This is a genomic window from Staphylococcus devriesei (assembly GCF_002902625.1).
Classification (GTDB): domain Bacteria; phylum Bacillota; class Bacilli; order Staphylococcales; family Staphylococcaceae; genus Staphylococcus; species Staphylococcus devriesei.
In genome coordinates this window covers 1-55,624 of sequence record NZ_PPRG01000014.1, presented here as the reverse complement: position 1 = coordinate 55,624, position 55,624 = coordinate 1, and the positions used below count along the sequence as shown (strand labels likewise).

The window sequence follows — 55,624 nt, the reverse complement described above, 5'->3', positions numbered from 1 at the left end:
ATATTTAACATTCTAGCACAAAAAGGATTTACAAGTCTATGTAATTTCAGAAAATTTAAAATATGAAATATATATAAAATATATCTTATACAAAATCAAAATGATTTTAACAATAATTTTTTCAATAATGGAGATAAATGACTTGGTAGATTCTCTACACCTTCTACAAATATAGCGTATTGGCCATAAATATTGTGGATGGTTTGTTCAATGTCTTCAGTAATTGCGTCTTGGCTTAAAAAGACATTAAAGACTTCGATACCGTATTTACGAGCCATTTCCACAGCCTCATAAGTATCTAAGATTCCATCTTGCGCATAATTATAAGCAGATGGCTCTCCATCAGAGAATACAATTAAGAAGCGTTGATTGTGACTTCTTCTTAATAAACGCTCACTTGCTACCCTTATAGCAACACCATCACGGTTATCGTCTTGAGGGCTTAATGACATAATACGTGGCCCATTTTTCTCCATAGTAGAATAGTCATAACCGATGATTTCATCGATAATATTTGGTTGTTTATTGTCATCGGCTTCAAATGCATCTTCATTAAAAGCTAAAATCTCATGTTTTACATTGAGTGATTTTAAAGTTTCGTGGAAGAGCACTACACCTTTAATTGTTTCTTCCATTTTGTCAAACATACTCGCCGATGCGTCAATTAGCAATGTGAAAGTGGCGTCAAACGTTTTACTTAAGTCTTGTTTTTTATAAAATAACTTATATTGGTCATCTATAAACCAATTAGTTAAATCACGTTGTAAACGGCCTTTGGTTAAATTGTGTCGCTCATCTACATGTTCACGATCGATAGTTTTTTTAATAATTTGGATTAAATCCTTGGTTTCAAATTGAACATCGTTTTTAGCTTTTTGATAATCACTGAAGTATTCTGGTTCAATATCAGGTACTTTCCATTCTATTTCAACATTATTATTAATCCCTTTAAGTGCAAATGCAGCATTTTGACCTACTGCGCCGCCCTCTTCATTATCTAATGTACTCTCGGATCCGCGTCCTTTTTTAGTCATCATATCAGTCATATCATCTGTAGAATCACCTTCACGGGCAGTGTCATTATCACCAATAACGTCACTATTTTCGCCTTCATGTAATTCCATTTCAAGATAAGCGCCACCTTCAGACTTGCTATCTTGAGCATTAGTTTCAGCCTCAGCTGTTTCAGCTTCGGATTCTTCATTTGTATTATCTTGTCCATCGACGTTACTTGCATCCGTACGCTTAATATCCTCAAATGTTAACTCGTGAATGGCCTCGTAGACTCTACGTGGAAGATGATAATATTCATTAAGCATATCCTTGGTTAACATATCGTCAATTTGAAACATGATTCGTTGAGCGAGATACATATTATCTTCTGATGTTTCATTTTGGAAAAAGTTAGGCAAATATTGAAACATGTGATTTAAGATATCGTCTAATTGTGGATGTATCGTCGGGATATCAAAGAAGTTTTGGCTCAAAAATGCACGTTCCAAATATAAGAATAGTAAATCAGTATATACTGTTTTAGTTTTGTAAAACTTTATTTGAGATTCCGTATATGATAAACGTGTTTGTAAGCGTAAATCGATTAATTTAGCGGTACTTGGACGTTCACTTTTAATATGGTTAAATACACGCATATCTTCTAGTAAACGAAATATTTGATGATATAACTTTGGGTGAGTAAATTCTTCCTCATGTAAGACCTTATTAACGATTGACTCATCCATCATTTTATAACCATAAGCTGCTAGCATAACATCTGTTTTTAATCCGGCACTTTCAATCTCTTTTGGACGATGAGACCAGAACCAACTAGTAATAAGTGTATTATTAATAGGATCATAATAAGGGAATTTTTGTATTTTAACTTGTGTTTGTTCGTTTTTAAGTAGCAAGCGAGCTAAGTCTTGTAGCATCATGACTTGTTTGGCGTCTAATTGCTCATCATTAAATTTTATAAAACGATCACTCATAATAGCCCCTCTTTAAAAGTTTAATTCGATAGCATTTTTAATTGCTTGTTGTTCACGTTCATCTTCTAATTTATCAATAATTGTACGTTGAATTGCTCGCTCGATTGGCATCACAGTAATTAAATCGCTTAAGTCGATTAACGCACGTATACTTGCTGCTTCTTCTGAAATTTGACCTTGTTTAGACATTGTACGTAAATCTTCATTAAATTTGATAATTTGTTGAATGATTTTATCATCTTGTAATCTACTTTGTTGTTTAATGACATTTTTAAGAATATCACCGTCGATGTAGTCTACTTGAATCACTACAAAACGGTTTTTCAGTGCCTCATTCATAGGCAATGTGCCAACATATCCTTCATTAATTGCGGCAATAACATTAAAGCCAGGAGCAGCTTTGATGACTTCTCCAGTAAATGGATTGGTTAATTGACGTCGATAGTCGAGTACTCCATTTAAAATAGGCAATGTTTCTGGCTTAGCCATGTTAATTTCATCAATGTATAAAATATGCCCTTCACGCATAGCTTTAATTACTGGACCATCAATAAACACTATCTCCTGTTGACCTTCTTCATTAGTTTTAATCGTCTTAAATCCTAATAAACTTTCAGCATCTAAATCTACAGAGCAGTTAACTTGATGCATAGGTGTATTAACTTCTTGTCCTAGTGTTTCAGCTAATTTAGTTTTACCTGAGCCAGTCGGTCCTTTTAACAAAATATTTTTATTTAAACTAAATAATGCTTTAGCATCATTAAATACTGATTCATCTGAATTAATATATTGATTTTGTATCATTTTAGATTTATTCTCTCCTTTTTAACATGAAAAATAGCCCATGAGGTGGAGTGGAAATGCTTAAGAACGTTTGAATCATAAAATATATGATAAACTCCTATCCTCTGAGCATAGATTATAAATATAGCTACAGTGACTAAACTAATTATACTTCCTTAAAATAATCTTTGAAGTATCCGCCAACTTGACCTGAATTATCAATTATTTGATAGTATTCCTCTGTTTCATTAATTACGTCATATCGTTGACCGATAGTTAACATATTAGAAACAGTGAATTTTTTAGCATCAGTATTTACTACTTCTACCTTTTTAATTGGTGTACGTTCCTTCCATGTTTCATGTAACATTGCCATATTAAATTCCTCCGTTATTTTTAAAGTATTAATTTATTCAAATACAGCTCAATGCTGATAATCATTTGATGTCTAAAGTATAAATAAATGAGATACCGCTATTTTCAGTAATCCTTAAAGATTTAGCATCTCCTTGATCCAATGACTGGTAAGGAATGCCAATGTCGTCCAATTCTTGTTGTGCTTTATTAAAATCTTCTAAAGAGTTTGCGCTAAATTCAATTTGCTCAACTACGCCTTCTTCTTTTAGTTCAAGCGGTTCGTCAGGTTGATATAGATGAATCTCTCCGCCCAGACCACCTTCGCCAATTTGAAAGACTTGAATAATTTGACCAGAGAATTCAGTTGACTCATATTCTGCATAATGAGTTAAATTAAAAACATTTTTGAAAATTGAAGCAGTGACCGGCAACTCATTAACCTTAATAATTACAGGGCCAAGTCCTTGTAACTGATGGAGCGGATTGACTGAACTATCAAAGGTTGGTGTCCCCAAACCAACTCCGGTATTATGTTCATTAGAATAAATATCAAAGATTTGATGATTCGCATCTTTAAAATCAAAATGTTTATTTCCATTTAATTCAGTTATCGGGTTAAAATCAATATTATGTTCTTTTAAAATAGACTGATATTCATCCAAACCAGAATCAGTTGGTGTTCTTAAGCCGACGCTTGAAATGTGTTGGTTTTCATATTCAGGATTAGTAACCTCTACAAAATGAAGTCTAGTACCTGGATTTAAATCAGCATCTCCAAAACGTAAAGCCTGATTCTTAGATGCAACATTTAATCCTAAAATATCTTTAAATAATTCTTTAGTTTTAGAAAGATTGCTTGTGCCTATCGTAATACTTCTAAGTCCGCTCATTTACTGACACTCCTAATATTTATCTTTTCCAATATATTATAACGTATTTTAAATACGATTTATATGATGAGGTGTTGGATAAGAGGTATGATAATTCCAAAAGATATAAACGAACTATAAATAGTTAAATTCAATTTAAAATTCGTTAATTCGTATTTATAATTCCATGTAGGTTAATAGTATAATACAACTCCCCTACCCATATTTTAATAGTGAGGGGAGTTGTATTGTTTATTTATTTTTAATATATTTCGAAAGTGAGAATGAAATTTATAGTTCGTCATTTACTGTTTGATTGGTTTATTTGCTAAATGGCTTAATCTCTTATATTTAGCTTTTACCAATACTAAATAAACTATGATCAATACCTTGCGATAAAAAAGCTATAATTATATTATAAACTATTTAACTTTGATTAAATGAATGATTAACTCACTTGTCTGCTTATAGTGATAATTAAACTAAGTGGCTCTAATATTTATAACCATGTTTTTTTCTCCTTTTATCATAGTATAGATAAATATGAGCTCTTTCTATTATCCTAAAAAATTCTTAAATTTAAACCATACTTTAAACTAGTATATAGACTTTTATGAAAGAATGAGAAATATAAAAAACCAATTGGGATTTTAACATCTCAATTGGTTTTTAAATAGCATATGCAGTTTTAGTTATATAATAATTATGAATTAGCTTTCGAGTAGTAAGTCTTCAGGGCTTTCAATTAATTCTTTAATTGTTTTTAGGAAACCAACTGCTTCTTTACCATCGATAATTCTGTGATCATAACTTAAAGCGATATACATCATCGGTCTATTTTCAATCGTATCTTTATCAATCGCAATTGGACGCGTAATGATTGAATGCATACCTAGTATTGCTGCTTGATTACCATTAATAATTGGTGTACTCATCATTGATCCAAATACGCCACCATTAGTGATAGTAAATGAACCATTAACCATGTCGTCTAAGCCAAGTTTTTTATCACGTGCTTTTACAGCTAAATCTGCAATTGCATTTTCAAGTTCAGCAAAATTTTTCTTATCGCAATCTCTGACGAAAGGTACTAATAAACCATCGTCAGTTGATACGGCAATACCAATATCATAGTATTGTTTAGTAATCATATCGTCTCCGTCAATTTCAGCATTAACTTCAGGATATTTCTTCAATGCTGCTACGGCTGCTTTTGTAAAGAATGACATGAAACCTAATTTAGTCCCATCATGGTCTTTAATAAATTGTTCTTTTTTACGTTTACGTAACTCCATAACATTTGTCATATCAACTTCGTTAAATGTTGTTAACATTGCAGTATTATTAGATACTTCTAATAATTTCTTAGCAGCAGTTTTCTTTCTACGTGACATTTTTTCGCGGATGACTGGTTTATTAGGAGCACTAGATGATTTTTTAGTTTCTTCTTTTTTGCTTGACTCAGACGTTTTATTAGAAGATTGTGTTTGGCTAGCTTTTTGGTTATTATCTACATCATCTTTACGTAAAATATCATTACCTTTTCCAGTAACTGAACTCAAATCGACTCCATTTTCACGGGCGTGACGACGTGCAGAAGGTGTCGCATTAACACGTTGATTAGATGATGTTTCTTGAGTTGATTCGTCAGCTGCTTTTTCTGATGTATCTGTAGATTCTTCTTTAGATTCAGTTGGCACATTATCTTTATCTTCAGTAGTATCTTCAGCTTTCTTATCATCTTGATTGTCTGCCGTGTTATTACCACTGCCTTCCCCAACAGTAGCAATAACTTGACCTACTTCAACTGTATCTCCTTCAGAAGCGAGTTGTTCTTGTAAAACACCTTCTTCTTCAGATACAACTTCAACATTTACTTTATCAGTTTCTAATTCAAGAATGGCTTCTCCTTTTTCAACGCTATCTCCAACATTCTTTAACCATTCTGCAATCGTACCTTCCGTTATAGATTCTGCTAATTCTGGAACTTTTACCTCTGGCATAGTATTTCCCCCTAGTTATTTTTCATACTACTTTCAATAATTTTATTTTGAACAAGCTTATGAATTTCTCCATCACCTTCAGCTGGCGCAGCACGTTGAATTCTACCGTGATAACTTAAATTATATTGATCGCCTACAAGAGATTTTAAGTATGGATAAACAAATAACCATGCACCTTGGTTTTTAGGCTCTTCTTGAACCCATGAAACTGTTTCAAGATTTGGCAGTTCATTTAACACTTCCTTAATTTCCTCTTCAGGGAATGGATATAATCTTTCGACAGCTACTAATAAAATTGAATCATCAGGATTTTTAGATAAATGTTCTTTTAAATCAACTAACATTTTACCTGAAGCTAAAATGACTTTTGTAACTTTATCTTTATTAGCTTCATCAACAATGATTGGCTTAAAACCACCTGATGTAAATTGGTCAATTGGTTGAGCTACTGTTTTGTTTCTTAATAAACTTTTAGGTGACATAACAATTAATGGTCTCATAGCCTCTGTATTTAAACTTTTAGCTTGAGCTCTTAATAAATGGAAAAAGTTACTAGAACTTGATAAGTTAACTACTGTACTATTATTTTCAGCTGCAAGTTGTAAAAATCTTTCAAGACGAGCTGATGAATGTTCCGCCCCTTGGCCTTCAAATGCATGAGGTAAAAATAGAGTTAAACCACTGCGTTCTCCCCATTTAGCACGTGCAGAGGACATAAAGTTATCGAAGATCATTTGAGCCATATTTGAGAAATCACCGTATTGTGCTTCCCAAATATTCATACTGTTTTTATTTTCGACATTGTAACCATATTCAAAGCCAACGACAGCTGCTTCTGACAATGGACTATTATGAACTTCAAATGTTGCTTTCTGATCTGGCACATGATGTAAAGGAGTGAATGTCTCTCCATTTTCTTCATCATGTAGTACAGCATGTCTGTGACTGAATGTCCCTCTTTCGCTATCTTGACCAGTTAAACGTACTGATATGCCGTCTTGCACAATTGTTGCAAATGCAAGTTGTTCTGCTTGAGCCCAGTCAACTAAACCATCATCTTTTTCAAATGGCTCTCTGCGTTTTTCAAGGACTTTATTAAGCTTTTTCAAAACATGGAAATCTTCTGGATATGTCAACATCGCATCATTAATTTCTTTTAAATGCTCGAATGAGAAATCTGTGTCATCACTTTGTAAAGGAAGCTCAAGTGATTCAGGTTTTTCCATATCTGGGTTATCCATTTTATCAGTTTTATCGATCTTGTCTTGAGCAGCGCGCATTTCTTTTTGCACATTATCCATTATTTCATCCATTTGTTCTTGAGTTATAACACCTTCATCTACTAATTTTTTACCGTAGATAATTTCAACTGAATCATGTTTACGAATACTTTGATATTGAACAGGATTAGTGATTGATGGCTCATCCATTTCGTTATGCCCGTAACGACGATATCCTACCAAATCAATTACAAAATCTTTATGGAACTCTTTTCTAAATTCCATAGCAATGTCAATGGCTTCTATTGTTGCTTCAACATCATCCGCATTAACATGTAATATTGGAACATCATAACCTTTAGCGACATCTGTAGAATAAGTCGTTGAACGACCGTCGATAGGTTCTGTAGTAAATCCGATTCGGTTATTCGTAATGATATGTAATGCGCCACCAGTAGAATAACCATCAAGATTACTTAAATTCATCGTTTCAAAATTGATACCTTGTCCAGGGTATGCTGCGTCTCCATGAATAATTATTGGCATAGCCTTATGGAAATCAGTAGTAGGACCGCCCTGATGTTGAGTATTATCTTGAGAAGCGCGCGTTCTACCAATCACTACTGGCGCCACGACTTCTAGATGACTTGGGTTATTTGCTAATGAAATACGTTGTTCAATACCATATGAAGATGTAGTTTTAACACCACCTAAATGATATTTAACATCGCCAGTCCAACCAGCAGTTAGTTCTAAACTTCCATCTTCTGGTAAGAATTTCATAGGGTCTGTGTGCATAAACTCAGAAATCATCATTTCATAAGGTTTCTCAAGTACATGAGTTAATACGTTTAAGCGACCTCTATGTGCCATACCAATTTGAATATTCTGAATTTCGACTTCTGCAGCTCGTTTTAATGTTTGCTGAAGCATTAATACTAATGAATCTACACCTTCAATAGAGAAACGTTTAGCTCCAACAAAGTTTTTGTGTAAATATTTTTCAAAACCTTCAACATGAGCTAAAGTATCAAATAATTGTTTTTTCTCATCATTATTAATAGTAGCTCGGTAAGGTGTTTCAATACGACGTTTTAACCATGTACGTTCTTTATTGTTGTTGATATGGTTATATTCGAATGCAATCGATCCCTTATAACGCTTCTCCATGCGTTCGATTGCTTCATATGCATTATCATAAATATCACTGAAATGATCTGAGACAATACTTGAAGAAATGTTCTCTAAAGTTTCTTTGTCTAAATTAAAATCCTTCATTGTCAGTTTAGGAACATTTGTTCTTTCAGGAGTATTTACAGGATAAATAGCTGCCATCAGATGGCCGTATTGACGTATATTATCGATTAAGCGCATAATGCGTTTAATGGTGTCATCACTTGCTGATGACCCACTTCCTTCAGTGGTAGGCTGTGCCTGAATATTTGCTTCACCATTTTTAATTGTACTAAAAAGAACTTGTAAATCATCTGGTACAGAAGTAGGATCTTGTAAATAATCATCATATAAATCAAGCATAAGTCCTAGATTTGCACCAAAGTTTACAGGAGCTTCCGTAACATCCTTGTTATCCTTTGCCATAATGTACCCTCCACAAAATAGTTAAACCGCTTACATGACAATAATAGCACTATTTAGCACTTTGATAAAGTCTATTAACTGAATATTATGGAAAAACAATGAGGTTAAGACAAAACATATAGCTAATAGCAAAACTAAGTGAGAGAGTGGTATTGAAATTTTGATATATCACACTCATTTTCTTAAAATATTTGCTAAAGCTCTTGCTTTGATAACCTTAATTGCTGGGTCGGTTCACAAAGCATTAACGATGATCGTCTTAACCTCATATTTATATGTTAATTATATTATTTAAAGATGATTTTAAATTTAGTGTATTTATTGACTTCACTTTCAACTAATATATACCCACCATATTGTTGAACAATTTTTTCAGCGATAGATAATCCTAATCCATTACCACCTTGGCTTCTTGCTCGTGATTTATCAACTCTGTAAAAACGATCAAAAATGAAATCTTGGTCTTCTTTAGGAATACCTAGTCCGTGATCAGTTATTTCAATACTAGTTTGTTTGTTGCGTAAGTTTGTTTTGATATGAACATGTTTGTTATCTTTATCATATTTCATAGCATTATCGATAAAAATTAATAAGAGTTGTTCAAATTGATGACGGTTAATTTTTAGCGTTAACGGTTTGTTAGCTAACTCCATTTCAAATCTATAGTCGGGATGTAATTGCTTCAACGATTTAATACGGGACTGTATTTCATCATTAATATTCACTTCTTCAGATTCTAGGATTTGGCTATTAACCTTATCTTTTGTTAAAAGTAATAATTCCTCAACAAGTTTAGTGATCCGATTCATTTCCTCTATAGAAATATTGAGTGATTCTTCTAAAATCGCAGGATCTTTTTTACCCCATCTTTGAATTAAATTTAAATGTCCTTGTATAATTTGTAAAGGTGTTCTTAATTCGTGTGAAGCATCCTCAACAAACTGTCGCTGTTGATTAAAAGAGTCCTCTATTTGATACATCATATCATTAAAAGTATCAATTAAATTGTCTGTTTCTTCATAATTTGTATTAAGTTCTAATTTCTTCTGAAAGCCATCACGTTTAATCTGATTCATCTTATTAGACATTGTTACTAATGGTTTCGTGATTTGAGTTGAGAAGATGTAGCTAATACCACCAGTAATAATAGTAGCTAGCAATCCAAAGGCAATTGCTACGACGTATAGAGATTTTACTACATTATTGTAACCTTCTAGTGAGTGAACGAGTACGCTATAACCTTCAAAATAACGTGTATGAATAGGTTCGGTTAATATTAGGTATTGAACACCTTCATTGCGCATCACTTGAATATGTTCTATTTTTGTAAAATTGATTGAAGGTTTAAAATTCATACCATTTTCATTTGAAGTTTGCATAATTTGTTTGCCATCTCGATCATAAATGATGGCTTCTTCAAAGTTCTCTAGTGACGCACTCAAATCTAATGTAGATATATTATTAATAGATTTAGTTTGAATTAAATTTACGATATCACTTAAACTATGTTCAGCTTCATCGATTTCGCCATGTCTTAGTATATCTTTAAGAAAAAAGATAATGATTAAACAGAATAAAACAATTGTAGTGAACATTATGAGAGTAGTAATCATCATCCATTTGTATTGTAAAGTTCGTTTTTTAATCATCTAATCACATACCCAACGCCACGAACTGTTTCGATTGTTTTTTCTTTGCCAAATGGTTTTAGTTTATTTCTTAAATAGCGAATATAAACGTCTACCACATTCGTTTCAACTTCGCTATCGTATCCCCAAACATGATCGAGAATTTGCTCACGTTGTAACACATGATTACGGTTAGTAGCTAATAAGTATAGTAAATCATATTCTGTTTTAGTAAAATCCAACTGTTGCCCCTCTATAGTCACTTTAAATGCATCAATATCTATTTTAATTCCGTTTATATCAATAATATCTTTTTGTGGTTGTCGACGTAGCACGGCTCGTATACGAGCAAATAATTCTTCTATTTCGAATGGTTTAACGATATAATCATCGGCACCATAGTCTAAGCCTGTTACCTTATCATATGTATCACTCTTTGCCGTAATAATTATGATTGGTGTACTTTGTTGTTGACGTACGCGACGACATATTTCTAAACCATTAATATGAGGTAACATTAAATCTAGTATGATTAAATCATAGTTATTAGTAAGTGCTTTATCTAGACCAGATTGGCCGTCATATTCAATATCTACATTATAATTATCATGAGTTAATTCTAACTCTAAGAAACGAGCCAAATTTTGTTCATCTTCAACAATTAATATATTTGTCATTGTTTAAAACACCTCTTATTTAAATGTGAAAATAGATAGACCTATATATGTATAATAGAATGTTATTAATCCTAAAAAATGAGTTAATTATCACTCAAAATCGCCAATTTATAATTTATTCTGACAAAATGTTTAACTAAAAAGGTTAATTTTAAATGAAATTAAGACATTAATAATTTGTGCTTATGTCCAACTTCTTCTTTTATAGTTAACCTTGCCGGGTTGAGACGACGAAATCTTGGAGATTTCATTAGATATCTATCCCACTCCCTAGATTTCTGTTTTACTCTCTAGAGTGTTGTCTTGTTCCCGACCATTTTAAGCTATTTTGCATAGACTATATTTTATCACATAAAGACTTAAAAATAAGTGTTTCTAGTGAAATGATATGACAGTTTAAAGAAGTATAAGACATGAAAGCTTTAAAAAATAAAATTTAATTGAGAATTTTTCGCATTTATAATTGACAATGATTCTCATTGATGTATAATAATATTTGAAAATGATTATCAATACCGACTAAGACAATTCCCCCCATATATATTTCGTTCTTAAAGGATTGATCATTTTCAAGTTATTCCCCTTTTATATGCCCGTAAAAGACTAACGTTAAAGTTTCAAATTAACTTTGAACGTTTTAATTAAAGCAGTGAATCTAATGCCGAGATTCACTGCTTTTTTATATGTTTATCAATAAACGATTGATACATATAAAAAAAGAGACTAAAACATTGTGTGAAAATGTCTCAGCCTCACTCGCATAAAATCTTTTAACTTGATGAAGGATACAATTGCTTTTTCAAAATTAAAGTTGAAAGCACAATACAAAATGCTCCACCAATAATTCCTGCAATTACATCAGTTGGATAGTGTACGCCTAAATATACTCTAGAGATAGAGATGAGCATAATAAAGAGTGCACAAAGCCCAATTAATACACCTTTATAACTTCCTGACATTTGTCGATTAGCTATAAATATAGCACTACCAAAGAATGAGGTTGAACCCATTGCATGACCACTAGGAAAACTAAATCCTGTGATATCAATAAGACGCAATAAAGTAGGACGTTCACGGTCAAAGATATTTTTTAACACGGGATTAATAATACTAGATAAAATCATTACAATTACAAAAAATAAGGTTTCGATTCTATATTTTTTAAGCATTAAATAGGCTACAAGCATTAGTGATAAACACACCATAGCCCATACTTCGCCGATTTTAGTAGCACCTAGTAAGATTGAAGTCGTTATAAAGCTCTCTGAAGAGTATATAAATTCATAAACTTCATTATCTATCCATTTGCCCAATCGTGATTCGTGAAAAAAGGCAATAATTCCAAATATTAATGTAAAAACAATAAGTAAGGTAATACGCTTTGTACGATTCATTGCTTGCGCCTCCCAAGCTTATAAAGCATCTTTTAAAATTTTATTGAATAAATCTTCTTTTGTATAACTTTCTTTGTAGGTTTGCATTTGTTTAATTATAGCGTCACGGTTAGTTTCTATGTCTTTTAATTGCTCTAATAATTTAATTTCAGTTAATTGATCTTCAGGAATGAATCTTCCATAACCTTTAGATTCGAAATTTTTAGCGTTATCAATTTGGTCGCCACGAGATTGATCTAAACCTAAAGGAATTAGCAACATAGGTATGCGTAATGTTAAAAATTCATAGATTGCATTGGAACCAGCACGACTAACTACAGTATTTGTAATTGCTAATAAGTCTGTAAGTTCCTCTTTAACAAATTCATATTGAACATATCCTTTTTGATCGTAAGAGTTGTCTACTAAACCATGACCTGTTAGATGAATGATTTGGTATTCATGTAATAATGCTTCTAAATTTTCGCGTATAGCTTCATTTAATTTTTTACTACCTAAGCTACCACCCATAACTAGTAAAACTTTTTTAGAATTATTAAAACCAGTCAGTTGAAAACCTCGCTCTTTATGACCTTCTTTTAAATCTTCACGAATTGTAGCGCCTACAAAATCAGCTTTTTCCTGTGGCAGATACTTTAATGTATCTTCAAAGGTGGTATAGATTTTTTTAGCAAATTTTAATGAAATTTTATTTGCTAGACCTGGGGTTAAATCAGATTCGTGAATAATCGTAGGAATATTTAAAGAACGTGCAGCTACTACAACTGGTACTGAAACGAACCCACCTTTAGAAAATAATATATCGGGCTTTTCGCGTTTAAGTACCTTGCGCGCATCAAGTACACCTTTTAATACTTTAAATATATCCTTTGCATTATCAAAAGATAAATATCTACGTAATTTACCGCTAGATATAGGATGATATTTAACATTAGGTAGTTGAGTTTCTATCATTTCACGTTCAATACCTTCTTTAGATCCAATATAGAACGCTTCGTGTCCTTTTTCGGTAGCAGTTGGTATTAGACTTAAGTTTACCGAAACATGTCCAACTGTACCGCCACCGGTAAATGCTATTTTAGACATAGTTATTAACCTCTATTCTTATATGTTTTTATAGTATGCATAGAAAGGTGCGCCTCTATCAAATGGATGATAGTCTATTTCTGTCTCGCCGACCTTTTCAAAACCAAATTTCTCAAAAAGACCTTGAGCAGGTTTATTTAAAGCAAATGTATCAGTTAATATAACATGGATGCCATGCTCTTCAGCTAAATTGACTGCGAAGTCGAAAAGTTGAGTAGCTGCACCTTTATAATTTTGTGAACCAGCTAATCTATGAATAACATAAGCGCCTTCTCTATCAACTGGCCATTCTAAATCATCATACCATTCTGATTGTTGTTGGTCGACCACTATAAAACCATAAATTGTACTTTTTTCTTCTAACACATATAGTGTTTTAGCGTTGATATCTTCTTCAAAATGTTCAGTAACAGGATATTTATCATCCCATTGGTTATTATCAAATTCTTGCATTAATTCTTTTGCTTCTTGGACTAACGTTTCGATTTGAGAAATGTCCTCCATAGTACCTAATCTAATCATTTGTTTAAATACACCTCTTTACTTTATTTAAGTTTATCTAATAATTTATCCAATACTGTATCTTCTTTGTTAGATTTTTCAACTAATAACTGTGTGAATTTTTCATTAGTTTTAGTATCAAATTTACCGTTTGTTGTTAAACTATGATCAGTTTGGAATTGCTTAATAGCTTGTTCTAAATCTGTATCAAATTGATTAGACTCGTCATTAGTGTGATACCCTAGAGCGTCTAAACCTATTTTTATTGATTTAATATTTTTATTACTGTCACCGACTGAATAAGTTTTATCAGTTGGAATGACACTTATAGATTGATATTTAGGAGAACTAATTTTAACATCTGGTTGAATTCCTTTACCATGAATATAATGGCCATCAGGAGTTAACCATTTCATTTGCGTATATTTTAATAATGAGCCGTCTTTAAATTCACGTGTCGTTTGGACTATGCCTTTACCAAATGTTTTAGAGCCATATACTTTCGCTTTATTGTAATCTTTCATAGCCCCAGTAAAGACTTCAGAAGCACTTGCAGAACCTTCATTAACTAATATACTCACTTTCATATCTTTCGCTTCTTTTAATGAGTTGTTAGAAGTCGTAATAGGCTCTGTATCATCGCCTTTTTTAAGCTTAACGACTGTTTGATTTTTATCTATAAAGATATTAGCCATATTTACAGCTTCATCTAATAGTCCGCCTGGATTATTTCTTAAATCTAGTACAATATCACGAACACCATCTTTGTGTGCTTTAATAATAGAGGATTTTAATTCTCCGGCAGTATTTTCTTGGAACTTATTAATTGTAAATACGCCAACGTTATTTTTCTTTTTATATTCAACGCTCTTAACATGAATCTTACCACGTTTAATATCAATATCTTTTTCTTGAGAACCACGTTTAATAGTAAGTGTTACTGTTGTACCTTCTTTACCCCTTACCATTTTAACGATTTGATCTAATGGTTTATTTTTAGTGGATTTACCATTCACTTTAGTAACTAGGTCTTTTGGTTTAATACCAGCTTTTTCAGCAGGAGAATCTTTCATAGGGCTTGTAATCATAATTTGTTTATCTTTCTTTTGCATTTCTGCGCCTATTCCTACGAAATCACCAGACACATCTTCGTTAAAACTTTTAGTTTTATCTTTCGTCATATATTCTGAATATGGATCATCTAATTCTTTAACCATACCGTCAATAGCGGCTTCTGTTAATTTATCAGCATTTTGCTTTTTATAATAATCATTGTTCAAAGTTTTATAAGCATATTCTATTTTTTTCATTTCTTTAGCTTCACTTTTAGTTAATCCGCTAATTTTGTGACTAATCCCTATGGTAGCTGCGACTGTTATCCCAACTGTAATAAGAATAGTAACTAATAATAATATTATGAATTGCCATACTTTTAAACGAAATTTTTTACTTGATGGTGACGTTTTTTTCGGTTCAGCTGTATTCATATTATTATATTCTTCAGATTTATTACTCATAAAACCACTTCCTCTTGTAACCTCTATGTATTTATATTGATTGATCTCGAAAAGATATTACTAGTATGTCTTTATTTTAAATTAAACGCAACTTATAAGGGATGATTATGTAGACGCAACATAAAAGCTGAGACGTTAAGGGTCTCAGCTTTTATCTTAACTTAGAATTTTAACCATTCTTGGTATTCAGCATATAAATCATCAAAGATAGACATTGGTAACGTAATATCACTTTGCATTTCAATATAATCGGATAGTTCGTTAAAATCACTCTCATACTTAGGAAACGATAAATCGTTAAAAATTTCTTCTGCTAGTTCCCCTTTACTATCTTTGCGACCTCTTGCAGTTAAAGCAAATTGATAAAATGAATGGTCTTTCATTAGCTCATTGTCACATCAACAATTTTAGTTTCACCTTTGATAACAGCTTGTGCATCATTGATATAAATAGATTCAGTTTGATCAGAATTTGTAATAATAACTGGTGAAATAACATCTTTGGCGTTATTTCTAATAAATTCTAAATCAAATTTAAGAAGCGGATCACCGACTTGAACCGTATCTCCACTATTCACTAAAATTTCAAAACCTTCTCCATCTAATTGAACAGTATCTAGTCCAATGTGTACTAAAAGTTCTAAACCATTATCTGCTTTTAATCCAATCGCGTGTTTAGTTGGGAAGACATTATCAACTTTACCTTCTATAGGTGATACGACTTCGCCTTCAGTAGGATTAATTCCAAAGCCTTCGCCCATCATTTTTTGGGCAAAAACTGGGTCTGGAATTTCTTCGATATTTACATATTTACCTGTAATTGGTGCATAAATTTCAATATTTTTATCTACTTCTTTGCCTTTTCCAAATAATTTTTTAAACATTAGCTGTCACTCCTATTTTTCAAAGTATGGTATTAAATCGCCATATCCAAGTTCTTCTAATTTCTCATATGGAATAAATTGTATAGCTGCCGAATTGATACAGTAGCGTAAGCCCCCTTGATCTTTAGGACCATCATTAAACACATGACCTAAGTGGCTATTGGCACTTTCTGATCTGACCTCGGTTCTAACCATTCCAAACGTTTTATCCACAAGTTCGATTATTTCATCATCATCAATAGCTTTTGAAAAACTTGGCCATCCGCAATCTGATTCAAATTTTTCTTCAGATGTGAAAAGTGGTTTGCCTGAAATTTTATCGACATAAATGCCTTTATCAAAATGATTCCAATATTCATTTTGAAATGGTGGTTCTGTACCATTCTCTTGCGTTACTAAATATTCCATTTCATTTAATTCATTTTTATTTTTTTTAATCATTTTGAGTCCCCCAATGTGATTCGATAAATGCTTTGCGGCCTGACCCACGTTGATATTGTTCGTAATGCATTGGATTTTTCTTATAATAGTCTTGGTGATAATCTTCAGCTGGGTAAAAGTTTTTATAAGGAAGAATAGGTGTTACAACAGGTTTATTGAACACTCCCTCTTCATTAAGTTGTTGAATCTTTAGTTCAGCAGCCTTTTTTTGATGTTCATCATGATAAAAAATGGCTGGTTCATAGCTTTCGCCTCTATCGAAGAATTGCCCACTGTTGTCAGTTGGGTCAAATGTTTTAAAATAGACGTCTAAAATATTTTCGAAAGAAGTGATTTCTGAATTATAAGTAATTTGAACTGCCTCTCTATGACCAGTTTGATTAGTACAAACTTGCTCATAAGTAGGGTTTTCTACATGTCCACCACTATAACCAGACACTACATTTTCAATTCCTGGATAAGATGTAAAAGGTTTTACTAAACACCAAAAGCATCCTCCTGCGAATGTTGCATAAGCCATATGATTACCTCCTCTATCATTACTTAAATTTACGATATTATTAGCTTAATTTAAAGTAATTTACTCAGCCATGTCTCGTAACTCCCAAGTAAGCATAGATAAAAGTGAATTATTTTGTTTCTCTAACTACGACTAGACCAATAGCACCTTGCCCAGTATGAGTAGTCACAACTGGTGTGGTTACATTAACGTCATACTCGTGTTTACCGAAAGCGTCATCAAATTGAGCTTTAAGTTTGTCTACAAACTCAAGTACATTCGCATGTGCTACGCCAATTGATTTAATCTTGTGTTTGTCTATAAATTCTGAAATCTCTTTTTTTAAATATTGAATACTTGAGTTTTGTGTACGTGAATTATGAACAATTTCAAGATAGCCATCTTCAAGTGTACCAATAGGCTTAATTTTCATAATGTTGCCAATGAAACCTTTCGTCTTACTAATTCGTCCACCCTTAATTAATTGATTTAATTGGCCAATCACTACAAATAATTTAATATTTTTTTGTAATTCTTGGATTTTAGCAACAATCTCATTTGTTGAAAGATTAGTGTTTACTAATTCGACTAATCGTTGAATTTGATAACCTAACCCAAATGAGATGGATTTAGAATCGATGACTGTAACATTAGCCGCCACCATATCACTCGCTTGAAGCGCAGTCTGGTAAGTGCCACTAAGACCAGAAGACATATGAATACTAATAATTTCAACATCTTCTTGGCCTAATCGTTCATATAGTTCAATGAATTTGCCTATAGGCGGTTGACTTGTTTTAACATCTGCATCTTCTTCTATTCTTTGAATATAATCTTTAGATGAAATATCAATTTGGTCTACGTACGATTGTCCGTCGATAGTTAAACTTAAAGGGACAACATGTATATTGTGCTGCGTTAAATAGTCTTGTGATAAATCCGATGTAGAATCAGTCACAATTATTTGTTTAGTCATAACTGCCTCCGCTTAATAATTTATTTTTATTTATTTTCTTACAAGATGTAAAAATGTATGTGGAATTTTATTTTTTTCATCTAATTGACCTTCTTCTGAGGAAGCGACTTCCCAATCTTCAAATGTGTATGATGGGAAGAATGTGTCGCCTTGATGTTTACCTTCAACAACAGTGATGTACATATCATCCACCTTATCTATCATCTCTTCAAAAAGTGTTTGTCCCCCAAATATAAAGATATGACCTTCTAACTCGTAAATTTCATCAAGTGAATGAATAACATCTACTCCTTCTACATTAAAAGAAGTGTCATGAGTTAAAACGACATTTCTTCTGTTAGGTAGTGGTTTACCAATTGATTCAAAGGTTCTTCTTCCCATTACTAAAGTATTACCGGTAGAAAGTTTCTTTACATGTTTTAAATCGTTAGGTAAATGCCAAGGCAACGCGTTATTATAACCAATCACTCGTTGTTGGTCATGTGCTACTAAAATTGATAAAGTCATTATCTTACCTCCAGTTTTTATATTTGAGTATATTTATATAAAATAAAAAAGATTATACTGCTATAGGTGCTTTAATTGATGGATGAGATTCATAATTTACTATTTCTAAATCTTCGTAATTAACATCAAAAATAGATGCATCTGTATTAATCTTTAAAATCGGCGGAGTAAAACTATCTCTAGATAGTTGTGTTTGAATAGCCTCAATGTGATTTGAGTAAATATGAGCATCGCCAAACGTGTGGATGAACTCTCCAACCTCAAGATTACATTCTTTTGCGATAAGATGAGTTAGAAGTGCGTAACTAGCAATATTGAATGGAACACCTAGAAAAATATCGGCACTACGTTGATAGAGTTGGCAACTTAACTTACCCTCTTGAACATAGAATTGAAACATTGTGTGGCAAGGAGGTAAAGCCATGGTATCAATTTCTGTAGGGTTCCATGCCGATACAATATGTCGACGAGAGTTTGGATTTTCTTTGATTTGTTGAATTACAGTTTTAAGTTGATCAAAGTGATTACCTTCTTTATCTACCCAATCACGCCATTGCTTACCATAAACATTCCCTAAATCACCGTATTTTTTCGCAAATTTATCATCATTTAGGATTTGTTGTTTGAACTTTTTCATCTCTTCTTTATAAAGCTCATTAAAAGCTTCATCTTGGAGAGCTCTATGCCCAAAATTATTCATATCTGGACCTTTGTAATCATTTGATTGAATATACTTTTCGAAAGCCCACTCATTCCAAATATTATTATTGTATTTAAGTAAGTACTGAATATTCGTATCACCTTTTATAAACCACAATAATTCAGTAGCGATTAGTTTAAACGATACCTTTTTAGTAGTTAGTAAAGGAAAGCCTTTAGACAAATCGAATCTTAACTGATGACCAAATTTTGAAATCGTACCTGTATGTGTTCTATCATCACGTTGTCTGCCAAGCTCTAAAATCTCTTTGCATAAACTATGATACGCTGAATCAAATGGATTTAGCATATTTTCATCTCCTAGAATTATTTATATTAGTTTTCATTATACTAGAAAACTGATACTTATAAAATTAAATGTAGGTCAAATTCTTAATTTTAAAGAAGATATAAGAATGCCTAACTATAATCTATCATTAAATTTAATGAATTATAGTTAGGCATTAAGTTGAGAAGATATGAAATATTACTATTTTAAATAAGGTTATGATTTAGCAATTTTCATCAAATGCGTCTTTAATATCCATACAGATATCTTGGATGTCACGTCCTTCAATATGTTCACGAGGGATAAAATGTTTTAATTCAGTCCCTTTGAATAATGCATATGAAGGGCTTGATGGTACTTGTTGAATATATTCACGCATTGTTTGCGTTGCCTCTTTATCTTGTCCAGCAAATACTGTAATTTTATGTGTTGGTTTTTTTTCATTTTGTTCGGCAACTGCCACAGCGGCTGGACGCGCTAAGCCAGCAGCACAACCACATGTTGAATTGATAACTACGAAAGTCGTATCACCCTCATTTACATTATTCATGTAATTAGATACATCTTCGCTTGTTTCTAAGCTCTCAAAGCCATTGTCAGTTAGTTCTGCACGCATTTGTTGCGCTAATTCATGCATATATTGTTCATATGGATTCATATTTATTACTCTCCTATTTTAATTAACTTATTTGTTTTCAATAGTTTTATTTCGATTGGCTATTTGTTTCCATACAGAACCTAGAGCTTCATCTCCATTTTCAATGCGAGAAATAGCCATTTCAATTTGTAATTTCACTTCATATGCAGGGTCATCTACGTGTGATTTTAAAGCATTTAGCTGAGCTTTACCACCTTCATCAAAAATAAACATTGCCGCTCTCCAACGAACGATTTTTTGAGGATCATCAAGCGCTTTTTCCATTTCTGGTAAGGCCTCTTTGAAACCTAAATCACTAAGACAATCACCTGCAGTACGTCTTACAGCTGCACTTTTATCATTTAAGCCTTCGTACAAGTATGGAAGCACTTCTTTAGTTTCAATCATGCCTAATAAAACAACTGCTTGACGTCTAAGCGGTGTCTTATCTTCTTTTAAAGCTTGTTGTAGTAATGGCGTATCGCTCATAGTAGGCGTTGGAAATTCTTTTAGCATCCGTAAACGTGCTTTCCAATTAGTTGTTTCATTATATTCTTCTAAAGTGACGTGTTTATAATGTTGTTGAGGTACGGTAATATCTTGAGACAAAGCTATATTGACTAATTCTTCAATTCTATGAGTAGGATACAAAGCTGTTACTTCCTCATATACCTCATTCATAACTTGTTCAAGGTCGCCGTAGCGAACGCCTAAATCTTGCCACTTACGTAAAAATACAATATTGTCGCCTTCTTTTTGTGCTTTTAGCATACTATCAACATACACATCAGGTAGTTGCTTACGTTGCTCTTCAGTTGAAGAAGTTAGTTTGATTTGATAAGGGATATCTTTGAACGTTAAAACCTCAGCTTTAATTTCTCCAAAACGATCATCAGGTTGATAAGATTCTAGAGAAGTATCATCCTTATTTAGTGTAGATGTTATGTCAGGTAATACCTCTTCCCAGTTAGCTTTAGGTTGCTTATCGATAGCTAAGAAGTCCATGACGTAAAAAATAGATTTTACACCCTTAAGTGCTAGTAAATCATTAATGAAATTAGGATGTTCTGTACTAGCTTCAGTGTAAGTATTAGACTTATTATCTTCTCTTTTTTCTGATAATACTATTTTCATGGTATTTGGACTTGGCGTTGGTTCGACACGTAAAATTTCCATACGCTCCCCCTTTCTAGATTAAGATATTATTCGAAAGTGGATTGGATTTTAGGTAGTAAGTCATCCCAGTTTGCGTCATCATTTTTATCTACTGAGATAAAATCCATAACATAAAAAACTGACTTTACACCTTCAATTTCAAATAATCGGTTAATAAAATCAGGTTGTCCCTCTTTAGCAGAAGTAAACGTGTTAGATTTATTATCTTCTCTTTTTGCATTTAAATTAATCTTCATTGTATTATGATTAGGTGTTTCTTCGATTGATACGATTTGCATATTCAATTACCTCCTATTGAAGTTCATTTCCTAATTGTTTAATCTGTTTGCCAATTGAACATTCAGAAATACAAAAGTGATGTGCTTGTGTCTTACCTTCAGTTTTTCTAATGTGTGTTTTTAGTAAACAGTTATTGCAATAAGTATTCATTAAATCATCAATTTTATCAATTGCTTTTTGTTCGGAATGTGTAAGTATAACAGTCACTCCTTATACACAATTTCGTTAATTATAAGCACGGAATTATTATAACTTACTTTGTATTTATTTTGAAATAATAGAGAACGGAACAGAAATCTAGGGAGCAGGACAGAAATCTAATGTAATTTTCAAGATTTCGTCGTCCTGCCCCGGCAAGGTTGACTAGGGATGAAGAAAGTGAGATTCGAACGCATCTTTATCTCAGCCAACTATTGCCTAATCATATAGATTTGGAAGTTATAGTTGTGCTCATCGTTCGGTTCTGCTCAAATCCTAAACACTTTTTTCAGTCTCTCTTAGCTTTTCAATTACTATGAGGCCTCTTGCAACAAGATAACTTTTAATATAAAATGAATAAGTTGTTTTGCGGTTTCTAAACACCCGCACTATCAAAATTTAGGAGGATAATCATGTATAATGAGATTTTTGGAGTAGCTACATTTTTAGTTACTTTTATTTTAATGGTTTTAATGTTTCGTTGTTTTGGTAAACATGGCTTGCTTGCTTGGGTAGCAATCGGTACGGTTATTGCGAATATTCAAGTAATAAAAACTGTAGATATTTTTGGTATTTCAGCTACATTAGGTAATGTAATGTTTGCTTCGATTTATCTAGCGACAGATATTTTAAATGATATTTATGGACGTAAGGTGGCAAAACGTGCAGTTTGGTTAGGATTTTCATCTACGTTAGTAATGATTATCGTAATGCAAATGTCACTGCATTTTATACCAGCCCCTGAAGATATGGCGCAAAAGTCACTTTCAACTATTTTTGATCTTGTCCCTAGAATAGCACTTGGTTCTATCGTTGCTTACATTATTGGTCAACACGTGGATGTATTTATATTTTCAGCAATTAAGAAGATATTTAATTCAGATAAGACATTTATTATTAGAGCTTATGGTAGTACTATCTTAAGTTCAATTATAGATACTGCGTTATTTGTCACTATTGCATTTGTTGGCACATTACCGGCAACTGTAGTGTTCCAAATCTTTATCACAACATATTTCCTTAAATTACTGTCAACTATATTTAATGTTCCATTTGGATATATTGCCAAATCGATGTATCGTAAGGGACATATTCATAAACTAGACGAAGGATATTAATTAGTTGTAAGATTGTGACATTATTTACCGATGTCCGCACGCGCAAAGTGTTAATGTCTCTTTCTCATTTTATTATTAGAATAAATCTACTTTTCGAAAAGGTGTTATAATATGGCGAAAATTTATTTTGATGCAGCATCGAGTGGTAATCCTGGTATAAGCACATGTGGGATAGTTATTAAAGAAGATAATATGAAACATACTTTTACCCATGAGTTAGGTATATTAGACAATCATAGCGCGGAATGGGCTGCACTTATCCATGCGCTAGAACATGCCCGTGAATTAAACGTGACTAACGCTTTATTGTATACTGATTCCAAGTTAATTGAGGATAGCGTTAACCAGGGTTATGTTAAAAATATTCGCTTTAAGCCTTACTTTGAAAATATGGAAATTTTAGAACATAGTTTTGAATTAATGTTTGTAAAATGGGTCCCGCGTGATCAAAATAAAGAAGCAAACCAATTAGCACAACAATTTTTATATAAGATAACTAAGAAATAATTCTAAGCCATAAACAAAATGCTCTCATCAACGTTAAACGTTTGAATGAGAGCATTTTTATGTAGGTCGAATTACTTTTAAATTAATTTAATCAGCACTTGCTTAAAGATTCGATGAAATATATTTACCTGATATATATAATTCGTGTTCATTACAAATTGAAAGAATATGATTAAGCGAATGTGCATACGTCATTTCGTTATATAATTTGTCAGTATCAATTGGAACCTCTGTATAAATTTCGGCAAGTCGCTTAGAAAGTATTAAATTTTCTTTATCATTGTTAATCTTTTTTTGTTGTGCCGGTGTAAGTTGATCTAGATTTTCAAGAACATTGTCCACACTTCCGTAAGTTTGAATTAACTTAAGCGCTGTCTTTTCCCCGATTCCTTTTACACCAGGATAACCATCGGCTGAATCCCCCATAAATGCTTTAATATCAATGAGTTGAAGCGGATTTAATTCATATTCTTCAATAAATCTAGAAAGTGTATAACGGTTATAAATAGTAAATCCTTTTTTGATTAACCAAACTTCTACATTATCATTGATACATTGTAATATATCTTTATCCCCCGTGATAATATGAACTTCATTATCAGCTGAATAAGCTTTGGCTAAAGTTCCTATCACATCATCAGCTTCATAATTAGTAACGCCTACGTTCACGAAACCAAATTGTTCTGATATTTCTTTTACATAATCAAACTGAGGAATAAGCTCAACAGGTGGTGCAACTCGATTCTGTTTATACATGTCATACATTTCATTTCTGAAAGTATCTTGCCTCATATCCCAACATACTGCTACATGGCTTGGATTAATTTCTTTAATTGCTGTGAAAATATGACGTACGAATCCTTGAATTCCATTGGTAGGTATGCCTTCTGAATTGTACATAAATTGGTTGTGTAAGCTAGTGGCGTAAAAATGTCTGAATAGTAACGCCATGCCATCTACTAATAGGATACGTTGTGTCATTTAATGTGCCTTCTTTCTATTTTATTAAAGCGTTTAAATCTTTATTAACATCTTGTAGTTGTTGAATTAAAGAATCATCCATATTAAATGAAAGTAAATCATTGATTTGTTCTTGGATATCATGTTCGATATCAATAAATTGTTCCTCAGCTTCTGCAGTTAATTTTGCTACAAAGTCTATTAAAGCTTGTCTGAGTTCGCCTAGTTGATTTTGTAATAACTCAAGTGTATTTTGACTAATTATTTCTTGTATTTCGCGTTGAGAATTAGGATTTAGAATCTTTCTTTTAGTAAGTTGCTTTGGTAATGCTGCCATTAAATCATTTAAATCAATTCGTAAGTATGCTGTATCACCGAATTTAGGTTTAATTTCAAAATCTGGGTGTACGAGTACATGTAATTGATTTAATTTTTTTAGAGTAGGTGCAATTTGTTCATTTAACTGTTGATTAAAGTATTTTTTAATTCTTTCAATCAATAAACTTTGTTCTAAATATAATCGTTGATGAATCTGATCTAAGAATGCTTTAGAAGAAATTTTCTTTTCAGCATTAAAGTCATTGTTTTGAGTCATTTGGCTGTTATATATACTTTTAACGTCATCTAACAATTGAAGTTTTAAACGTTTATTTAAATGATAGATTTGATCTTCTACTTCATTTGTCGTGTGCTGTTCACTAGTAAAAAGTAATTGATTAGATAAACGTTGCTTATTCTTATAAGCGTTTAATTTATTTTGACGTTCAGTAATTTGTTCCCTATTATGATGGAATTCATTAATCATTTGATTGAATGATTGACTCATTTGTTCGAGTTGACTAATCATTTGTTGTTCTAAAATTGTTTTAGAGTCTATCTCTACAAATTGTTGGATACTTGAACGTAATTCATTGATACCCTCATCACTGTCTTGTAACGCACGTCTGCTAGAAACACCAAATATATCTGAATTTAAATTTGCTTGGTTTAAAGCATCCTTAACATAGTATTTAACAGCATTTAAATCATTTTCATTTTCTGCTAAATCTATAGCATTGATAACCATTTTGAAAGCTTGATTTTCGTTCAGTTGATTCATATCTTTCATATGTTCGATAAACGCTTTATCGTTATCTGTAAATGAATGATTGAAATAACTCACATATAAAATTAAATCAGAAGAAGTTAGAATTTGTTCTGTCTCATTTGTATGACGCTGGTTATTTGAATGTAATCCTAATGAATCGACAATGATTTTACCTTTTAACCATTCTATTGGTAAGTGAAGATGTACTCTTTTAACAAACGTAGCGTATTCATCTTTAGCGCTCCATTTCTTAACTTCTTCTTGAGAAATAGTGTGGGTAACCCCTTGCTCTAACATATCGTTATACATAATGTAATGTTTTTTCACTGCACTAATAAAAGCTAGTTGATTTTTTTCTAATTTTTGTTTAAGCGCATCTACGTCACTATTGATAAATGTTTCTAAAGAATCGTAAGAAATATTATAATATTCAACCATTTGATTTAATTCATTAATTAATTGTTCCTTAGTCTTTAGTGTGATTTTACTATTGTCTCCATAAGATAATTCTGTAGTAGCAGCCGTGGTAGGATTAGGAGAACTTACTAAATATTGACCGCCTAATAATGCGTTAATTAAGCTACTTTTCCCAGCACTAAATGTTCCGAATACACCTATTTTAATCACTTTATTATCAAGACGTTGTAACGTTTCTTCAATATCACTTTTTGTTCTTTCAAAAAGTGGAACAGGTTTAACTATATCTAATGCCGCTCGAATATCTACTTCTTGTTTTGAACTTGCACTTTCAGTACTAGCAGATGTATCATCTGCGTAGTTATTAATAACAGCACCTTCACTTAATTCATAATTTGCTTCAGTTCTACCGATTAATTTATCGAGTGAATCTTCCATATGAATATAATAATGTTGATAATTTTGAGTAGTTAAAGATTCTCTTAAATTCTTAATTTCGATAAAACGTTCATACACTTGCAAATCTTCATTTTCAGTTGTAGACAGTTCATTTGCTTGCGTATTATTTATCACTTTTTCGAATAAAGGATTAGATTGTTTTTCAACGTAGTTACTAATCGCCTTTAATACATCATCACTAAAAGTTAAAACATAAGTATTGCTTATATTAGTTTGTGGTTGATATATGCTTGAAATTAAGTCGCTACTGATTTCATAGTGTTGATTTAAAATTTCATTATTAACTTTCGTGTTATTGATAAAACGTGTTAGAAACGACATATCTTCTCTTAAAGGTTGACGCACTTGTTGGTTTACTTTGTCTTGTAGTTTTTCAGTTACTACTTTTAGACGATTTTGCTGTTCTTCTTCTTTTTTCTTTTTCTTGTTAAATAACCCGCCTACTTTAAATTCAGAGGACATACTTTCTAAGTATGAACGAATATCTTCGCGCATGTCATGCGTCATAATATAAGCATTCTCTAAAATGTCTTTACGTTTTTGTTTTAAAAAGCTAAATAATTGGTCAGGGTTATTTAGTAATTGAGCTTCTTCGCTAATTGCTTGATTTTGATTAAATTGAGCATAGGCTTGTTCAAATTCATTTTCATTTATATTTAATTGATCGAGTATATCTTGGAGTTCGTTTTGAATATATCCTAATTGAGCTTCAGTTATGAACTTTACAGTACGATTCACATAGTCCTTTATAGACTCACGTTGACAATCTTTTTCGACTAAATAGTCTGATAATTGTTGGAGTTCATTATCAGGATGATCGAACTTAGAGACGTAAAAAATTCTTGTTAAATCGATATCCCAGTCATTAATGGATTGATTGACACTTTCTTTAAAAGTTTGAAAAGTAATTTCATCTTCATTATGTTTATCAATTTGATTAATAACAAATATGACTGGAATACCAATGTCATTCATACGTTTCATAAATTGAAAATTTAGTGCAGATTGTACATGGTTATAATCTACCGTATAAAAGAGAATGTTACTCGTATACATGAATTGTTCTGTTGTTATTTGATGTGTAGCAACGTTAGAATCAATACCTGGCGTATCTTGTAATGTAAACCCTTTATGAAACTTAGTAGATGGGAATTTAATTTCCACAGATTCAACATCTACATTTAAACGGTTCATTTGTTTCACTTCGTCGTAGGTTTTTAATTTGGTATACTGTTGGTTTTCTAAATTAGCGATAATCTCTTTTTCATCTGATACAGAGACTATAGCTGTATTACTTGTGGTAGGCACTGGAGAACTAGGCAGAATATCCTGTTCTAGCAATAAATTTATAAGTGTTGATTTACCAGCTGAAAAGTGACCCACTAGTGAAACAGTATATTGATTTAAATAAACTTTTTTAATCACTTGATTGATTGTATGTATTAAAGCGGTGTTATTGGATTTTTCTACTTCTTTTTTTAATTTATATAAAATATCTAATTGTTCATGATTTGTCATACTTCTATCCCCTTTATTCAATCATTCTAAATACAATAAAAATTAACCTTGTGTTTTCTTCATGATTGCAAATTTACAGGCTAATTAATCATGTAATAATGGACTAAATAAAAATTTTACACAATTATGCCTTTTATTTTAGTCACTATTGTTGTAAAAGAATTAAAATACTAATCAATTTTACTTGAGAGATTTTTAATTCTTATAGTTAGAATGGTAAAATCAAAGCCTTCACCCTTGTTTGATTTTGTTGGTTAAATTTTATCATATTGGGGGGATGAAACAAATATATAGATTCCTAGTTAAACCAAGCAGGTTTGTCACCGTCAGTATTAGGTTTATTAACGCCAATATTCTGTTTTGAATATAGCTCAGGATTTTTAGCAATTCGGACAGCCAAATTGGCAACGCTACGTCTTGAAACTTCTGTCCCTTTAAATTCTGAGTTTTTATCAGTTACTTCATAATCGGTTTCATTTTTAAAAGTTAACCAAGCTGGACGAATGATAGTGTAATCTATGTTAGAATCTTCGATAATATCACTCGCTTTACGATATTTTATTAATTTATCGCCAAATTGCTCTTTATTAAATTCATTAAACTTCGTTGGTAATTCATCATAAATACCTGGAGCAGCGATAAATATTAAACGTTGAACATTTTTATTATTCATAGCATCTATAATTGCTCTAGCTTCGATATCCAATGATCCTGATAAGCTAGCAAAAACGATATCCACATTATTTAATGCTTGTTCTAAATCCTCAACATTTTTAGCGTCACCTTCATAAACAGTTATTCTGTTTGAGGCATAGTCTGGTAGACGATGTGCATTTCTTAAAAATAAATCAACATTAAAATTAGAATCTTCTAGAAATATTTTAGTAGCCTCCATTGAGACTTTTCCGTTAGCACCAATAATTAAAATAGTTTGCATTTTTTTCTCTCCCAACTAAGATGTGATATTGAGTTATGATATATAATGAAACACTCTTAATACTACTTTACATCAGTAATATTAAGAGTGCTAATAAATTGTTTAAATTAATTAAATATTATCTAATCAGTTAAGAAAAATTTACAAATTTAATAAAAAATATACTCAATATTTATTGTTATTAATCACGTGGTATTATATTTATTATTTGTTGAATCTTTCGCCCCAATATTGATAATAAGTACATTCAATATAACCATTAAATAATTTACGTCGTTTAGTGGCTTTTTTATTAACTAAATACTCAAATTCTTTGTTACTTGTAAGAATATAAGTTGAAAGATAAGGATGATTTTTCATTAATTTACCAATATAACGGTACATCTCTTCAACTTCTTCCCTATCACCAATACGTTCTCCGTATGGTGGGTTGCCCACAAGGGCTATCGGTTCTTCACTCTCAATAGTAAGTGTATTAACATCTTTAACGCTAAATTGAATAATATCGCCTAGGCCGACCTCTTCAGCGTTACGTTTGGCCATTTCTATCATTTCTGGATCGATATCTGAAGCATATACTTGCACGGGTTTATCATAATCAGCTTGTTTATCAGCTTCGTCACGCATTTCATCATAAATATTTGGGGGCATGACATTCCACTCTTCTGATACAAAGTCACGATTGAATCCTGGTGCGATATTTTGAGCAATAAGACATGCTTCGATAGCTATAGTTCCAGAACCACAGAAAGGATCGATAAATGGTGTATCGCCTTTCCAATTTGCCAAGCGAACTAGACTAGCAGCTAATGTTTCTTTGATAGGTGCCTCACCTTGCGCTAAGCGATAACCTCGTCTGTTCAAGCCAGAACCTGAAGTATCAATAGTTAATAAAACATTATCCTTTAATATAGAGACTTCCACAGGGTATTTTGCACCGCTTTCATTTAACCAACCTTTTTCGTTATATGCATGTTTTAAACGTTCAACAATCGCTTTTTTAGTAATCGCTTGGCAGTCAGGTACACTATACAACGTAGATTTAACACTACGTCCTTGAACAGGAAACTGACCTTCTTTATCTATAATATTTTCCCAAGGCAAGGATTTTGTTTGTTCGAAAAGTTCATCAAATGTTTTTGCCTCAAAACGACCTACAACGATTTTAATTCGGTCAGCTGTACGCAACCATAAATTACACTTTACAATTGCTTTAGCATCACCTTCGAAAAAAATACGGCCATTTTCAACTTGAGTTTCGTAACCAAGTTCTTGTATTTCTTTAGCGACAATCGCTTCTAAACCCATTGGACACACCGCAAGTAATTGAAACATCCACTTATCTCCTTTATTTACATTATTAGTTTTTATGTTAACAGAATTTGTTTTAATTATGTATATTTACAAAAAAGAAAAGCTCTCCCGTTAAGTGGAGAGCTAAACTAGTCATGATATTTCTGTAAGCCATGTTCTGTACCATTGTACTCATAACGTACACTAGTTGTACTGGTACGCAGGTGGTAACCATCTGTCTACAAATCTTTATTACAATGAATAAAGACGTCTCGTTTATACGTTGAATTCCGCTAAACAAGTGCTCCTACCTAATTTGGATTGCTCACTCGAGGGGTTTACCGCGTTCCACCCTTTATATTTCTATAAAGGCTACGTCACTGTGGCACTTTCAAACTATTCTAACCATATCCTAAGACTTAGGTTATTTCGTTGCCGTCAAATTAATGCCTTGATTTATTGTTTCATCAAGCACGAACACTACAGTCATCTCAGACTGTGTGAGCATGGACTTTCCTCTATATCTCTATAGCGATTACCCAAAATATCACTTTTGCGATTATAACACAGTTTTAAATACTATAACAGATAATTTCTAGACAATATATTTAACAAGGTAAATTAAGTACCGTTTTAAATATAGTCATGTTTTGAATCAACGTACCCTACTCTAATATTATTTACCAAAAACAGCTTTTTCAAGATTAGAAATTCTTTTTAAAATATCTACATTATTCGATGAACTTGAATTATTTGAAGAGAAAGATTTATTATCAGAAGGTCTTGATGTTGCAACCCTTAATCTTAATTCTTCAACTTCTTTTTTTAATTTGTTATTTTCTTCAGATAATTTTACAACTTTGTTATTCATATCTGCCATTTTTTGATAATCAGTAATAATATCATCTAAAAAAGCATCTACTTCTTCACGACGATAGCCACGGGCCATTGTTTTCTCGAAATCTTTTTCATAGATATCTTTTGCTGAAAGTTTTAAAGAAACATCTGCCATTTTTTCCACCTCATTCGAAACTTTGATATTGTTCCCACTGCAAGTCATTTATAAATTCAGTGAGTTCATCAAACGCCACAATATCACAAGTATAGTTTGTTTTTTTCATAAAATCAACTAACATCCTTTTGAAGAATTTAGGACTTCCCTCTTGCTCTTCATCATAGATTAGTAAAGACATATCGGAATGCTCTAACATAAATTGATCAGTTTGTTTAAACTGGTGTGGTCCTTCATATTCAGTATGATGCACACTTTCTATAAAATCGGCTTCTTGAGCTATTTTATTGTATTTAGCTTGATTCTGTTCGTTCCATTTTGAAGTATGCCCATAAAAAGGAGTAATGATTCCTAATTTTAAATCAGGATATAAGGCACGAAGTTCAATTACTACTTCAGCAGCCCAAAGCTCAATACCTATTTGTCCTTGAATTAATACCCACTCTAGCCCTTCATCTAAATATTGTTCTAATTTGTGCTTGATAAAAGCCTTTAGATAAGTTACTTCTGGTATATCTTCTTTAAAGATATTCAATTCAAAAGATTTATACCCTGTTACATACACCGTTTTCAAATTAAGAACCTCACTCTTCTTTACTACTTTGAAGTATATAATTTAAATCATAATTAACAGCTTTTAATTTTTCAGTAAATAGCTTTTTACTTGTCCTTTGAAAATGACAATCTACCGATAATTCTTTAAGAGAATTGATTAATAAATCAAATTTTTTGTTATTCATATATGGTAGATTGATAATTTCTTGTTTAAACTCAGTTAAATATTGTATTTTTTTATCGATGTGTTGTGTATAGGGATACACTGTTTCATAAAAATCAAAGTCTTGGTTTGTAATTTTTACTTCATTATAGCGTCTTTCTATGGTGGAAAGTTCAAGTAACATCTCATTAATAAGTTCATACATAAAGACGCCTCCTACTTGTCTATAATTTATCATAATTAAAAGGAAGCGTCATGTAGTTGTACTATCTTAAATTAAAGGAAATATTGTTTTAAGGGATAAAGCACGTTAAAATAAAGAAAGTTAATAATGAAAATAAGCGCCTAGATTAATTTGAATTATTTTTATTATTGTCTAATAATGGTTTGGCTCTCCTATCCTACATATTATAATGTTTTAATTTGTATGACTTTGGATGAATTAAGTAGAAAGGAATAATCCTCTATTTAATGATATAATGGTTGAGTTTCATTCTACTTTAGTTAACCAAACTAGCGTGGTGAATACAGTGAATTATCCTAATGGGAAACCTTTCAAGGGAAATACGACTAAGGCCGGAAGAAATACTTCTTCTACTTCTAGTAAGATAGAGTATGGTAGTCGTGGTATGTCCCTTGAAAAAGATATTGAATTATCGAATGATTTTTACTTAAAACATGGCAAAGCGGTTATTCATAAAAAACCCACGCCAGTACAAATCGTTAATGTTCATTATCCTAAACGAAGTAAGGCTGTTATAAATGAAGCCTATTTTCGTACTCCTTCAACGACTGACTACAATGGCGTTTATCAAGGCCATTATATTGATTTTGAAGCAAAAGAAACGAAGAACAAAACTTCTTTTCCTTTGAATAATATTCATGATCATCAGGTTGAACATATGAAAAACGCATATCTTCAAAATGGTATTGTATTTCTGTTAATAAGGTTCAAAACGCTTGATGAAATATATTTATTACCCTTTTCAAAATTTCAAAAATTTTGGGATAGATATAAAAATGAAGTAAAAAAATCAATAACAGTTGAAGAAATAAGAAAAAATAGTTACTATATTCCTTATCAATATCAACCAAGATTAGATTACCTCAAAGTTGTTGATAAGTTGATATTAGATGAAAGTGAGGACCGCGTATGACGGAGAATAAAGGATCTTCTCAGCCGAAAAATGGTAAAAATGGGAAATCCAAAACAAAAAAGAATAAGAGTGTTAAAAGAACGATTATTAAAATAATAGGCTTTTTATTAATTGCTTTTATCGTATTAGCTCTATTAGGTATTTTATTATTTGCGTATTATGCTTGGAAAGCTCCAGCATTTACTGAATCGAAGTTACAAGACCCTAAACCGGCGGAAATTTATGACAAAAACGGTGATTTGGTTAAAAAATTAGATAACGGCGCAAGAAGAGAACATGTTGATTTAAAAGAAGTACCTAAAGACATGAGAAATGCTGTATTAGCAACAGAGGATAATCGTTTCTATGACCATGGTGCATTAGACTATAAACGTTTGTTCGGTGCAGTTGGTAAGAACTTGACAGGTGGTTTTGGTTCACAAGGTGCTTCAACTTTAACTCAACAAGTAGTTAAACGTGCTTTCCTTAGTGAAGAAAAATCAATCGGTCGTAAAGCACAAGAAGCTTACTTATCTTATCGTTTAGAGCAAGAGTACAGTAAAGATGAAATCTTCCAAATGTACTTAAACAAAATTTATTACTCTGACGGTGTGTATGGTGTTAAAGCTGCAGCTAAATACTACTTTAATAAAGATTTAAAAGATTTAAATTTAGCTGAAAAAGCCTACTTAGCTGGGTTACCACAGGTTCCAAACCTTTATAATATTTACGATAACCCTAAACAAGCTGAAAGTCGTAAGGATACAGTATTATACTTAATGCACTATCACCACAGAATTACAGATAAAGAATGGAAAGATGCTAAAAAAATCTCATTAGAAGATAATTTAGTAAAACGTAGTACTAAAGAACGTCAAATTGGTACAAATAACGAAGATTCTGAATACGACTCATATGTTAACTTTGTTAAATCTGAGTTAATGAATAATAAACACTTTAAAAACAAAAATTTAAGTGATTTATTACAAAGTGGTATTAAAATCTACACTAACATGGACAAAGACGTTCAAAAAACATTACAAGATCGTATTAATAATGGTAACTACTATAAAAATGAGGACCAACGAGTTGGATCAACAATTCTGGATAGTAAAACTGGTGGACTTGTAGCAATTTCAGGTGGCCGTAACTTTAAAGATGTTGTTGATAATAACGCTGCAACAGATGCACACCTCACAGGTTCATCATTAAAACCATTCCTAGCATACGGTCCAGCCATTGAAAATATGCAATGGGCTACTAACCATTCTATTCAAGACGAATCAAGTTATTCTATTGCTGGTGGCACGTTCCAAAACTATGATGCTAAAGGTCACGGTAACGTTACAGCTTATGATGCTTTAAGACAAAGTTTCAACATTCCAGCACTAAAAACTTGGCAAAGCGTTAACTCTAACGCTGGTAAAGATGCTGTTAAAGACTTTGCATCAAATGTTGGTCTAGATTACCAAAGTGATCTTGGTCCTGCAGATGTATTAGGCGGTGGCGCATCTGAGTTCTCACCTACTCAATTAGCTTCAGCTTTCGCTTCAATTGCGAATGGTGGTACTTATAATAATGCCCACTCTATTCAAAAGGTCGTTACAGCAGATGATGACACTATAGAATTTGACCATACGAGTCATAAAGCTATGAAAGACTATACGTCTTACATGTTAGCTGAAATGTTAACTGGTACATTTAAAGCTTATGGTTCTGCATATGGTCATGGCGTATCTGGTGTTACAATGGGTGCTAAAACTGGTACTAGTACTTATGGTACTGAAGTTAACCAACAATATAACTTACCAGATAATGCGGCTAAAGATGTTTGGATTAACGGTTTCACTCCTAAATATACTATGTCAATATGGATGGGATTCAGTGAAATTAAAGAAGGCGGAGCAAACTCATTCTTAGGACATTCAGAACAAGAATATCCACAATATTTATATGAGGATGTAATGTCTGATATCACTTCAAGTAGTGATGGTGACTTTAAAAAACCAGATTCAGTTAATGGTTCTGATGCAGATGACTTATCTGTAAGTGGTCACCCCGATGATAATACAACTAACCGCAAAGTGTATGGAAGTAATGGATCTAGCGACAGTGGTTCAAGTAGTTCAAGCTCATCAAGTAGCTCAAGTAGTTCAAGCAATTCAGGTAACTCAAACAGTTCATCTAATGGCTCTACTTCAACTACAAATAATAACTCTACTAATTCTAGTACACAAAGCAGTAGCAGTGTAGGCGGTACATTATCTAACATTTTCCATTTGAATAGTATATTTGATTTGAAAAAATCATCATAAAATAGCATAACTAAAGGAGCTTAAGCATTGCGCTTAGGCTCCTTTTTCGATGGAAAATATATAAACGAAAAAAGCTTTTTACAATAATATCACGACATGGAAACCTACTGCTCTCAATGCATGTTGTTATTGTAAAAAGCTTTCTTTTTATTTACGTCGTTTTTTTCTAATTTGATAGGAAGCATTCATTTTTATTAGTTCATTTTTCAATGTTTTCATCTGGCTATAACCCATAAAGTGATATTTTCTAGCTAGCATATAGTTGTACCGTTCTTCAAAATTCATAGGGACGACCGGGTATTCATCTAAATCTTCGAAATTAATATATTCAATTTCATTAATCTGTTTAAAAAATTGAATAATAAGTTCAAAATAGTTATCAATTATAGGTTTAGCTTCAGGACTTTTCAAAGCTCTTTGACTAGAAAACATATCAAGTTGTGCTTCAATATCTTCAAATTCTTGTTTATTAATCATCTTATCAAGCTTCCTTTAATTGTGCTTTCATACGCTTTTGCCCTTCTCTACAATCTTCTAGTAGAGGACAAATATCGCATTTAGGCTTACGAGCAATACAGTGATAACGACCGAAAAAGATTAGTTGATGATGACTTTTACTCCATCGTTCACGGGGGATAATATCGCATAATCTATCTTCAACTTGAGTGACATTATCTTTCCATCGATTAATACCTAATCTTTTAGAGACACGTTCAACATGCGTATCTACTGCTAATGAAGGTTCATCAAACGCCACGCTCATCACTACATTTGCAGTTTTACGTCCAACTCCTGCAAGACTTTCAAGTTCTTTGTGCGTTTGAGGTATATGCCCATCAAATTTATCTAAAAGAGAACGACAAAGTTTTTGTATATTTTTAGATTTATTACGATATAAACCAATAGAGCGTATATCTTCTTGCAATACTTCAATATCTACATTTAGATAATCTTCAGGCGTTTTATATTTTTTGAAAAGTGTACGCGTGACCTTATTCACCAAGTTATCGGTACATTGAGCAGAGAGTAGCACAGCAATCGTTAATTCAAAAGCATTATCATGTTTTAATTCACATTGCGCATCAGGAAACATATCGGCAATAACATCAATCATTTCAAGCGCCTTTTTCTTACTTATCATCTATATTCTCTCCATTTAACCAGTCAAATTTAGGAACATGTGGCACAGTGTGTTTCATTTTAGGTTGATTGAATTTTTCTCTTATTTTTTTGGATTCTTCAGTAGTCGTAACGTTATTTTTCTTCCAGTTTAATAATATACGGTCAACGTATTTAAAACTAAGTTTATCATGACTATAAGCCTCATCTAACGCAGCACGTATTAATGAAAAATCGTGTTGATCAACATCTATCCATTGATTTAAAGTTTCGATTTCATAAGGTGACAGAGGTCTAGCGAATAATTGTTCAATATATTGAAATAAGTCTTTGAAATGTTGTTGAGAGGCTGAGTGCTTATTATCTGTTTCTACTTGAATTAATATTTTATTTAATTTGTCATAAAAACTATCTAAATTCATGTATTCTGTAAATTTGCCTTCTTCATCCTTTTTTACTTGAAGTTGTAATAAATCCCGTTGGATTAAATGTTGGATGATAGAAGTTACTTCGCGGGGTTCCATGTTAGAACCTCTTTTTAAAAATTCAATTGATGGTTGCTTATTTGATGTTTCAGAGGCATATATTAATTTAATTAAAATGACTAAATCTTTCTCGGACAGTCCTAATTCATCATAATGATCAAATAATTCTCGTCTAACTACGACTGGACGAGTTTTAAGTTGCAATTTATCCAAGATATTACCTCCTTTTGAATAAATATCTACAAATAGTTTAAAAGTAATAATTAACGTTTGTTGAATTATCTATTCCTAAATGAATGAGCCTAGAACATTTCAATATAAATGTCCCAGGCTCCAATATTAAATAAATCTTATGGATATAAACGATTTAATAAACGTGGGAATGGAGATGTTTCTCTTACATGATCAACACCTGAAATCCAAGCTACAGTACGTTCTAAACCTAATCCAAATCCACTATGAGGTACACTACCATAACGGCGTAAATCTAAATAGTAGTTATAACTCTCAGGGTCTAAATGATGTTCATCAATACGTTGTTCTAGTAATTCTAAATCGTTAATACGTTCAGAACCACCAATAATTTCACCGTAACCTTCTGGCGCAATTAAATCCGCACATAATACCGTATCTTCATTCTCAGGATTTGGTTGCATATAAAATGGTTTAATTTTAGTTGGATAATTTGTGATAAATACTGGTAAATCGTAGTGATTAGCAATAGCTGTTTCATGAGGCGCACCGAAATCTTCGCCCCATTCAATATCATCAAATCCTTCTTCTTTTAAGAATTTAACTGCATCATCATAAGAAATTCTTGGGAATGGTGCTGCTACTTTTTCTAATTTACTTGTATCTCTATCTAACGCTTTTAACTCTAATTTACAATTTTTCAGAACTGACTGAACAACGTGTGTAACGTATTGTTCTTGTACTTCTAAACTTTCAGCATGATTTGTAAACGCCATTTCAGGTTCAATCATCCAGAATTCAATTAAATGACGTCGTGTTTTAGATTTTTCTGCTCTAAAAGTAGGCCCGAATGAGAACACACGGCCATGTGCCATAGCAGCAGCTTCCATGTATAATTGACCACTTTGTGATAAGAAAGCATCTTCATCAAAATACTTTGTATGGAATAATTCACTTGTACCTTCTGGTGCACTTGCAGTTAAAATCGGAGGATCTATTTTAGTAAATCCATTGTCGTTAAAGAATTCATATGTTGCTCTAATAATTTCATTTCTAATTTTCATAACTGCATGTTGTTTTTTAGAACGTAACCATAAATGACGATGATCCATTAAGAATTCGGTACCATGATTTTTTGGAGTAATCGGATAATCATGTGCTTCATGGATGACCTCTATTGATTTAACTTGCATTTCATAACCTAAATCTGAGCGATTATCTTCTGTAATAACCCCTGTCACGTATAATGATGATTCTTGAGTAACCTCTTTAGCTAATTGGAAAGTTTCTTCATCAACTTCTGACTTAACTACTACTCCTTGCATAAATCCACTGCCATCACGCAATTGTAAGAAGGCAATTTTACCACTAGAACGTTTATTAGTTAACCAAGCGCCAATTGTCACTTCTTGGTTAAGATATTGTTTTGCTTGTTTAATCGTTGTTTTCATAACCAATCTCCTAATTGAAATTTCTTTATATACAATACCTATTTATTTTAACAAAATAGATAATGAAGTTCTAGCACATGAACGTATTGAATACGTATTATCACTTAAATGCTAGCTATTTTTATTAATGTCCTGTTGTATTTTTTGTAGTAACTTACTAAATTGTTTGATATCGCCCTTTTTCTGGCTATAATTTTCAAGAGTTTGAGCGAAAAAATTCTTGTAATTACTATTCACAAGTCGATCATCGAAAGAGACGATTAACCCCTTATCATTTTCATTGCGAATTAAACGACCTAAACCTTGTCTAAATCGTGTCACAGCATCAGGTAATACATAATCTTTAAATGTAGATTCAAATTCAGAATTCATTAACCAGTGTTTTGTATTATATTTATTCATAAATGGCAATTTCGCGATCATGACACACTTTACGCCTTTAGCTTGATAATCAAAACCTTCAAAGAAAGTAGAAGTACCAAGTAATATTGATTTTTCAAAGTTATTAAATTGCTGAACAATCTTATAGTTTTGATTTTGTTGTTGTGTAAGGACAACGTAATCCTCAAATGCAGGTAACTCATTTAACAATTCCTGAACCATAAGCATCATGCGATAGCTTGTGAAAAGCACTAAGCACTTAGATTCAGTTATAGTGATATATTCTTGAAGATAGTCTACTATAGACGCAACGTAATCATCGATATTCTTAAAGTTATATGAAGCCACATCACTTGGTATATAAACATTCGTGTTGTTGTGTTTGGAAAGTGGTGATTGAACTTGATACGTGTTAAAGTGAATATCCTCGTTAAACCAATTTTTAAACGCATCGAAAGAACGATTGAAAGTTAAAGTACCAGAAATAAAAGTTAAAGAATTGAACTTATCTAAGACTCTAGTAGTTAAAACATCTTTCACGTCATAATCTTTGACGATTAATCGTATGGTAGATTTCTGAGCTAAATTTTTAATAGATAGATAAGCAGTATGTTGGGCTTTTAAGCTTTGTTCAATATTTCTGTAGTTATTGTTGATATACAATAATTGCTTACGCATTGTTTTTATTGTTTTATGATTCATGCCATTGAAAATCTCTAATGTCTTATTGATTTTATCAACGATCGCATGTAAATCATGAAGTATTTGAGTTGTGTCAAATTCGAACACATAATGATAGCGATGGCTATCATCATCGTGAACATCAGAATTTTTAATAATAGTATATAGATTATTGAATAGTCGTTCATTTAATTCATGTATTTCATTGATATTTGCTTTCAAAGCAAATACATCAATTGGAGCTATATCTAAGCGTTCTAATATACGACGTTGTTCTAATGTATCAATGGCATGTAGAAGTCGTTCATTTTCATTTTTACCAATTAGACCTAATTGATATTTTAAATCTGAATAACTGAGTTCATTGGTCACTTGGTTTAATGCATAGTCAGGTAGACGATGCGCCTCGTCAATAATACAATCATCAAATAGTTGGTAAATTGAATTTTCATAATCTGAATGTATTAAATGAGCATGATTCGTAATTCCAATTTGAATATTATGAGCGTTACGTTTTATATAATTATAGTAATGTATATCATGTCTAACAGGGACATACGTTTCAACTTTTTGGTCAAAATACATTTTTTGACCACCTTTTAGATTTAAATCTTGGACGTCGCCAGTAGTGGTTTCAGTAATCCAAATAAGTAACTGCATTTTTAAAATGTTAACTTCATAATTTAAGGTCTCATCTTTTAGTATTTGGCTAATTAAACCAAGTGATATATATTCATTTTTACTTTTAATTAAAGCAGCATTAATTTTAAAATTTAACGCTTTGTTCAAGCTAGGTATATCTTTTTGTAATAATTGATTTTGCAACAATTTAGTATTCGTGGAAATCATTACATGGCGTCCTGTTTCAATGTTATACATCAAAGCGGCAATTAAATAAGCGAGAGATTTTCCACTTCCTAGTGGTGCTTCAATCATAGCTTTATCATTATGCATTAGTTGCTCTAAAATAATTTCAGCTAAATAGAGTTGTTGAGGTCGGTACGTAAGGTTCAACGCATCTGTAACTCTTGAATATAGTTGTTTTAATGAACCGTTAAATTTAGTTTGAGGAGCTTTTAAATCAACTTGTTTTTTATAAATAATTTGTTCGAATTGTCCATATTTGTCATCTAAACTAGATTGATTATGGTGTCTTACCATTTCAAATAAAATATTAAACAAATCATACTTGAGATTCTTACTCAAATAATATAGTTGCTTTAAGGTATCCAATGGCAGTGTTTCAAACTTTTTAAAAGCTTTAATCATTAAATAAGCAGTTGTGGTAGCATCTTCATCAGCTCTATGTGCATTTACTAATGGGATATTATGTGCTTCTGCTAATTCGCTAAGTTGGTAACTTTTATCAGTAGGAAATGCGATTTTAAAAAGTTCTAATGTATCAAGAACCTTTTTAGGCTGGAAAGTAATATTATTTTTTTTAAAAGCTTTTTTCAAAAAATTTAAATCAAAATCTACATTATGTGCAACGAATATACAATCTTTAAGTTGATTATAAATTTCGTTCGCTACTTCGTGAAAATAAGGGGCTTGTTCTAACATTGTTTCTTCAATTGATGTTAGAGCTTGTATAAATGGCGGGATTTCTAAATCGGTACGAATCATTGAGTGATATGTGCCAGATATTTTATTATCACGTACAAACGTAATACCAATTTGTATAATTTCATCGTAATCGAGTTGGTTTCCGGTCGTTTCTAAATCTACTACCGCAAAACTAGTATTTGCCATAATAAACTCTCCTTATCTTCATGTGTTTCTTTTTATATTTCGATATCGGCACTAATAAGACGTCTTATCTGATTATTTTCATCTTTAACCATTAAGAAGCCATCGTTATCAATATCAATCGCCTCGCCGATAAATTGTTTTTTATTCTCAGTGAATTTCAATTTTCGTTGCCAAATATTTGAAGCTTCAATATACTCGTCTCTAATTGATTCAAATGGCTGGTTTAAAAATTGGTTGTAACGCTTTTCGATAGCTGAAATAAGCACTTTTAAAAAATCATAGCGGTTTATTTTTTCATCACTATGCATTCGGATACTTGTTGCTCTATGTTGTATATCTTCTGAAAAGTCTTCCGCTAAGTGATTTAAGTTGATTCCAGTTCCACATATAATGGCTTCTATTGAATCATAATTCGCCACCATTTCTGTTAAAAATCCACACACTTTTTTATCATTAATATAAATATCATTAGGCCATTTAATTGCTACTTTATCTTTAGAAAATTGTTGAATCACTTCTTTAATACCTAATGCAATGAATAGGTTAAATTTTGGAATCATAGAGAACGGTATATGAGGTCTTAGCACTAATGACATCCATAGCCCTTTTCCTTTCGACGATGCCCAATTACGATTGAAGCGGCCACGTCCTTTAGTTTGTTCATCACTTAAGATAATCATAGTATCATTATTTCCAACTAACGCTTGCTTAGCAATTGTTTGAGTAGACTCTACAGTATCATACACATTGATAGATGTAACAAGCTGATTATCGCTTAAAATATGCGACACAATCCCACTATACCATTGGTCAGCCAATTGGTTTAATTGATGTCCCTTATGATTAATAGAGTCTATTTGGCAACCGTCTGCCTTTAATTGGTCTATCACCTTTTTAACAGCAGCTCTTGAGATATGTAATTCATCCGCAATATCTTGTCCTGAAATATATTCTGATTGATGCGTATAAAGTATTTTAATAACATCTTGGCTATATTTTGACATTATCCTTCACCCATTCCAAAATTTCTTTTTTCACATTTTGAACTTTGTTAGTTATAATAGCACACTCAATTTCACGAAGTACTTCTTTTAACCAAGGTCCACTTTTCTTATGAAAATAATTTAATAAATCTCCACCATTTATATTCATTTCTTTACGTTCATGTATAGGAAGTTGCTGTGCTACTTCATTAATTGATTTCGCATTAACGATAAGTGGTGAGGATATGGCTAAATTATTCAGTGTTAATAATGATTGAATTGAAAATATCTCTAAAATGTTTTGCTCGCCGTAATCATACACAAAAATTCTAAAAGCGTCCTTACTATTAACGTTCGGTAGTTCTAAGATAATCTTTTTATATAACTGAATCATACTTTTTTCTTTGTTACTAAGTTTGAGTATTGCTAAAGAAAGTTCAGATTGACTTTTTGCCATAAGAATTGCTAGCCATATTTCAAAGGATATAGGCATTGTGATGGTAGTTTCTGACATATCTATTTCTTTGAAAAATGGAACGTAGTCAAATAAACTTAAGTTTAGAGAATTACGATAACTTTGACTCACATTTTTACCTTTGATTAGCTTTTTAAATTCTACTATAATCCGTTCAATTGAAAGATGTTCAATATCTGCAATTTGATCTTGCATTGCAGAATAAGTAGCCTCATCTAATGAAAATCCAAGTTGAGCTTGAAAACGTAATCCTCTAATAATACGCAAAGCATCTTCACTGAAACGTTCTTGAGCATTACCAACAGTACGAATTCTTTGTTGATTAATATCTCTTTGACCATCAAAATAATCGTAAACTTTATAGTATCTATCCATGGCTATCGCATTAATCGTAAAGTCTCGTCGTTGTAAATCTTCTTTTAAGTCTCGAACAAAATAAACCTCGCTTGGTCTACGGTGGTCTAAATATTCAGCTTCTGCTCTAAAAGTTGTTACTTCATAATTTTCATTGTTATAGACTACATTAATCGTGCCATGTTCTTTGCCAATCGGTATTGTCTTATCAAACATCTCTTCTACTTCATCAGGTGTTGCACTAGTAGTAATATCGATATCATGAATTGCTCTATCCATTAAATAATCCCTAACAGAACCGCCTACAAAATAAGCCTTAAACTCATTATCTTCTATTGTTTCTAAAATGGGCTGCGCTTTCTCAAATAGTTCTATTCCCATATTATTCCTCATCTTGATTTAACATTTTTCTATAATAATTTTCATATTGATCAGTGATTAATTCTGAACCAAAGCGTTCTTTTACATCTTGTAACATATTTTGTTGCAGTTGTTTATATAATGAGTCATCAGTAAGCAATTGTATTGCGTATTTACTAGCATTTTCACTATCACCTATATCAACGATAAAGCCCGTTTCTTCATGTTTAATAACTTCTTTAATACCACCAGCATTAGAACCTATTGGTACGACACCAGTCTTCATTGCCTCAAGCAAAGTAAGGCCAAAACTTTCTTTTTCACTTAAAAGTAAAACTAAATCTGATAATTGATAAAATTTACTCACTTGGTCTTGTTTACCTAAAAATAGCACGCTATCTTCAATATTTAAATCTCTAGCCATTTTACGCATATCAAGTAATTCTGGTCCTTCACCTAATAGCAAGAGTTTACTTGGTATGTGTTTATGTACTTTTGCGAAAGTTTCCAAAATTGTATCTATACGTTTTACTCTTCTAAAATTAGATACATGGATAAGTACTTTCTCATCTGGTTGAATTCCATATACTTCTTTAAGTTTTGTTTCACGACGTGTAGGAAATTCATTTTCACGTACAAAATTATAAATAGGAACAATCTCTTTATCAGTTTCAATAATTGATTTTGTTTGTTCAGCGAGTGAACGACTCACGCTTGTGACTATATCGCTTTTTTCAATACCAAACTTAATTGCTCCTTTTAGAGAATGATCATATCCAAGCACTGTAATGTCAGTTCCATGTAAAGTCGTCATTATTTTAATGTCTTTACCGGACATTTGACGCGCTAAAATACCGCATATCGCATGTGGAACAGCATAGTGCATATGCAATATATCTAAATCATATTCTTTAATAACTTCTGATATTTTCGTACTTAACGTTATATCATACGGAGGGTATTGAAACACTGCGTATTGATTCACTTCTACTTGATGAAATGTAATATTCGGCAGTGGTTTCCGAATTCTAAATGGGATATTTGAAGTGATGAAATGGACGTCATGACCTCTTTCTGCCATTTTAATACCTAACTCTGTGGCAATAATACCTGAGCCGCCCATTGAGGGATAGCACGTTATACCAATTTTCATGATAGCGCCCTCCTTCTCTTTCTTTATTATTTTATTTACGCTCGAAGCGATATTTATCACGAGTATTGAATTTATGCATGGTATCATTGAAACTTTCGGTCATATCTATTCCTAATGAGTTAGCTATGCAAAGTAAAACGAATAGATTATCACCTAGTTCAGCCTTAATCGTATTATCAGCTTCAGAATCTTTCTTTTTCTTCTCACCATGATAATGATTAATTTCTCTTGCTAATTCGCCGATCTCTTCTGTTAAACGTGCGAGATTGGCTAATGGAGAGAAATAACCTGCTTTAAATTGGCCTATATATTCGTCAACTTCATTTTGCATATCTTGCATTGATTTCATATCTATACTCCTTTATAAACATTTCTTAATTAGTATATATCATATTAATCAATCATGCATTTCATGAATTCGTAAAGAACAGATAAATTCCCCTTTTACTAGTGATTGATTAAATTAAGTGTAACTATACAAAAACTGGTAACCATATCAAAATGGTTACCAGCATAATATAAATTCAATAGCTTATTAATTATCGCTCGCTCTAGCCATTAGAATAATTCTAACTAGCTCAGCAACAGCTGTTGCAGTTGCAGCAACATAAGTCATTGCAGCGGCAGATAATACTTTTTTCGCATGTTTATATTCTTTTTCATTCACTATATCTAGTGCGGTAATTTGTTTCATTGCTCTTGAACTTGCGTCAAATTCAACAGGTAATGTCACGATAGAGAATAAAACCGCTAGTGACATTAAACCAGCACCAATCCATAGAGCTGTAGAGCCGAATACGCTACCCATTGCAGTAAGGATAATTCCTAACATAACAATCATGTAACTTAATGAGCTCCCTACATTAGCTAATGGTACTAATGCTGTTCTAAAACGTAAGAAAGCATAACCTTGTTGGTGTTGAATAGCATGTCCAACTTCGTGTGCTGCAATAGCTGTACCAGCTACTGAAGGTCTATCGAAGTTTGCAGGAGATAAACAAACAACTTTTTTATTAGGATCGTAGTGGTCAGTTAAGAAACCTTGACCTTTAACTACATCTACGTCGTAAATACCGTTAGCATGTAAAATTTCTTCCGCTACTTCACGACCGGTTTTACCACTTGTAGATCTAACTTGAGAATATTTTTCATAATTTGATTTAACTTTATGTTGCGCCCACATTGGAATGAGCATAATAATGACAATATATATGATATAAGACACTATAGACAATAATTCCACTCTCCTTTAATAATATTTTACTGACTATCATCTTTTTAATCAAATAATTTAACCGTTAAGAGACGGTTAAGATAATAATACATAATTAAAGCAAACACACTTAACCAAAATGCAATATAACCGATTATAGCGCTATGTTCAGCGATAAAGCTGTAGTATGGAAATTTTCCTAGAACATAATCAATAAAATCATTATGAAAGAGCCAAATCATTGCAACTATAAATCCGCTACATGTCACTTTAAAACATGGATAAAAATAAATAGCTTCTAACGCCATTATGCCATGACTCATAATTAAAAAGACATTCATTATCGTAATATCGTGATACATATTAATCATGATGATATTCATAATAACGGCCCATAGACCATATTTTAATAATGAAACAAATGCTAAGGCACCTATTATAGAATTACTTCTGCTAAAAAGTATAGTTATTATCGCTATACATAAAAATAGTGAAGCAATGGGACTATCGGGAATGAAGGGTATAAAATACCATTTCGTTTGTAACAGCTGACCACCGTACCATATAAATCCATATATTGTTCCTAAAATATTACATATAAGTAGGATAATCAAATTTAACCTATGATACAAAGTTAGTTCCCACATTTGTTTGAGAGTTAGCATAAACGTTAATTCCTTCGTTGTTAAATAGTTTTAGTGTGTGTTAAGCAAATTTAGAATTTGAGATAATTGATAAAAATGATGACGATCATTCATCTGTAAACTTAAATCTATACTGTGCTGTATTTGCTCTATAAGTAAGTGCTTTTTATTAGGTTCTAATGATAGATGATGAATATTATCAAGATATGCATCAAACTGAGAAGAATACATAAGTTGATTAATAATAACTTCGTTAAGTCGTCTATCAGTCGAGTGACATTTATCAAAATGAAATAATATATCAAATGGTCCATGTTGCGAAATAATGTAATTGAAAATTTCATTCGTGTTGATAAGCGCTTCATCATTACTTGAAAGTTTAATAGCAGACATTTCGGAGTCTTTTAAACTTATTTCAAGTGTTTCATGATTAGGTACTTTATGGTTTACGAAATGAACATTATTTAACAAGGTGGGAGAAGCTTTTAAGTAATTTAATATCCATACACTTATACGCGATTTAAAATGATAATGAAACAAAGCATATTCTATATAGCTTTGTTTCATTTTGAAAAGTGTTTGATTCAAGACATTCACCTACTTAGTAATCCAAACGACTTGCTTCTTCATGCCATGTTTCATTACTTGGATCAAGCTCTAGCAATTCATTAAGAATTAATTTAGCTTGGTCTTTATGACCTATTTCAGTTAAATAGAAATAATAGTCACTTAAGAATGCACTTTGAGATTTCATTGTAGGATAAGCGAGTGTGAAGAAATGTTGTGCTTCAGTATCTCGCTCTTCTTGACCATAGGCATGTGCTAGATGCCACATAAATACTGGGTCTAAATCTTCTTCGTCAACGTAAGAAAGTAATCCAATAATAGCCTCGTAATCTTCTTCGTTACGGAATAAATCACTTAAGATTAATAACGGTTCATGATAACCATTATCTACCTCTAGTGCTTGTTTCAATAATTCGACACCTTCATTAGCATCGCCATGTTCAATTTCAAGACTACCAGTTGAAACCATTAATTCTTTGTAGAATTGGTTTAAACGTAATCCCTCTTTACCAGTTTCAATAGCATCAGGATAATTCTTTTCATTTCCATATAGTGATTGTAAGTAAAAATAACCTTGAATAAAATCAGGGTCTTTAGACAATAGATTAGTCATAATCTTAATTGCTTCTTGTGTAATTTCGTTCTTTTCATAAGCAATTGCTTTTTTGAAGAAATCCTCAGAGGTCATTTCGTCTTCACTAATTTCATGATACAAACGAATAGCATCACTATAATTTCCGCTTTGTAATGCACAATCGGCCATACGTGCAAATAAGTTTACACCATTTACTTCATATTCACCTGTATCTAAGACAACTTCATATTCGTGAGTAGCACGTAAATATTGACCATCGAAATATAATAACTCAGCTAATGCAAAATGAATGATTGGATCATTAGGTTCTAATTCACGTGCTTCAGTGAGTTTATCTATAGCAACTTCAGTCATATTAATTTGCTGATATAAGTCAGCTTCTAGCATTAGCTTTTCAGTTGAAAGTGCAACTTGACTTAGGTATTCTAACGCCTCATCAGTTTGATTTTCAGACATTAATCCCTCAATAAAGTAAATTAATAATTCGCTCTCGTCAGGATACTTGTGATAAAGCGTTCTAAATACTTCTAGCCCTTGAGGTGTCAAACCAAAGTTATATAAGGTTTCCCCTAGAATAAATAAAGCATCGTCATTGTTAGAACTTAGTGCTTCATTTACGCGTGAGTCTAGATTGTCTATTTTTTGAAGATTGATATCATCTATTAATTTATAGATATCTTCCATAATGTATTATCCCTCATTTTCTAAAAGCTTTAATTTGGGCAAGAAACCTGGAAACGATACATTGACTGCATCAAATTGACGTATAGTTAGAGGCTCATTGCTTAAAAGTGATGCGATAGCTAACATCATGCCAATACGATGATCCGTCATGCTACTCACCATAGCCGAACGTGTGAATGTAGAAGGATGGATAATTAGTCCATCGGCAGTAGGTTGTAATTCAAAGCCTAATAAGCCAAGCATATCCGCAGTTGTATCGATACGATTTGTTTCTTTAACCTTCAATTCTTCTGCATCTTTAATGATACTAGTACCTGACGCTTGAGTACATAATAATGCAACAATTGGCAATTCATCAATTGCTTTAGGCACTAATTCACCTTCGATATGAATAGGCTTTAAATTCGACGTGTAACGTATGCGAATAGATGCAGTAGGTTCCGATGCGCTAGTAATATTAAACAGGTCAATATTACCACCCATTTGTTGGACGATTTCTATAATACCTGAACGTGTCGGGTTGATGCCAACATTATGAATTGTAATATCACTTCCAGGTGTAATAAGCGCTGCAACAATGAAGAATGCTGCAGAAGAAATATCACCGGGTACATGAAAATCTTTGGCTTGAATATTCTTAATTGCATTTGCAGATGTAGTAATAATATTCTCTTTAACCTGTAGAGGAATATTATAATGTTCAAACATCGTCTCAGTGTGATTACGAGTAATGTCAATTTCAGTTATTTTAGATGAGGCTTTTGAAAATAAACTAGAAAATAAAATCGCACTTTTTACTTGTGCACTTGCTACTTCCATTTGGTAGTTAATCCCTTTAATAGAAGCGGGTTTAATGATTAAAGGTGTATAATTATTGTCGATACCGTTAATATGCGCTCCCATTAAGGTTAAAGGCTTAATAATCCGATCCATTGGTCGTTTACCTATAGATGCATCTCCTGATAGCACACACTCAATACCTAAACCACTCAATAAACCAGCTAATAAGCGAGTTGTGGTACCTGAATTCCCTGTGTAAAGCGTTTGATGAGGCGTTTTAAAATTTTGATATCCTGGAGAATGAATAATAATTTTCTCATCTTCAATGTGAATATCCACGCCTAGTAATTTAAAGATATCGATTGTGCGTTGACAATCTTCCCCTAGTAAAGGCTTATAGATAGTAGATGTACCTGTAGCTAAGGAGGATAACATAATTGCTCTGTGCGTCATTGATTTATCGCCAGGTACTTCTATTTCGCTTAATAAAGGGCCATGTATATCAATTATTTGTTTGTTTGTCATTATCCTCTTCACCTACTTTAATAATGATTGCAATTCGTTAAACGCTGTAATTAAAACATTTTTCTCCACGTGACGAACATGGGGCTTACCTAATGCTTCAAGTAATACCATCTGGATACCTTGTTCATCATTCTTTTTATCTAATAACATATAGTGATACATTTCCTCAAAGTCTAATGTTCCCACTATTGAAGTTGGATAATGCAGTTCTTTAATATAATTTGCAAAATGATGCGTATCGAATTGAGCGCCTAGTACTTCATTAGAAATAATAAATTGATAAATTATACCAATCATGATGGCGTGGCCATGAGGAATTTTATATTTATATTCTATCGCATGACCCAATGTATGCCCTAAATTTAAGTATTTCCGCATATTCTGTTCTTTCTCATCTTTAACAATAATATTTAGTTTAGTTTTAATGCCTTTAAAGATAAATTGGTCCATCTCTTCTAATGATTGTAATTTTTCTTTTGTTGAAAAGTGCTTTTCAATATCATCTACTGCAACTTGTCCGGTTAAAAGTGCATGTTTATATATTTCAGCATAGCCACTTAATACTTCTTCATACGGCAGAGTTTGTAAAAAATCTAAATCGTAAATGACTGCTTTAGGTCTATAAAATGCACCAATAAGATTTTTACCGTGAGATGAGTTAATACCAACCTTACCTCCGACACTAGAATCGTGAGCTAATATTGTGGTTGGAACCTGTATAAAATCTACACCCCTTAATAGCGTTGCCGCTAAAAAGCCTGTTAAGTCGCCTGTGGCTCCACCGCCTATTGCTAATAAGCAAGTGTTACGCGTAAGGTTATAACTTAATAATTGTTCAAGCATTTGTTGATAATGTTCGAAAGTTTTCATTTTCTCGCCAGCTGGCACAACTAATTTAAAAACATTTGGACTTTTAAGTAAAGGTTCAAATTGTTGTTTGAAGTTAAAATCAACATATTCATCTATGATTAAAAATACTTTATCATATTCCTGAATGTAATCAGATAAATAAGAAATCGCATGATGCTCTACTATGATCGGATAATTATTACTATGATACGTTGTTTGTAATTGCATGTAAAAAACCTCGTTTCTTACTATTCTTATTAATTAAAATTCAATATTTAACTTTCTACGTTCTTTAATTTGTTCTTTTAATTGATCGATATGATTTGATTGAAACTCTTCTAATAATGCTTTTGCGACTTCAAAAGCGACCACGTGTTCACATACTACACTTGCCGCAGGTACTGCACAACTGTCTGAACGTTCAATCGTAGCTTTAAAGTCTTCTTTCGTATTAATATCTACGGAATTTAATGGTTTATATAAGGTTGGTATAGGTTTCATCACACCGTTTACGATAATTGGCATACCATTAGTCATGCCACCTTCAAATCCACCTAAGTGATTAGAACCTCTGTAGAATCCTCTCTCTGAATTATATAAAATTTCGTCTTGGATTTGGCTGCCAGGCTTTTCAGCTGCTTTAAAACCTTCTCCAAAACTTACGCCTTTAAATGCATTAATACTTACTACGCCTTGTGCAATTCGGCCGTCTAACTTACGATCATATTGAACATAGCTACCGATTCCAATAGGCATGTTTTCTACCATAACTTGAACGACACCACCAATTGAGTCACCTTCTTTTTTGGCTTCATCGATTTTATCTCTCATTTGTTGTGCAATAGTATCATCAATCACACGTACATCATTTTTATCAATATTTTGTTTGAATGTCTCAGTGTCATATAAGCCTTCATCTTTAACGCCACCAATCTCTACTACACGACTATACATTTGAATGTCTAGTTGCTGTAATAAAATCTTTGAAACAGCTCCTACTGCTACACGGGCTGCTGTTTCTCGAGCAGAAGAACGTTCTAATACATTTCTTAAATCGCGATGATTATATTTCATACCACCGATTAAATCGGCATGTCCAGGGCGAGGTTTTGTAATTGTGCGTTTCATATTTTCACGTTCTTCATCAGTGATAGGTTCAACACCCATGATTTTTCTCCAATGGGTAAAATCATCATTCGTAACAACGATTGTAATCGGACTTCCTAACGTGTAACCATTTCTAACACCAGAAACAATTTCTACCGCATCTTTCTCGATTTGCATTCTACGCCCTCTACCGTAACCGCCTTGACGCTTAAACATTTCTTTATTAATATCTTCAGCTTTAATTTTCAAATTGGCAGGTACACCTTCAATAATGACTGTTAATTGAGGACCATGTGATTCTCCTGATGTTAAGTATCTCATGAGCATAAGCTCCTTTCTCTTTACTACGTTAAATTATGATATGTGTTATCATATCATATTCAGTGTATTTACATAACGGTTAGTAAACGCTTAAATTAAAATTATTAGAAAATTCGAACAATTATTCCGCTCTGTTTTTCTGAAATACAAAAGTAAAAAGCAGGAGCTTATTCTAATGAATAAATCATCCTGCTTTACTATAAGTCGATTGCTAATTAATTATTCGTATAACCATGTGTCTCTTGGTGATTCATAATTGCTTAATTCTTCTTCTTTAAACCATAAATTAATTTCACGTTTAGCAGATTCAACCGAATCAGAACCGTGAATAACATTTCTACCCACTGTTAATCCTAAATCCCCTCTTATTGAACCAGGCGTCGCATCAGACGGGTTTGTCTTGCCTATGATATGTCTTGAAACATCTACTGCATCTTCGCCTTCAACGACCATCGCAAATACTGGTGCAGAGGTAATAAACGAAATAAGTTTACCATAGAAAGGTCTTTCAACATGTTCCGCGTAGTGCTCCTCCGCTAAAGATTGTGGAACTGTCATTAATTTAGCGCCTACAAGTTTTAACCCTTTACGTTCAATTCTAGAAATAATTTCCCCAACTAAATTACGTTGTACAGCATCTGGTTTAATCATTAAAAATGTTCTTTCCATCATAATTCATCCCCTTGTTTGTTTAGCTTTAATTATAGTTGAATATGTATTTAACTATCTAAAAAACCTGCTACTAGTTTATAGTAACAGGTTGATAAAGCGCTTTCAATATAGTTTTATTCTAAACGTTTCGGGAACCCATTTTCTTTATCAATTTGACAAAAAGATTTTGAGCATTTGGTTCTTCTAGTTGATCGATTAATTTTAAAGCTTTAGCAAGATACCGATCACTGATTCTTTTAGATGTCTTTATACTATCTGAATTTTTTATTCTTTCAATAATAGGATCAAATACTTCAGTACTCGTACTATGATTAAGTGATGCAATCTGTTGCTTAAATGAGTTATCACTTCTCATTTCGAGTAGTACTGGTAAAGTAATATGCCCATTCATTAAATCACTACCCACAGGTTTTCCTAGTTTCTTTTCAGAACTAGTGAAATCTAAAATATCATCAACAATTTGGAAACTCATACCTATATAATGACCAATCATTTTTAATTTTCTTACTGTCTCATCGTCAGCTTCAGAAGTAATTGCGCCGACTTCAGTTGCCAATTGGATAAGTAATGCAGTTTTACGATTAATACGACGTAGATAGTTAGTTATAGTTTGTTCACTATTAAATTGATCTTGAAATTGGAATAGCTCGCCTCTACAAACATCTACGATTGAATTAGATATAATATGGTGTACGCGATTATCCTGTATTTCAGATAAATGGTGTAGGCCTAAAGCAAGTAAAAAATTCCCAGTTAAAATAGCCGTAGTAACATCCCACTTTTTTACTATGGTTAATCGGCCTCTTCGTTTATCGCTTTTATCAATGACATCATCATGAACAAGTGTAGCCATATGAATTAATTCTAATGCTACAGCTACACGATAAGTATCCTCAGTATTCTTTTTTGGACCAAATTGACTACTTAATATAACAAACGCTGGTCTAACACGTTTCCCTCCTGATGATAGTAAATGAAATGTAGCTTCTTGTAACACCGGATCATTACTTCTAATAGCTTCTTGGAGGCGTTTTTCTACATTTTTAATTTCACTATTCATGTTTAACTTTGCCACATTAATCACCTTTTATTTAGTAGAACTTTTTTGTTTATAGCCTAGGTGCATTGCAGCAACGCCACCTGTGAAGCTACGGATTTTAATATTATTAAATCCAGCTTGTTCAAACATACGTTTTAGCTTTTCCTTATTAGGAAAATTAAACGTCGATTGTTGCAACCATTCATATTCTTCTTTAGATTTAGCAAATAATTTACCGAATACAGGCATAACAAACTTAAAGTATAGTTTATAGACTTGTTTAAAGACAGGCATAGTAGGTTGACTTGTTTCTAAACATACTACCATACCTCCAGGTTTTAGCACACGGTTCATTTCTTTTAGGGCAGCTAAATAATCAGGAACGTTACGGAGCCCAAAGCCAATCGTGACGTAATCAAAAGAATTATCTTCGAAAGGTAAACTCATTGCATCACCATGGACTAAATGAATATTATCCATAGTTTTAGTTTTTTCTTTACCAACTTCAAGCATATTTTCACTAAAATCTAATCCTGTAACTTCACCACGTGGCCCTACTGCTTTACTAAGAGCAATTGTCCAATCAGCAGTACCGCAACATACATCTAAAGCTTTGCTCCCTGGTTTAACGTTCATTGTTTTCATTACATGTTTACGCCAAACCTTATGTTGTTCGAAACTAATAATATTGTTTAAACGATCGTATTTTTTTGAAATATTTTGAAAGACTGTATGAACTTGTTCTTTTTTTGCATTATTTTCAGCCATTTTTATTACCTCTACTTTTTTCTATATAGCTTTGATTAATATCTTTAATAAATTGATGAACTTCATTTTCATTATACATTTTCAAGTAAGATGGATAATACGTATCGACATCTTTGAAAAGATATTTATATATCTCAACTTCCGATAAATTTTTATCGCTAAAATGAGACAGAGTTATATAAGGGAAAATTGTTTCTATTTCAATAATGGTTTCATAAATATCATTTAATGCTAGAGATTGGTAATGTAAAGATGATTTTAACTCATTAGACTTAACGATGGCCTTACTCATAGCCAATTGAAATCTAGGTTCATTAATTTCAGCTAATAAAGTATAAAAATGGGCACTTAATAAATCTCCAATCAATATTGATTTCTTTGATAATTTATTATATGAAATCTTATCAAGATGTTTCATTGAAGTATCGATAGTGAGGCAAGCAAGTTTAGCATTTTCAGGGATATCAAATCTATCCAGTAAATCGCTTAAATTACTATTGATATCAATTGATTCATAATTATTGATACCCTTAAGCCTTTGATCAATTTGTCTCTTTAATATGCTTAATGTTCTTTCCATGTTCACACCTCACGTTATTATCACTATACATCTTAACATTATATACATAAAAATAAAATATAGTGATTTAGTGTGAATCAAACTTTATTTTATAATTAAGAGAAATTAAGTTTATTTAAAGAAAATAATTAAACTAACACATATATAATAACCTAATCGATTTAGATTTTATGTATAAAATAAAAAAGCCCTTATATAGGGCTTTTAAGTAAAT

Annotated in this window: 54 protein-coding genes, 1 other RNA gene and 1 pseudogene; 4 read left to right on the top strand and 52 right to left on the bottom strand. The window is 32.1% G+C overall.

The window, feature by feature from the left end; all coding sequences use genetic code 11:
• Positions 1-95: 95 nt before the first annotated feature.
• The 24 genes and pseudogenes from CD147_RS02515 to CD147_RS02405 form a co-directional block, all read right to left on the bottom strand.
• The gene (locus CD147_RS02515; protein WP_103165875.1) at positions 96-1,985 is read right to left on the bottom strand and encodes a vWA domain-containing protein; all 1,890 of its coding nucleotides are present in this window, start codon (positions 1,983-1,985) and stop codon (positions 96-98) included.
• 12 nt (positions 1,986-1,997) lie between these two features.
• Positions 1,998-2,789, bottom strand: a complete 792-nt coding sequence (locus tag CD147_RS02510) for an ATP-binding protein (protein WP_103165874.1) — start codon at positions 2,787-2,789, stop codon at positions 1,998-2,000.
• A 145-nt stretch (positions 2,790-2,934) separates the two neighbouring features.
• The gene (locus tag CD147_RS02505; protein WP_103165876.1) at positions 2,935-3,138 is read right to left on the bottom strand and encodes a DUF6501 family protein; all 204 of its coding nucleotides are present in this window, start codon (positions 3,136-3,138) and stop codon (positions 2,935-2,937) included.
• 67 nt (positions 3,139-3,205) lie between these two features.
• Positions 3,206-4,015, bottom strand: coding sequence for a VOC family protein (locus tag CD147_RS02500; protein WP_103165873.1), 810 nt, complete (start codon positions 4,013-4,015; stop codon positions 3,206-3,208).
• 689 nt (positions 4,016-4,704) lie between these two features.
• A complete protein-coding gene (gene odhB, locus CD147_RS02495) occupies positions 4,705-5,997 on the bottom strand; it encodes a 2-oxoglutarate dehydrogenase complex dihydrolipoyllysine-residue succinyltransferase (RefSeq protein WP_103165872.1) in 1,293 nt (430 codons plus the stop codon).
• An 11-nt stretch (positions 5,998-6,008) separates the two neighbouring features.
• Entirely contained in the window at positions 6,009-8,816 is a 2,808-nt protein-coding gene (locus tag CD147_RS02490; RefSeq protein ID WP_103165871.1) for a 2-oxoglutarate dehydrogenase E1 component, read from the bottom strand.
• A gap of 287 nt (positions 8,817-9,103) precedes the next feature.
• Positions 9,104-10,465, bottom strand: coding sequence for a HAMP domain-containing sensor histidine kinase (locus CD147_RS02485; RefSeq protein ID WP_103165870.1), 1,362 nt, complete (start codon positions 10,463-10,465; stop codon positions 9,104-9,106).
• On the bottom strand, positions 10,462-11,121 hold the full coding sequence (locus CD147_RS02480) for a response regulator transcription factor (protein ID WP_103165869.1): 660 nt from the start codon (positions 11,119-11,121) through the stop codon (positions 10,462-10,464). The genes CD147_RS02485 and CD147_RS02480 overlap by 4 nt, the downstream gene beginning before the upstream one ends.
• 460 nt (positions 11,122-11,581) lie before the next feature.
• Positions 11,582-11,688 (bottom strand): annotated as a pseudogene (locus CD147_RS12285) (hypothetical protein); the annotation flags it as partial.
• Between the two features lie 203 nt (positions 11,689-11,891).
• Positions 11,892-12,515: a phosphatase PAP2 family protein gene (locus tag CD147_RS02475; protein ID WP_103165868.1), complete on the bottom strand. Its 624-nt coding sequence runs from the start codon at positions 12,513-12,515 to the stop codon at positions 11,892-11,894.
• An 18-nt stretch (positions 12,516-12,533) separates the two neighbouring features.
• On the bottom strand, positions 12,534-13,601 hold the full coding sequence (locus CD147_RS02470) for an undecaprenyldiphospho-muramoylpentapeptide beta-N-acetylglucosaminyltransferase (RefSeq protein WP_103165867.1): 1,068 nt from the start codon (positions 13,599-13,601) through the stop codon (positions 12,534-12,536).
• 18 nt (positions 13,602-13,619) lie between these two features.
• Positions 13,620-14,123, bottom strand: coding sequence for a GNAT family N-acetyltransferase (locus CD147_RS02465; RefSeq protein WP_103165866.1), 504 nt, complete (start codon positions 14,121-14,123; stop codon positions 13,620-13,622).
• A 23-nt stretch (positions 14,124-14,146) separates the two neighbouring features.
• The gene (locus CD147_RS02460; RefSeq protein ID WP_103165865.1) at positions 14,147-15,619 is read right to left on the bottom strand and encodes a S41 family peptidase; all 1,473 of its coding nucleotides are present in this window, start codon (positions 15,617-15,619) and stop codon (positions 14,147-14,149) included.
• A 161-nt stretch (positions 15,620-15,780) separates the two neighbouring features.
• The gene (locus CD147_RS02455) at positions 15,781-16,002 is read right to left on the bottom strand and encodes a YozE family protein (RefSeq protein ID WP_103165864.1); all 222 of its coding nucleotides are present in this window, start codon (positions 16,000-16,002) and stop codon (positions 15,781-15,783) included.
• Positions 16,002-16,502 carry a PTS sugar transporter subunit IIA gene (locus tag CD147_RS02450; RefSeq protein ID WP_103165863.1) on the bottom strand — a complete coding sequence of 167 codons (501 nt, stop codon included), beginning with the start codon at positions 16,500-16,502 and terminating at the stop codon, positions 16,002-16,004. The genes CD147_RS02455 and CD147_RS02450 overlap by 1 nt, the downstream gene beginning before the upstream one ends.
• 12 nt (positions 16,503-16,514) lie before the next feature.
• Positions 16,515-16,943: a peptide-methionine (R)-S-oxide reductase MsrB gene (gene msrB, locus CD147_RS02445; RefSeq protein WP_103165862.1), complete on the bottom strand. Its 429-nt coding sequence runs from the start codon at positions 16,941-16,943 to the stop codon at positions 16,515-16,517.
• Positions 16,936-17,463 carry a peptide-methionine (S)-S-oxide reductase MsrA gene (msrA, locus tag CD147_RS02440; protein WP_103165861.1) on the bottom strand — a complete coding sequence of 176 codons (528 nt, stop codon included), beginning with the start codon at positions 17,461-17,463 and terminating at the stop codon, positions 16,936-16,938. Before msrA ends, msrB begins: the two co-directional genes overlap by 8 nt.
• 109 nt (positions 17,464-17,572) lie before the next feature.
• The gene (locus tag CD147_RS02435; protein ID WP_103165860.1) at positions 17,573-18,418 is read right to left on the bottom strand and encodes a DegV family protein; all 846 of its coding nucleotides are present in this window, start codon (positions 18,416-18,418) and stop codon (positions 17,573-17,575) included.
• 30 nt (positions 18,419-18,448) lie between these two features.
• The gene (locus CD147_RS02430) at positions 18,449-18,925 is read right to left on the bottom strand and encodes a dihydrofolate reductase (protein ID WP_103165859.1); all 477 of its coding nucleotides are present in this window, start codon (positions 18,923-18,925) and stop codon (positions 18,449-18,451) included.
• A gap of 52 nt (positions 18,926-18,977) precedes the next feature.
• A complete protein-coding gene (locus CD147_RS02425) occupies positions 18,978-19,934 on the bottom strand; it encodes a thymidylate synthase (RefSeq protein WP_103165858.1) in 957 nt (318 codons plus the stop codon).
• Between the two features lie 202 nt (positions 19,935-20,136).
• Complete coding sequence (gene brxA / locus CD147_RS02420; RefSeq protein WP_103165857.1) at positions 20,137-20,571, bottom strand: bacilliredoxin BrxA; 435 nt, start codon at positions 20,569-20,571, stop codon at positions 20,137-20,139.
• Positions 20,572-20,598: 27 nt separating this feature from the next.
• Positions 20,599-21,726: a conserved virulence factor C family protein gene (locus tag CD147_RS02415; RefSeq protein WP_103165856.1), complete on the bottom strand. Its 1,128-nt coding sequence runs from the start codon at positions 21,724-21,726 to the stop codon at positions 20,599-20,601.
• Between the two features lie 26 nt (positions 21,727-21,752).
• Positions 21,753-22,004: a NifU N-terminal domain-containing protein gene (locus CD147_RS02410; protein WP_103165855.1), complete on the bottom strand. Its 252-nt coding sequence runs from the start codon at positions 22,002-22,004 to the stop codon at positions 21,753-21,755.
• A gap of 13 nt (positions 22,005-22,017) precedes the next feature.
• Positions 22,018-22,212: a zinc-finger domain-containing protein gene (locus tag CD147_RS02405; RefSeq protein ID WP_103165854.1), complete on the bottom strand. Its 195-nt coding sequence runs from the start codon at positions 22,210-22,212 to the stop codon at positions 22,018-22,020.
• A gap of 404 nt (positions 22,213-22,616) precedes the next feature.
• Between CD147_RS02405 and CD147_RS02400 the strand changes: the two genes are divergently transcribed.
• Positions 22,617-23,321, top strand: coding sequence for a queuosine precursor transporter (locus tag CD147_RS02400; protein WP_103165853.1), 705 nt, complete (start codon positions 22,617-22,619; stop codon positions 23,319-23,321).
• Positions 23,322-23,432: 111 nt separating this feature from the next.
• On the top strand, positions 23,433-23,828 hold the full coding sequence (locus tag CD147_RS02395) for a ribonuclease HI family protein (protein ID WP_103165852.1): 396 nt from the start codon (positions 23,433-23,435) through the stop codon (positions 23,826-23,828).
• Between the two features lie 102 nt (positions 23,829-23,930).
• On the opposite strand, the gene CD147_RS02390 is transcribed toward CD147_RS02395, so the two are convergent.
• The 8 genes from CD147_RS02390 to CD147_RS02355 form a co-directional block, all read right to left on the bottom strand.
• Positions 23,931-24,809: a 5'-3' exonuclease gene (locus CD147_RS02390; protein WP_103165851.1), complete on the bottom strand. Its 879-nt coding sequence runs from the start codon at positions 24,807-24,809 to the stop codon at positions 23,931-23,933.
• Positions 24,810-24,825: 16 nt separating this feature from the next.
• Positions 24,826-28,269, bottom strand: coding sequence for a dynamin family protein (locus CD147_RS02385; RefSeq protein ID WP_103165850.1), 3,444 nt, complete (start codon positions 28,267-28,269; stop codon positions 24,826-24,828).
• A gap of 298 nt (positions 28,270-28,567) precedes the next feature.
• Positions 28,568-29,206, bottom strand: coding sequence for an SDR family oxidoreductase (locus CD147_RS02380; RefSeq protein ID WP_103165849.1), 639 nt, complete (start codon positions 29,204-29,206; stop codon positions 28,568-28,570).
• 204 nt (positions 29,207-29,410) lie between these two features.
• Complete coding sequence (locus CD147_RS02375) at positions 29,411-30,541, bottom strand: THUMP domain-containing class I SAM-dependent RNA methyltransferase (RefSeq protein ID WP_103165848.1); 1,131 nt, start codon at positions 30,539-30,541, stop codon at positions 29,411-29,413.
• 120 nt (positions 30,542-30,661) lie between these two features.
• An RNA gene (gene rnpB / locus CD147_RS02370) (RNase P RNA component class B) lies at positions 30,662-31,046 on the bottom strand.
• 129 nt (positions 31,047-31,175) lie between these two features.
• On the bottom strand, positions 31,176-31,511 hold the full coding sequence (gpsB, locus tag CD147_RS02365) for a cell division regulator GpsB (RefSeq protein WP_103165847.1): 336 nt from the start codon (positions 31,509-31,511) through the stop codon (positions 31,176-31,178).
• A 10-nt stretch (positions 31,512-31,521) separates the two neighbouring features.
• The gene (locus CD147_RS02360; protein WP_103165846.1) at positions 31,522-32,085 is read right to left on the bottom strand and encodes an SLOG family protein; all 564 of its coding nucleotides are present in this window, start codon (positions 32,083-32,085) and stop codon (positions 31,522-31,524) included.
• Positions 32,086-32,095: 10 nt separating this feature from the next.
• On the bottom strand, positions 32,096-32,434 hold the full coding sequence (locus CD147_RS02355) for a DUF1798 family protein (protein WP_103165845.1): 339 nt from the start codon (positions 32,432-32,434) through the stop codon (positions 32,096-32,098).
• A 325-nt stretch (positions 32,435-32,759) separates the two neighbouring features.
• Between CD147_RS02355 and recU the strand changes: the two genes are divergently transcribed.
• Together recU and CD147_RS02345 are read left to right on the top strand one after the other, a co-directional pair.
• Positions 32,760-33,386, top strand: a complete 627-nt coding sequence (gene recU / locus CD147_RS02350) for a Holliday junction resolvase RecU (protein WP_103165844.1) — start codon at positions 32,760-32,762, stop codon at positions 33,384-33,386.
• Entirely contained in the window at positions 33,383-35,680 is a 2,298-nt protein-coding gene (locus CD147_RS02345) for a transglycosylase domain-containing protein (protein WP_103165843.1), read from the top strand. The genes recU and CD147_RS02345 overlap by 4 nt, the downstream gene beginning before the upstream one ends.
• Positions 35,681-35,827: 147 nt before the next feature.
• Here CD147_RS02345 and CD147_RS02340 read toward each other — a convergent pair whose 3' ends face one another.
• From CD147_RS02340 to CD147_RS02245, 20 genes are all read right to left on the bottom strand, one after another.
• Positions 35,828-36,157 carry a YpoC family protein gene (locus CD147_RS02340; RefSeq protein ID WP_103165842.1) on the bottom strand — a complete coding sequence of 110 codons (330 nt, stop codon included), beginning with the start codon at positions 36,155-36,157 and terminating at the stop codon, positions 35,828-35,830.
• A 4-nt stretch (positions 36,158-36,161) separates the two neighbouring features.
• Positions 36,162-36,821 carry an endonuclease III gene (gene nth, locus CD147_RS02335; protein WP_103165841.1) on the bottom strand — a complete coding sequence of 220 codons (660 nt, stop codon included), beginning with the start codon at positions 36,819-36,821 and terminating at the stop codon, positions 36,162-36,164.
• Positions 36,811-37,497 carry a DnaD domain-containing protein gene (locus tag CD147_RS02330; RefSeq protein ID WP_103165840.1) on the bottom strand — a complete coding sequence of 229 codons (687 nt, stop codon included), beginning with the start codon at positions 37,495-37,497 and terminating at the stop codon, positions 36,811-36,813. Before CD147_RS02330 ends, nth begins: the two co-directional genes overlap by 11 nt.
• 137 nt (positions 37,498-37,634) lie before the next feature.
• Positions 37,635-38,927 (bottom strand): asparagine--tRNA ligase, encoded by a 1,293-nt coding sequence (asnS, locus tag CD147_RS02325; RefSeq protein ID WP_103165839.1) that lies wholly within the window; start codon positions 38,925-38,927, stop codon positions 37,635-37,637.
• A 111-nt stretch (positions 38,928-39,038) separates the two neighbouring features.
• Positions 39,039-41,741: a helicase C-terminal domain-containing protein gene (locus tag CD147_RS02320; protein ID WP_103165838.1), complete on the bottom strand. Its 2,703-nt coding sequence runs from the start codon at positions 41,739-41,741 to the stop codon at positions 39,039-39,041.
• 32 nt (positions 41,742-41,773) lie between these two features.
• Complete coding sequence (locus CD147_RS02315; RefSeq protein ID WP_103165837.1) at positions 41,774-42,745, bottom strand: biotin--[acetyl-CoA-carboxylase] ligase; 972 nt, start codon at positions 42,743-42,745, stop codon at positions 41,774-41,776.
• Positions 42,732-43,934, bottom strand: a complete 1,203-nt coding sequence (locus CD147_RS02310) for a CCA tRNA nucleotidyltransferase (RefSeq protein ID WP_103165836.1) — start codon at positions 43,932-43,934, stop codon at positions 42,732-42,734. Before CD147_RS02310 ends, CD147_RS02315 begins: the two co-directional genes overlap by 14 nt.
• 1 nt (position 43,935) lies before the next feature.
• The gene (gene bshA / locus CD147_RS02305; protein WP_103165835.1) at positions 43,936-45,066 is read right to left on the bottom strand and encodes an N-acetyl-alpha-D-glucosaminyl L-malate synthase BshA; all 1,131 of its coding nucleotides are present in this window, start codon (positions 45,064-45,066) and stop codon (positions 43,936-43,938) included.
• Positions 45,067-45,097: 31 nt separating this feature from the next.
• Complete coding sequence (locus tag CD147_RS02300) at positions 45,098-45,415, bottom strand: nucleotide pyrophosphohydrolase (protein ID WP_103165834.1); 318 nt, start codon at positions 45,413-45,415, stop codon at positions 45,098-45,100.
• Positions 45,416-45,601: 186 nt separating this feature from the next.
• Positions 45,602-46,300: a zinc metallopeptidase gene (locus CD147_RS02295; protein ID WP_103165833.1), complete on the bottom strand. Its 699-nt coding sequence runs from the start codon at positions 46,298-46,300 to the stop codon at positions 45,602-45,604.
• 44 nt (positions 46,301-46,344) lie between these two features.
• Positions 46,345-46,944: a DUF1405 domain-containing protein gene (locus CD147_RS02290; RefSeq protein ID WP_103165832.1), complete on the bottom strand. Its 600-nt coding sequence runs from the start codon at positions 46,942-46,944 to the stop codon at positions 46,345-46,347.
• Between the two features lie 30 nt (positions 46,945-46,974).
• Complete coding sequence (locus CD147_RS02285) at positions 46,975-47,511, bottom strand: YpiB family protein (protein ID WP_103165831.1); 537 nt, start codon at positions 47,509-47,511, stop codon at positions 46,975-46,977.
• A 13-nt stretch (positions 47,512-47,524) separates the two neighbouring features.
• Complete coding sequence (locus tag CD147_RS02280; protein ID WP_103165830.1) at positions 47,525-48,769, bottom strand: tetratricopeptide repeat protein; 1,245 nt, start codon at positions 48,767-48,769, stop codon at positions 47,525-47,527.
• Between the two features lie 6 nt (positions 48,770-48,775).
• Positions 48,776-50,074: a 3-phosphoshikimate 1-carboxyvinyltransferase gene (gene aroA / locus CD147_RS02275; RefSeq protein WP_103165829.1), complete on the bottom strand. Its 1,299-nt coding sequence runs from the start codon at positions 50,072-50,074 to the stop codon at positions 48,776-48,778.
• A gap of 12 nt (positions 50,075-50,086) precedes the next feature.
• On the bottom strand, positions 50,087-51,151 hold the full coding sequence (gene aroB / locus CD147_RS02270) for a 3-dehydroquinate synthase (protein WP_103165828.1): 1,065 nt from the start codon (positions 51,149-51,151) through the stop codon (positions 50,087-50,089).
• A gap of 33 nt (positions 51,152-51,184) precedes the next feature.
• On the bottom strand, positions 51,185-52,351 hold the full coding sequence (gene aroC / locus CD147_RS02265; RefSeq protein ID WP_103165827.1) for a chorismate synthase: 1,167 nt from the start codon (positions 52,349-52,351) through the stop codon (positions 51,185-51,187).
• Positions 52,352-52,570: 219 nt separating this feature from the next.
• Positions 52,571-53,020: a nucleoside-diphosphate kinase gene (ndk, locus tag CD147_RS02260; protein ID WP_103165826.1), complete on the bottom strand. Its 450-nt coding sequence runs from the start codon at positions 53,018-53,020 to the stop codon at positions 52,571-52,573.
• Positions 53,021-53,141: 121 nt separating this feature from the next.
• On the bottom strand, positions 53,142-54,098 hold the full coding sequence (locus tag CD147_RS02255) for a polyprenyl synthetase family protein (protein ID WP_103165825.1): 957 nt from the start codon (positions 54,096-54,098) through the stop codon (positions 53,142-53,144).
• A gap of 12 nt (positions 54,099-54,110) precedes the next feature.
• A complete protein-coding gene (locus CD147_RS02250; RefSeq protein ID WP_103165824.1) occupies positions 54,111-54,830 on the bottom strand; it encodes a demethylmenaquinone methyltransferase in 720 nt (239 codons plus the stop codon).
• Positions 54,823-55,410, bottom strand: coding sequence for a heptaprenyl pyrophosphate synthase subunit A (locus tag CD147_RS02245; RefSeq protein ID WP_103165823.1), 588 nt, complete (start codon positions 55,408-55,410; stop codon positions 54,823-54,825). Before CD147_RS02245 ends, CD147_RS02250 begins: the two co-directional genes overlap by 8 nt.
• Between the last annotated feature and the right edge of the window lie 214 nt (positions 55,411-55,624).

Excerpts from the sequence above, each read along its gene's own strand:
- CD147_RS02515 (WP_103165875.1), bottom strand. The coding sequence starts at position 1,985 with ATGAGTGATCGTTTTATAAAATTTAATGATGAGCAATTAGACGCCAAA.
- CD147_RS02510 (WP_103165874.1), bottom strand. The coding sequence starts at position 2,789 with ATGATACAAAATCAATATATTAATTCAGATGAATCAGTATTTAATGAT.
- CD147_RS02505 (WP_103165876.1), bottom strand. The coding sequence starts at position 3,138 with ATGTTACATGAAACATGGAAGGAACGTACACCAATTAAAAAGGTAGAA.
- CD147_RS02500 (WP_103165873.1), bottom strand. The coding sequence starts at position 4,015 with ATGAGCGGACTTAGAAGTATTACGATAGGCACAAGCAATCTTTCTAAA.
- odhB (WP_103165872.1), bottom strand. The coding sequence starts at position 5,997 with ATGCCAGAGGTAAAAGTTCCAGAATTAGCAGAATCTATAACGGAAGGT.
- CD147_RS02490 (WP_103165871.1), bottom strand. The coding sequence starts at position 8,816 with ATGGCAAAGGATAACAAGGATGTTACGGAAGCTCCTGTAAACTTTGGT.
- CD147_RS02485 (WP_103165870.1), bottom strand. The coding sequence starts at position 10,465 with ATGATTAAAAAACGAACTTTACAATACAAATGGATGATGATTACTACT.
- CD147_RS02480 (WP_103165869.1), bottom strand. The coding sequence starts at position 11,121 with ATGACAAATATATTAATTGTTGAAGATGAACAAAATTTGGCTCGTTTC.
- CD147_RS02475 (WP_103165868.1), bottom strand. The coding sequence starts at position 12,515 with ATGAATCGTACAAAGCGTATTACCTTACTTATTGTTTTTACATTAATA.
- CD147_RS02470 (WP_103165867.1), bottom strand. The coding sequence starts at position 13,601 with ATGTCTAAAATAGCATTTACCGGTGGCGGTACAGTTGGACATGTTTCG.
- CD147_RS02465 (WP_103165866.1), bottom strand. The coding sequence starts at position 14,123 with ATGATTAGATTAGGTACTATGGAGGACATTTCTCAAATCGAAACGTTA.
- CD147_RS02460 (WP_103165865.1), bottom strand. The coding sequence starts at position 15,619 with ATGAGTAATAAATCTGAAGAATATAATAATATGAATACAGCTGAACCG.
- CD147_RS02455 (WP_103165864.1), bottom strand. The coding sequence starts at position 16,002 with ATGAAAGACCATTCATTTTATCAATTTGCTTTAACTGCAAGAGGTCGC.
- CD147_RS02450 (WP_103165863.1), bottom strand. The coding sequence starts at position 16,502 with ATGTTTAAAAAATTATTTGGAAAAGGCAAAGAAGTAGATAAAAATATT.
- msrB (WP_103165862.1), bottom strand. The coding sequence starts at position 16,943 with ATGATTAAAAAAAATAAAAATGAATTAAATGAAATGGAATATTTAGTA.
- msrA (WP_103165861.1), bottom strand. The coding sequence starts at position 17,463 with ATGGCTTATGCAACATTCGCAGGAGGATGCTTTTGGTGTTTAGTAAAA.
- CD147_RS02435 (WP_103165860.1), bottom strand. The coding sequence starts at position 18,418 with ATGACTAAACAAATAATTGTGACTGATTCTACATCGGATTTATCACAA.
- CD147_RS02430 (WP_103165859.1), bottom strand. The coding sequence starts at position 18,925 with ATGACTTTATCAATTTTAGTAGCACATGACCAACAACGAGTGATTGGT.
- CD147_RS02425 (WP_103165858.1), bottom strand. The coding sequence starts at position 19,934 with ATGCTAAATCCATTTGATTCAGCGTATCATAGTTTATGCAAAGAGATT.
- brxA (WP_103165857.1), bottom strand. The coding sequence starts at position 20,571 with ATGAATCCATATGAACAATATATGCATGAATTAGCGCAACAAATGCGT.
- CD147_RS02415 (WP_103165856.1), bottom strand. The coding sequence starts at position 21,726 with ATGGAAATTTTACGTGTCGAACCAACGCCAAGTCCAAATACCATGAAA.
- CD147_RS02410 (WP_103165855.1), bottom strand. The coding sequence starts at position 22,004 with ATGCAAATCGTATCAATCGAAGAAACACCTAATCATAATACAATGAAG.
- CD147_RS02400 (WP_103165853.1), top strand. The coding sequence starts at position 22,617 with ATGTATAATGAGATTTTTGGAGTAGCTACATTTTTAGTTACTTTTATT.
- CD147_RS02395 (WP_103165852.1), top strand. The coding sequence starts at position 23,433 with ATGGCGAAAATTTATTTTGATGCAGCATCGAGTGGTAATCCTGGTATA.
- CD147_RS02390 (WP_103165851.1), bottom strand. The coding sequence starts at position 24,809 with ATGACACAACGTATCCTATTAGTAGATGGCATGGCGTTACTATTCAGA.
- CD147_RS02385 (WP_103165850.1), bottom strand. The coding sequence starts at position 28,269 with ATGACAAATCATGAACAATTAGATATTTTATATAAATTAAAAAAAGAA.
- CD147_RS02380 (WP_103165849.1), bottom strand. The coding sequence starts at position 29,206 with ATGCAAACTATTTTAATTATTGGTGCTAACGGAAAAGTCTCAATGGAG.
- CD147_RS02375 (WP_103165848.1), bottom strand. The coding sequence starts at position 30,541 with ATGTTTCAATTACTTGCGGTGTGTCCAATGGGTTTAGAAGCGATTGTC.
- gpsB (WP_103165847.1), bottom strand. The coding sequence starts at position 31,511 with ATGGCAGATGTTTCTTTAAAACTTTCAGCAAAAGATATCTATGAAAAA.
- CD147_RS02355 (WP_103165845.1), bottom strand. The coding sequence starts at position 32,434 with ATGTATGAACTTATTAATGAGATGTTACTTGAACTTTCCACCATAGAA.
- CD147_RS02345 (WP_103165843.1), top strand. The coding sequence starts at position 33,383 with ATGACGGAGAATAAAGGATCTTCTCAGCCGAAAAATGGTAAAAATGGG.
- CD147_RS02340 (WP_103165842.1), bottom strand. The coding sequence starts at position 36,157 with ATGATTAATAAACAAGAATTTGAAGATATTGAAGCACAACTTGATATG.
- nth (WP_103165841.1), bottom strand. The coding sequence starts at position 36,821 with ATGATAAGTAAGAAAAAGGCGCTTGAAATGATTGATGTTATTGCCGAT.
- asnS (WP_103165839.1), bottom strand. The coding sequence starts at position 38,927 with ATGAAAACAACGATTAAACAAGCAAAACAATATCTTAACCAAGAAGTG.
- CD147_RS02320 (WP_103165838.1), bottom strand. The coding sequence starts at position 41,741 with ATGGCAAATACTAGTTTTGCGGTAGTAGATTTAGAAACGACCGGAAAC.
- CD147_RS02315 (WP_103165837.1), bottom strand. The coding sequence starts at position 42,745 with ATGTCAAAATATAGCCAAGATGTTATTAAAATACTTTATACGCATCAA.
- CD147_RS02310 (WP_103165836.1), bottom strand. The coding sequence starts at position 43,934 with ATGGGAATAGAACTATTTGAGAAAGCGCAGCCCATTTTAGAAACAATA.
- bshA (WP_103165835.1), bottom strand. The coding sequence starts at position 45,066 with ATGAAAATTGGTATAACGTGCTATCCCTCAATGGGCGGCTCAGGTATT.
- CD147_RS02300 (WP_103165834.1), bottom strand. The coding sequence starts at position 45,415 with ATGAAATCAATGCAAGATATGCAAAATGAAGTTGACGAATATATAGGC.
- CD147_RS02290 (WP_103165832.1), bottom strand. The coding sequence starts at position 46,944 with ATGCTAACTCTCAAACAAATGTGGGAACTAACTTTGTATCATAGGTTA.
- CD147_RS02280 (WP_103165830.1), bottom strand. The coding sequence starts at position 48,769 with ATGGAAGATATCTATAAATTAATAGATGATATCAATCTTCAAAAAATA.
- aroA (WP_103165829.1), bottom strand. The coding sequence starts at position 50,074 with ATGACAAACAAACAAATAATTGATATACATGGCCCTTTATTAAGCGAA.
- aroB (WP_103165828.1), bottom strand. The coding sequence starts at position 51,151 with ATGCAATTACAAACAACGTATCATAGTAATAATTATCCGATCATAGTA.
- aroC (WP_103165827.1), bottom strand. The coding sequence starts at position 52,351 with ATGAGATACTTAACATCAGGAGAATCACATGGTCCTCAATTAACAGTC.
- ndk (WP_103165826.1), bottom strand. The coding sequence starts at position 53,020 with ATGGAAAGAACATTTTTAATGATTAAACCAGATGCTGTACAACGTAAT.
- CD147_RS02250 (WP_103165824.1), bottom strand. The coding sequence starts at position 54,830 with ATGGCTGAAAATAATGCAAAAAAAGAACAAGTTCATACAGTCTTTCAA.
- CD147_RS02245 (WP_103165823.1), bottom strand. The coding sequence starts at position 55,410 with ATGGAAAGAACATTAAGCATATTAAAGAGACAAATTGATCAAAGGCTT.